This is a genomic window from Citrobacter sp. Cf118 (assembly GCF_030334095.1).
In the GTDB taxonomy this organism is placed as follows: domain Bacteria; phylum Pseudomonadota; class Gammaproteobacteria; order Enterobacterales; family Enterobacteriaceae; genus Citrobacter; species Citrobacter freundii.
Map to the genome: position 1 here is coordinate 1 of NZ_JAOWES010000058.1, position 57,437 is coordinate 57,437.

The window sequence follows — 57,437 nt, forward strand, 5'->3', positions numbered from 1 at the left end:
AGAAGTGAAACGCCGTAGCGCCGATGGTAGTGTGGGGTCTCCCCATGCGAGAGTAGGGAACTGCCAGGCATCAAATAAAAGCGAAAGGCCCGGTCGAAAGACCGGGCCTTTTGTTTTATCTGTGGTCTGTCGGTGAGCGCTCTCCTGAGGAGGACAAATCCGCCGGGAGCGGATTTGAACGTTGCGCAGCAACGGCCCGGAGGGTGGCGGGCAGGACGCCCGCCATAAACTGGCAGGCATCAAATAAAGTGAAGAAGCCCATCCTGACGGATGGGCTTTTTTGTGTGTGTGCGGGGTAAAACCGCCGGGCTGAACGTATTGTGCAGGCCTGATAAGTGCAGCGCATCAGGCAATAAGTACGGCTACCCGTGTACGAGGTTGAGTAACGGGTATGCTCGTCCGAGATCGTCCACCTCTGTACGTCCCGTCACAGTAAATCCCATCTTCTTATAGAATCCAACTGCCTGCTCATTCTGTTCATTAACGTTGGTTGTCAGCGTTGAACTCATTGATAAAGCATGTTCAATTAGCAGTTTACCAACGCCACTACCACGCACATCCGGATCGACAAACAACGCATCCATATGCTGATCGCTCAGAAGCATAAAGGCGACAGGCTCATCTTGTTCTGTCACTGCAACCCATAGCAGAGCTTCTGGTAAAAATGAACTTACCAGCTCTTCCAGCTCAATCCGATACTCCGCAGAGAGGAAACGGTGCGTCGCATCGACAGAACGACACCAAATAGATATGAGCTTATCACCTTCGTCCTTACGCGAACGACGAATGGTAAAGGGCATAGCATTCTCCTTTTATCTTTACTGCACTATTCTACAGCAAGGGCCGTGAAACTTTCTCAACTTGAGGATGCAGGCTCGACATTCGCATGATTCCTGGGTATCTTCAGCTATCTGGATGTCTAAACGTTTAAACGTATGTAGTGAGGTTATCAGGTTATGCCAATTCGCGTGCAGGACGAGCTACCCGCCGTCAATTTCTTGCGTGAGGAAAACGTCTTTGTGATGACGACATCCCGCGCTTCCGGTCAGGAAATTCGACCACTGAAGGTGCTCATCCTCAACCTGATGCCCAAGAAGATTGAAACGGAAAACCAGTTCCTGCGCTTACTGTCTAACTCACCGCTACAGGTAGATGTTCAGCTATTGCGCATCGATGCTCGCGAGTCACGTAACACCCCTACGGAGCATCTGAATAACTTTTACTGTAATTTCGAGGATATCTGCGAGCAGAACTTTGACGGACTGATCGTGACCGGCGCGCCGTTGGGTCTGGTTGAATTTAATGACGTGGCTTACTGGCCGCAGATTCAACAAGTGCTTGAATGGGCGAAAGATCACGTTACCTCAACGCTATTTGTTTGTTGGGCGGTGCAGGCCGCGCTGAATATCCTGTACGGAATTCCTAAGCAAACCCGTACGGACAAACTCTCAGGCGTCTATGAGCACCATATTCTGCATCCTCATGCGCTGCTGACGCGTGGATTCGATGATGCGTTCCTGGCTCCGCATTCGCGCTATGCCGATTTTCCTGCTGCGATTATTCGCGACTACACCGATCTCGAGATTTTTGCTGAAACCGAAGAGGGAGATGCCTACCTGTTTGCCAGCAAAGATAAACGAATTGCCTTTGTGACGGGCCATCCGGAATATGATGCCCATACGCTCGGCAGTGAGTATTTTCGTGACGTCGAAGCGGGCCTAACGCCGGAAGTGCCCTATAACTACTTCCCGAAAGATGACCCGCAAAACAAACCGCGGGCAACCTGGCGTAGCCACGGTAATCTGTTGTTTACCAACTGGCTCAACTATTACGTCTACCAGATCACGCCATATGATCTGCGTCACATGAATCCAACGCTGGATTAATCTTCTGTAGCAGACGATCCTTAAGCGTTTCAGCATATTGAATCAGGCACCTTCGGGTGCCTTTTTTATTTCCGAAACGCACCTCACGGTGTAATTAAATTTTATTTATATTGTTATCAATAGGTTAATTGATAATTAAATTAAAAATGGAAATTGTTTTTGATTTTGAAATTTAAATGAGTAGTCTTAGTTGTGCTGAACGAAAAGCGCACAACGATCCTTCGTTCGCATTGGGGATGTGTTTGGATCAATGACGAGGAACTACACAATGAATCAACAGGCAACGACAACCGATGAACTGGTCTTCACCAGGGCGCGTGGCGAACAGGAGCAACAAATTCTGACCGCTGAAGCAGTAGAGTTTCTGACTGAACTGGTGACAAGATTTACGCCAAAACGCAATAAACTTCTGGCTGCACGTATTCAGCAGCAGCAGGATATTGATGACGGTAAGTTGCCTGATTTTATTTCGGAAACAGCTTCCATTCGTGAGGGTGACTGGAAGATTCGCGGTATTCCTGATGATTTACTGGATCGTCGCGTAGAGATAACCGGACCCGTTGAGCGCAAGATGGTTATCAACGCGCTGAACGCGAACGTCAAAGTCTTTATGGCTGACTTCGAAGATTCGCTGGCTCCTGAGTGGAGCAAAGTTATCGACGGGCAGATAAACCTGCGCGATGCGGTCAATGGCACCATTAGCTATACCAACGAAGCGGGTAAAATTTACCAGCTCAAACCTAATCCGGCTCTGTTGGTATGCCGCGTTCGTGGTCTGCATCTGCCGGAAAAACACGTCACCTGGCGTGGCGAATCCATCCCGGGCAGCCTGTTCGATTTTGCCCTCTATTTCTTCCACAACTACAAAACGTTGCTGGCAAAAGGTAGCGGCCCTTACTTCTACCTGCCAAAAACGCAGGCCTGGCAAGAAGCAGCATGGTGGAGCGAAGTGTTCAGCTATGCAGAAGATCGCTTTAACCTGCCGCGCGGCACCATCAAAGCGACTCTGCTGATTGAAACGCTGCCGGCCGTCTTCCAGATGGACGAAATTCTGCACGCCCTGCGTGACCATATTGTGGGTCTGAACTGCGGTCGCTGGGACTACATTTTCAGCTATATCAAAACGCTGAAGAACCATCCGGATCGCGTGCTACCGGACCGTCAGGTGGTGACGATGGATAAGCCATTCCTCAGCGCCTATTCGCGTCTGCTGATTAAAACCTGTCATAAACGTGGCGCATTCGCGATGGGCGGCATGGCAGCGTTCATTCCCAGCAAAGATGCGGAACGTAACAATCAGGTTCTGACCAAGGTAAAAGCGGACAAAGCGCTGGAAGCCAATAACGGTCATGACGGCACATGGATTGCCCATCCGGGACTGGCAGATACCGCAATGGCGGTGTTCAACGACGTGCTCGGTGAAAACAAAAATCAGCTGTTCGTGACCCGTGAAGAAGATGCGCCGATTACCGCAGAACAACTGCTGGCGCCTTGTGAAGGTGAGCGTACTGAAGAAGGCATGCGCGCCAACATTCGTGTTGCGGTGCAGTACATCGAAGCGTGGATCTCCGGTAACGGCTGCGTACCGATTTACGGTCTGATGGAAGATGCGGCCACTGCCGAAATCTCCCGTACCTCCATCTGGCAGTGGATCCACCACCAGAAGACGCTCAGCAACGGCAAGCCGGTTACCAAACCGCTGTTCCGTCAGATGCTGGCCGAAGAGATGCTGGTGATTCAGGACGAGCTGGGCGAACACCGCTACAGCAGCGGGCGTTTTGACGATGCCGCGCGCCTGATGGAGCAAATCACTACCTCTGATGAATTGATCGATTTCTTGACCCTGCCAGGCTACCGCCTGCTGGCGTAATCCACCACATAACAATATGGAGCATCTGCACATGAAAACCCGTACTCAACAAATCGAAGAATTACAGAAAGAATGGACTCAACCGCGCTGGGAAGGCATCACCCGTCCATATAGCGCGGAGGAAGTGGTGAAATTACGTGGCTCGGTCAACCCGGAATGCACGCTGGCTCAGCTTGGCGCGGCGAAAATGTGGCGTCTGCTGCACGGCGAATCGAAGAAAGGTTATATCAACAGCCTCGGCGCGCTGACTGGCGGTCAGGCGCTGCAGCAGGCGAAAGCCGGTATTGAAGCGGTCTACCTTTCAGGCTGGCAGGTGGCGGCAGATGCCAACCTGGCATCTAGCATGTACCCGGACCAATCGCTGTATCCGGCGAACTCCGTCCCGGCAGTGGTGGATCGGATCAACAACACATTCCGTCGCGCCGATCAGATCCAATGGTCAACCGGTATTGAACCGAACGATCCGCGCTATGTGGATTACTTCCTGCCGATCGTTGCCGATGCGGAAGCGGGTTTTGGCGGCGTACTGAACGCGTTTGAACTGATGAAATCGATGATTGAGGCTGGTGCAGCGGCCGTTCACTTCGAAGATCAGCTCGCATCGGTAAAAAAATGTGGTCACATGGGCGGCAAAGTTCTGGTGCCGACTCAGGAAGCTATCCAGAAACTGGTGGCAGCCCGTCTGGCAGCCGACGTCATGGGTGTTCCGACGCTGGTTATTGCGCGTACTGATGCTGACGCAGCCGATCTGATAACGTCTGACTGCGACCCATACGACAGCGAGTTCATCACCGGCGAACGTACCAGCGAAGGGTTCTACCGTACGCATGCGGGTATTGAGCAGGCGATCAGCCGTGGTCTGGCCTATGCACCTTATGCGGATCTGGTGTGGTGTGAAACCTCCACGCCGGATCTCGAACTGGCGAAGCGCTTTGCCGATGCGATTCACGCGAAATTCCCCGGCAAACTGCTGGCCTACAACTGTTCGCCGTCATTTAACTGGCAGAAAAACCTGGACGACAAAACCATTGCCAGCTTCCAGCAGCAACTGTCGGATATGGGTTACAAATACCAGTTCATTACCCTGGCGGGCATCCACAGCATGTGGTTCAACATGTTCGACCTCGCACACTCCTATGCGCAGGGTGAAGGCATGCGCCACTATGTTGAGAAGGTTCAGCAGCCAGAATTTGCGGCGGCTAAAGACGGTTACACCTTCGTGTCCCATCAGCAGGAAGTGGGTACAGGCTACTTCGACAAAGTCACTACTATCATTCAGGGCGGCGCTTCCTCGGTGACCGCGCTGACCGGCTCGACCGAAGAATCGCAGTTTTGATTAATGCCCGGTGGCGCTGTGCTTACCGGGCCTACGAAGGGATGTAGGCCGGATAAGCGAACGCGCCATCCGGCATGACGTTGTGCCGGATGGGAGAAGTCGATGACGCGTGGCCTGGAATTACTGATTGCTCAGACGATTTTGCAAGGTTTCGACGCCCAGTACGGGCGTTTTCTGGAAGTCACCTCCGGCGCGCAGCAGCGTTTTGAACATGCCGACTGGCATGCGGTTCAGCAGGCGATGAAAAGCCGTATTCACCTTTACGATCATCACGTAGGTCTGGTGGTGGAGCAGTTGCGCTGCATTACAGACGGCAAAAGTACCGACGCGGATTTTTTACTTCGCGTGAAAGAGCATTACACCCGGCTACTGCCGGATTACCCGCGCTTCGAGATTGCGGAGAGCTTTTTTAACTCCGTTTACTGTCGGTTATTTGACCACCGCTCGCTGACTCCCGAGCGGCTGTTTATTTTCAGTTCTCAGCCAGAGCGTCGTTTCCGCACGATCCCACGCCCGTTGGCGAAAGACTTTTTTCCTGATACCGGCTGGGAGTGGCTGCTAACTCGCGTCCTTAGCGATCTTCCCCTGCGTCTTCCATGGCAGAATAAACATCGTGATATCCACTACATCATCGAACACCTGACCGAAACCCTGGGAACGGATGTGTTGCCAGGCTGCCATTTACAGGTGGCGAATGAACTGTTTTATCGTAACAAGGCCGCCTGGCTGGTCGGTAAGCTGATTACCCCTTCTGGAACGCTGCCGTTTTTACTGCCAATCCACCGGACAGACGAAGGTGAGTTGTTTGTCGATACCTGCCTGACCACGACGGCGGAGGCGAGCATTGTGTTTGGCTTCGCCCGCTCCTACTTTATGGTGTATGCCCCGCTGCCCGCGGCACTGGTGGAGTGGTTGCGCGAGATCCTGCCCGGTAAAACCACCGCTGAATTGTATATGGCGATTGGCTGTCAGAAGCATGCAAAAACGGAAAGTTATCGGGAGTATCTGCTCTACCTGGCCAACTGTGATGAGCAGTTTATTGAAGCGCCGGGGATTCGCGGTATGGTGATGCTGGTGTTTACCCTGCCGGGCTTTGACCGGGTGTTTAAAATCATTAAAGACAAATTTGCGCCGCAAAAAGAGATGTCTGCCGCCCACGTCCGCGCCTGTTATCAACTGGTCAAAGAGCACGATCGTGTGGGGCGGATGGCTGACACCCAGGAGTTCGAGAATTTTGTGCTGGATAAACGGCAAATCGATCCGGCGCTGATGGCGCTGTTATTGCAGGAAGCCCCGGAAAAAATTACCGATCTTGGCGATCAGATTGTCATTCGCCATCTGTATATCGAACGACGGATGGTGCCGCTGAATATCTGGCTGGAGCAGGTCGAAGGTCAACAACTGCGCGATGCCATTGAAGAGTACGGCAACGCGATTCGTCAGCTGGCCGCCGCCAATATTTTCCCCGGCGATATGCTGTTTAAGAACTTCGGCGTCACCCGTCACGGGCGCGTGGTGTTCTACGATTACGATGAAATCTGCTACATGACGGAGGTTAATTTCCGTCATATCCCGCCGCCACGCTACCCGGAAGATGAGATGAGCGCTGAGCCGTGGTACAGCGTATCGCCTGGAGATGTCTTCCCGGAAGAGTTTCGCCACTGGCTATGTGCCGACCCGCGTATCGGACCGCTATTTGAAGAGATGCACGCTGAGCTGTTCAGCGCCGACTACTGGCGTGGTCTGCAAACGCGGATTAAAAACGGGCATGTGGAAGATGTTTACGCTTACCGACGCAAACAGCGTTTCAGCGTGCGTTATGAAACAGACCGTAGGCCGGGTAAGGCGTAGCTGCCACCCGGCAACCCCATCTTAACGAAATCCGCCGTACGCCAGCGTCACTTCTTTCGCCGCTTTGATTGCCATGGCGCCGAACTCGGTCACGCGATCGTCGGTAATACGCGAAATGGGTCCGGAGATGGAAATCGCGGCGAACGGCTCGCGGTGCTCGTCATAAATGCACGACGCCACGCAGCGCAGACCCAGCGCATGTTCCTCATCATCAAAGGAATAGCCGCGCTTGCGCGTCTGGGCCAAATCCTCTTTCAGATGCACTGGCGACACCAGCGTGGCGTGGGTATAAGCGTGTAGTCCTTTGCGGTGCAGCAACCCTGTCACCTGTTCTTCGCTCAGTTGGGATAAAAACGCTTTGCCCGCCCCGGAGGCGTGCATCGGCAGTTTGCCGCCGATAGGCGCGGACATGCGCATCAGTTGGGTGCACTGCACCTGGTCGATAATAATGGCCTGATGATCGCTTTGATCCAGCACGGCGAGGTTGACCGTCTCACCGGAGTCTTCCATCAGCTTGCGCAGGATCGGATGCACAATCGCCAGCAGATTACGACTTTGCAAAAAGCTGCTGCCGACGATAAACGCATGTGCGCCCACGGCCCAATGCCCTAATTCACCGACCTGGCGAACAAATCCCTGCTGCTGCATGGTGGTCAATAATCGGTGAGTCGTGGAGTTTGGCAGGCCGGCCTGCTGCGCCAGCTCGGTCAGCGCCACGCTGCCGTTGGATTCCGCAATCCACTCCAGTAGCTTCAGGCCGCGCGTCAGGGACTGAACCTGCCCGGTTGCGGGCGCAGTAGTAGCGGCGGGTTTTCTACCGCGTTTCGCGGGAACGGGGGCAACCATGGCAGACTCCTTTTCTGTATCGTGGAAATCATTTTCGTTTTATTCAATTATAATGCAAGAATTCCTGTACTGATCGGATGAGTGAAGCTGAACATGTCTCATGTTAGCCGTTGTTCTCTTTTCCGCCTCTCAGGTTTGTGCCAGTATGACCTGTTGAGTTTTTTCGGTCTGGTTGAGCGTTGTCGGGAGCGAGTGTGAGCAGCAAAGTAGAACAATTACGTCAGCAGTTAAATGAACGTATTCTGGTGCTGGACGGCGGTATGGGCACCATGATCCAGGGATATCGTCTGAGCGAAGAGGATTTCCGCGGCGAACGCTTTGCCGAATGGCCGTGCGATCTGAAAGGCAACAACGACCTGTTGGTGCTCAGCAAACCGGAGGTGATCGCCGCGATTCACAACGCCTACTTCGAGGCGGGCGCGGACATCATCGAAACCAACACCTTTAACTCCACGACTATCGCCATGGCGGATTACCAGATGGAATCCCTGTCGGCGGAAATCAACTTTGCGGCAGCCAAACTGGCGCGCGCGGCGGCAGATGAATGGACGGCACGCACGCCGAACAAACCGCGCTACGTCGCGGGCGTGCTTGGCCCAACCAACCGTACGGCGTCTATCTCGCCCGACGTCAACGACCCGGCTTACCGCAATATTACCTTTGATCAGCTGGTGGCCGCCTACCGCGAATCCACCAAAGCGCTGGTGGAAGGCGGCAGTGACCTGATCCTGATTGAAACCGTTTTCGATACCCTCAACGCCAAAGCCGCTATTTTCGCGGTTAAAACTGAATTCGAAGCGCTGGGCGTTGAGCTGCCGATTATGCTCTCCGGCACCATCACCGACGCTTCCGGGCGTACGCTCTCCGGCCAGACCACCGAAGCATTCTACAACTCCCTGCGCCACGCCGATGCGCTGACTTTTGGTCTGAACTGTGCCTTAGGCCCGGACGAACTGCGCCAGTACGTGCAGGAACTGTCGCGTATTGCCGAATGCTACGTTACCGCGCACCCGAACGCCGGGCTGCCGAACGCCTTTGGTGAGTACGATCTCGATGCCGACACCATGGCGGCGCAAATCCGCGAATGGGCCGAGGCGGGCTTCCTGAATATTGTTGGCGGCTGCTGCGGCACCACGCCGGAACACATCGCCGCCATGAGTCGCGCAGTGGACGGACTGCCGCCACGCCGCTTGCCGGAAATCCCGGTTGCCTGCCGCCTTTCCGGCCTTGAGCCGCTGAACATCGGCGACGACAGCCTGTTTGTGAACGTCGGCGAGCGTACCAACGTTACCGGTTCGGCGAAGTTTAAACGCCTGATCAAAGAAGAGAAATACAGCGAAGCGCTGGATGTCGCCCGTCAGCAGGTGGAAAGCGGCGCGCAGATCATCGATATCAACATGGATGAGGGGATGCTCGACGCCGAAGCGGCGATGGTTCGTTTCCTCAACCTGATTGCCGGTGAACCGGATATCGCCCGCGTGCCGATTATGATCGACTCCTCGAAATGGGAAGTAATCGAAAAAGGGCTGAAGTGCATTCAGGGTAAAGGCATCGTTAACTCCATCTCGATGAAAGAGGGGGTTGAGACCTTTATCCATCACGCGAAGCTGCTGCGTCGCTACGGTGCTGCAGTGGTGGTGATGGCCTTTGACGAGCAGGGCCAGGCCGACACCCGCGCGCGTAAAATTGAGATCTGCCGTCGGGCGTACAAGATTCTTACCGAAGAGGTGGGCTTCCCGCCGGAAGATATTATCTTTGACCCGAACATCTTTGCCGTCGCGACCGGGATTGATGAACACAACAACTACGCGCAGGACTTTATCGGGGCCTGTGAAGACATCAAACGCGAACTGCCGCACGCGCTGATCTCCGGCGGAGTTTCTAACGTTTCATTCTCGTTCCGTGGCAACGACCCAGTACGTGAAGCCATTCACGCAGTATTCCTCTACTACGCCATTCGCAACGGTATGGACATGGGGATCGTCAACGCCGGACAACTGGCAATTTACGACGACCTGCCCGCCGAGCTGCGCGATGCAGTTGAGGACGTGATCCTCAACCGCCGTGACGATGGCACCGAACGACTGCTGGAGCTTGCTGAGAAGTATCGCGGCAGTAAAACCGACGACACGGCGAATGCCCAGACGGCGGAGTGGCGCAGTTGGGACGTGAAAAAGCGCCTCGAATACTCGCTGGTGAAAGGCATAACCGAGTTTATTGAGCTGGATACCGAAGAAGCTCGCCAGCAGGCTGCGCGCCCGATCGAGGTGATTGAAGGACCGCTGATGGACGGCATGAACGTGGTTGGCGACCTGTTCGGCGAGGGCAAAATGTTCCTGCCGCAGGTGGTGAAATCCGCCCGCGTGATGAAGCAGGCGGTGGCGTACCTCGAACCGTACATTGAGGCCAGCAAAGAGAAAGGCTCCAGCAACGGCAAAATGGTCATCGCAACCGTGAAGGGCGACGTGCACGATATCGGTAAAAATATCGTCGGCGTAGTGCTGCAATGTAACAACTACGAAATCGTCGATCTTGGCGTGATGGTGCCCGCGGAGAAAATCCTCAGAACGGCGCGTGAAGTGAATGCCGATCTGATTGGCCTTTCCGGGCTGATTACCCCATCGCTGGACGAAATGGTCAACGTGGCGAAAGAGATGGAGCGTCAGGGCTTCACTATTCCGCTGCTGATTGGCGGCGCGACCACCTCGAAAGCGCACACCGCAGTGAAAATTGAGCAGAACTACAGCGGCCCGACGGTGTACGTGCAGAACGCCTCGCGTACCGTTGGCGTCGTCGCTGCGCTGCTCTCTGACACCCAGCGTGATGACTTTGTCGCCCGTACGCGTAAAGAGTATGAAACCGTGCGTATCCAGCATGCGCGTAAGAAACCGCGTACTCCGCCCGTAACGTTACAGGCTGCCCGCGACAACGATCTGGCCTTTGACTGGGAAAACTACACCCCGCCGGTGGCGCACCGTCTGGGCGTACAGGAAGTGGAAGCCAGCATCGAAACCCTGCGCAACTACATCGACTGGACGCCGTTCTTTATGACCTGGTCGTTGGCCGGGAAATATCCGCGAATCCTCGAAGATGAAGTAGTGGGCGAAGAGGCGAAGCGCCTGTTCAAAGATGCCAACGACATGCTGGATAAACTCAGCGCTGAGAAGACGCTGAATCCGCGTGGCGTGGTGGGTTTATTCCCGGCCAACCGCGTGGGTGACGACATCGAGATTTACCGTGACGAGACGCGTACGCACGTCATCAACGTGAGTCATCACCTGCGCCAGCAGACGGAAAAAGTCGGTTTCGCCAACTACTGCTTGTCTGACTTTGTTGCGCCGAAACTGAGCGGTAAAGCGGATTACATCGGTGCTTTTGCGGTCACTGGTGGTCTGGAAGAAGACGCGCTGGCAGATGCTTTTGAAGCGCAACATGACGACTACAACAAGATCATGGTGAAAGCGATCGCTGACCGTCTGGCGGAAGCGTTTGCAGAATATCTGCATGAGCGCGTGCGTAAAGTCTACTGGGGCTATGCGGCGAATGAGAATCTCAGTAACGAGGAGCTGATCCGCGAAAACTACCAGGGGATTCGCCCGGCACCGGGCTATCCGGCGTGTCCGGAACACACCGAAAAAGCCACCATTTGGGAACTGCTGGACGTGGAGGCGCATACCGGGATGAAGCTCACCGAATCCTTCGCCATGTGGCCAGGTGCGTCGGTTTCCGGCTGGTATTTCAGTCATCCGGACAGCAAGTACTACGCTGTGGCGCAAATCCAGCGCGATCAGGTTGAAGATTATGCCTTCCGTAAAGGGATGAGCGTGGCAGAAGTGGAACGCTGGTTAGCGCCGAACCTCGGCTACGACGCCGACTGATTCACAAAACTGTCATCTTTCTTTACAACAAACAGGGCGCTCAATGAGTGCCCTGTCTCTTTATTACGTTTAAACCCTTATACTGAAAGAAGGTTCGCGAGCGCTATTTGCCGACTGGCGGCGTAAACGCCTTATCCGGCCTACAAGGGACATTCTGTAGGCCTGATAAGCGCAGCGCCATCAGACACGCTATCTGCGCCGAGCCCAGGAACATATAACGATAAGGAGTACCTGATTCCGTGTTAACTCTGTTACACCTGCTTTCTGCCGTCGCGATGCTGGTTTGGGGTACGCATATTGTGCGTACCGGCGTGATGCGCGTCTTCGGCGCCCGCTTGCGTACCGTGCTCAGCCGTAGCGTTGAAAAGAAGCCGCTCGCCTTTTGTGCGGGTATCGGCGTGACTGCGCTGGTGCAAAGCAGCAACGCCACCACCATGCTGGTGACCTCGTTTGTTGCACAAGATCTCGTGGCGCTGACTCCTGCGCTGGTGATTGTGCTCGGTGCCGATGTGGGGACCGCGCTGATGGCGCGTATCCTGACCTTCGATCTCTCCTGGCTGTCGCCACTGCTGATTTTTATCGGCGTGATCTTCTTTCTCGGCCGTAAGCAGTCCCGCGTGGGGCAACTGGGGCGGGTCGGTATTGGACTGGGGCTGATTTTACTGGCGCTGGAGCTGATTGTGCAGGCGGTAACGCCGATCACCCAGGCTAACGGCGTACAGGTTATTTTCGCCTCGCTCACCGGCGATATCATGCTGGATGCGCTGATTGGCGCCATGTTTGCGATTATCAGTTACTCCAGCCTGGCGGCGGTACTGTTGACGGCAACGCTGACCGCGGCAGGCATTATCTCGTTCCCGGTAGCGTTGTGTCTGGTGATTGGCGCCAACCTCGGCTCTGGTCTGTTGGCGATGCTCAACAACAGTGCTGCGAATGCTGCAGCCCGTCGTGTGGCGCTCGGCAGCCTGCTGTTTAAGCTGGTGGGGAGCCTGATTATCCTGCCGTTTGTTCATCCGCTGGCCAATCTGATGGATGAACTGCCGCTGCCGAAATCTGAACTGATTATCTACTTCCACGTCTTCTACAACCTGGTGCGCTGCGTGGCGATGGTGCCGTTCGCTGAACCGATGGCGCGTTTTTGTAAGCGCATCATCCGCGATGAACCGGAGCTGGACGCGCATCTGAAACCCAAGCATCTGGACGTCAGCGCGCTCGATACGCCAACGCTCGCGCTCGCCAATGCCGCCCGTGAAGCACTGCGTATTGGTGATGCGATGGAACAGATGATGGACGGGTTGAAGAAGGTGATGCACGGCGAGCCGCGCGAAGAGAAAGAGTTGCGCAGGATGGCGGATGACATCAACGTGCTGTACACGGCGATTAAACTCTATCTGGCACGGATGCCAAAGGATGAACTGGCGGAAGAGGAATCACGCCGCTGGGCGGAGATTATCGAAATGTCGCTCAACCTCGAACAGGCTTCCGATATCGTCGAGCGTATGGGGAGTGAGATTGCCGATAAGTCGCTGGCCGCCCGTCGGGCATTTTCGGTGGAAGGGCTGAAAGAGCTGGATGCGCTTTACGATCAGCTGCTCAGCAATCTACAGCTGGCGATGTCGGTATTCTTCTCTGGCGATGTGACCAGCGCCCGTCGTCTGCGCCGCAGCAAGCATCGCTTCCGTATTCTCAACCGTCGTTATTCGCACGCGCACGTTGATCGTCTGCATCAGCAGAACGTGCAAAGCATCGAGACCAGTTCCCTGCACCTTGCGCTGTTGGGCGATATGCAGCGTCTGAACTCGCTGTTTTGCTCCGTGGCCTACAGCGTGCTGGAACAGCCGGATGAAGACGATGAGCGGGATGATTATTGAGTGAGGTGAAGCGGTAGGCCGGATAAGGCATTTATGCCGCCATCCGGCATCAGACAACAAATCAACTAAAAGCAGTGGCCTGCTTCAACAGCAACCGCCTCTTCACCCGCTTTAAAGATATACGTGGTGTTCGGGCCGCCGAGCACGGACTTACCGTTACTCACCTTGATCCAGTTACCTTCCGGCAAGCCAATCACCGTCAGCTCCGGTGCCACAACCAGCAGTTCGCGGATACGCTGTTCACGCGTTTCGCCTTTGTGGCCTTCCGGCAGCGCGTTGGTGAAATGTGGGTTAATCTGCAGCGGGAACAGACCCAGCGCATCAAAGCCTTTGGGATCGACAATCGGCATGTCGTTGGTGGTGCGGATGGTCTGGCAGGCAAGGTTGGAACCCGCGCTCCAGCCGATGTACAGCGCACCGCGTTTGACGACATCCACGATCGGCGCCAGCAACCCGCGCTCACGACTCTCTTTCAGCAGCTGGAAGGTATTCCCGCCGCCGACAATCACCAGCTCGGCGTTTTCAATGGCTGCAATTGGATCGGTAACGGTATGAATACCGGTAACGTTAACGCCCATTGGCGCAAAGATGGCTGCCGTTTTCGCCGTGTACTCATCCCAGGTTTGCGTCACGCCGGCGAACGGAATAAACACTGCCGTACGGCGACCATTCAGTTGCTCTGCGATCAGCGGCAGCGCATGTTCCATCCAGCCTTTGCCCGGCAGCGTCGAGTTACTCAATAAAAGCAGTTCCATCATTTCTCCATGTAATCAGAAAATTACAAACCGCGCTAATGCTACCACTATCAGCCTGACGCCTTACTGATATGGCTCACGATGTTGGAAGTGAGAGATAGAAGCTGGGACTATTTTCTAAGTGTCAATCCAATACCGAGCGCCTTCATCACTGCCAGCGTGGTTTTCAGCGTCGGGTTTCCTTTCTCACTAAACGAGCGGTAGAGTTGTTCGCGGGATAATCCCGTTTCTGCCGCGATGTTCGCCATTCCTTTAGCGCGTGCCACCACGCCCAACGCTTTTGCAATGTACGTTGCATCGCCTGTTTCGAGGGCATCCGCCATAAATACAGCAATTTCTTCATCATCAACCAGCGCAGCAGCGGGATCGTACTGAGTAAGATTATTCATGGCGGAAGGTCTCCTGATAGTCCAGTGAACGGGCGAGCATTCTCCAATAGGTTTAACATCGCCAGCTAAACCATTCGGCAGTCGAAAAAGTCGTGCGGCAATGAGCGTTTTGGCCCTGCGCGATCCCGTAGATTCTGCTCCCAGTGTTGGAAAACCGTGGTCTGAAGAATTTCCATGATTACGTTCCATGTATTTTATAAACTACATCTTGAATTGACAAGTTGAAAGCAGAGAATAAAAAACTGGGAGGTAAGAGGAAATGCTGGTGGGCGTAAACAGGAAAGCGCCTCGCAATAATGCGTCATTTTTCAGATGTTATGCTTGATTTGGGAAACAATAATAGGGGATAGAGGGGCTTTTTGTCAGGAGCGGAGGCTCGCAGTGTCAGCGGTTTTCTAAAAGTGAATGGATTGTTTTGCAGGGAGTGATACAGCCTGGGCAATAACGGATTATATCGTTGGGTATTACAGTGTGCTCAGGATGCATGAATATAATGGTGAGTTACCACCAAACGAATCGGAAAACCAATACAGGAAAAAACGCTAACTCAGTGATCCGTCTTAGTTGACCACTACACCTTAAGCCCGCAGTTGGAATGCGGGCTTTTCACGTAAGCCTTGCAACGGGTGTTATGGTAAATCGACCAGATGTTGCTCGTTAATATCATTCAGTAAGTTATGGCCCTTTTCAGATACGCGATAATAATTCATCCCACCAGTTGTTCCCGGAACAATGTCCACTAACCCGGCCTCTGATAGATTGGAGACAAGCCTTGCAACGTTGCCAATGCCATCCATTTTTCTGATGCTCATTGCTCTATCAAGGTTGTACCAAGTCCAATTAACATCGTCTCTGGAAGCTAATAATTTCAGGATATTCAGTTCAGTATTATTTACCATAATGGGGCGTCCGGATGGTATAGGTCTTCTATGGCACCGCTTAACTTATAATCTTCAAGGGTGGCTGCTGCCGAAGCGGCAGTAATGAGTAATCCCTTGTTGTCCATGACCTGATCGTAACCCGCTAGAGCATCACCACCGAGTTGTTCTGCCGCCTGATGGAATCCCTCAATGTTGCCATTATAGATGCCGCCAGCCGCCAAAAGCCTCCCGGCTGCTTTACTATTAATAGTTTTACCCGCCTGAGCGCGCTGTATAGGGGCATCGGAATCGTGATGTTTAATTGTCGGAGGCGGCTTCCTTCCTTGATGCTCGTTGAGGCTATATTCGTAGATTTGACGCACTGCCTGCTGAAAACCCTCGCTGTAGATATCCATAAAGCAGTCATAAATCAGATTACTTTCATCATCGAAATAGAACGGATTGCGGAAGTGATCCCATTTTTCCTTAGTGTTAACGCCGACCATCCAGCCGAGCTCCAGATTCCATTTCACCTCATCATAGAGTCCGTCGTATTCAGTAAGACGCTTGCGTTTGTAGGGTTGTGTTGCGAATCGGTGGTAAACCCCTCTCCGTCGCTTCGGGACGCTGTGAGGCAGAATGCGGTTGCGCTGGTCATATTCCAGGTAATCCAGTTCGTAAAAGATGCTCGCCATATCCAGCGCATCTCGTGGCGATAGAATGAACTGAATATCACTTGGAGCCAGTTCTCGCTCAGCATCCCACCTCATGTAAAGAGTGAACATTCCGTTTGTTCCTTATCCCATGTATTTGATAAGGGTTATTTCGTTAAAGCGGCGAAAAATCAAACGGATTGGTTTTTGTGGTTGAGCTATTTTTGGTTTACTGGAAGGAAGAGTCACCATCGCTCTGGCAGCACTATTGCTGCTCAAAGCTGCTCAAAACGCCACGATGTAATTAAGACCTTACCAATGTCCGCAGCCCGCTCTAAGCACACCTCAAGAAAACGATACATAATGCTGATCGCTAGACTTCGATCCCTTTCTGCTTCAGCTCTTTTCTAATCACACGTTTAATCCAGGCTGCCAACGATTCATCGCCATCCTGCCGTTGTGCTTCTTCCATCGCTTTGCGCAGTTCCGGATCCAGACGGAATTGAAACGGGGGATTGCCTCTTCTTTCGTTCATGTGTGTTGACACCTTAATTACACAAGAGTAGTGTGAGTATGTGTGATGACACATTACTCTCACACACCAAAAATGACAACGCCCCGAAAGTGCGGGAACACGATCAGGGCGTCTAACCACAACATTATACGAGGTAATGCTATGGCTGATGCTAATAGTACTACTAACGCCTGTTTTGCGTCTTCTTCTCTCATACCGCAAGCCGATCTGTTTTATTCTCCACTCGCCGAGGCGTTTCGCCATCTTGATTGTCGCCATCTCACCACCGAAGAAAATCTGGCGCTATCGTTTGGCTGTGAAGAGGTGCTGGCAGGGTTGTACCAGACGCTGAATTTTATGGGCGAAAGCCTGCTGACTATGTCAGGTGAAAGTCAGGGACATTTTTCCCATGAGAGCGTATGCCAGTTAGGACACAGTCTGGTAAACATCAGCCAGTTGATTCCCGCGCTGGCGCGGTTGGAAGCGAAAGCCGATCAGACGCTGTTTGCTGTTGCGTAGAACTTAAAAAAGAGCGCCCATCCCCGGCGCTCTGTTCCTGCTCCTTTACCCCGCCCGCGCAAATTCTGCGGCTTCGGCAATCAGCGAGTCATCCGGGCGCACGTCGGTGTACATGGCGAATTGCTCTACGGCCTGTAAGGCAATGACCTCTGCGCCGCTGATGGTTTTTTTACCCAACTGCTGTGCCAGCTTAATCACCGGCGTTTCCGGCGGCAGAGCGACCACGTCAAACACTATGCTGGCGGTCGCAACCATCGCTTCGCTGTAGGCCAGTTCATCACACTCTTTCCCGCCCGCCATGCCGACGGGCGTCACGTTGACCAGAATATCGCAGGCAATTCCATCCGGCTGCGGCTGCCACTGGAAACCGTACTGTTTTGCCAGCGTAGTGCCGCTCTCTCGATTACGTGCGGCAATGATTACATCCGTAAACCCCGCATCGCGAAAGGCGGCAATCACCGCTTTGCCCATGCCGCCGCTGCCGCGAATCATGACGCGTGCGCTGCTATTGAGCTGGTGGCTGGCAATCAGACTTTTTACCGCAATATAGTCGGTGTTAAATCCTGTCAGCGTACCGTTGTCATTGACGATGGTATTGACGGAATCAATGACGCTTGCGGAAGGATCGATGGCATCCAGAAACGGCATGCAGCTCTCTTTAAACGGCATTGAGACCGCGCAACCGCGGATACCCAGCGCGCGAACGCCTTTCACTGCGGCCTCAATATCCTGCGTGGTAAAGGCTTTGTAGATAAAATTTAACCCTAATTTTTCATACAGATAGTTGTGAAAGCGAGTGCCAAAGTTGCCGGGGCGACCGGCAAGCGACATGCACAACTGGGTGTCGCGGTTAATCATGTTAAATTTCCTCGGCGTGAGACAATATGTACTGTTCGGCTTCCTGCGACCAGACCCCCTGATGACGCTCCAGGATATCGCGCAAGGCTGGATCATCAATCTGCGTGAGCGCGGTTAATGGTAAGGCTTTTCCGGTATAAACCAGTTTTTTCCCGCCGCCGATTTTTGGCAGTTCCAGCGTTGTTTCACCTGCCGCATTCAGCCCCAGAATGTGCGTCACCACTTTTGCCGCCTGAACTTTCTTCTCTTCGATCAGTTTTACCGCCGCGCGCATGTCGTCGGTATTGCCGCCAGACGTCCCAACATAATGGGTGAAGGCGTAGTGTACGTCGTAGAAGTTAATCGGCGCGCTAAACTGCTTATCCTGCGGACCAGCAAAGAAGTTCATGCAACCATCGGCAGCCAGCAGGGAAGAGGCCAGCGTAACCAGCTGTTCGTTGGGCACAAACACAAAGATGTCATCAAACCCGTGCCCGCCGCTCAGCGCCATCAAGGTGTCATAACTCGCATCCTGGGCGTGGAGATAATGGATCAACGTTTGTGGTTCTGATGGATAGTGCTTGCGGGCGTAGCTCAACTTGTCGTTATTGGTGTCGGTTACCACCAGCAGCGCCGGGTTAACCGGGCCATGCAGTGCATAGTCGATCGCCAGTAGTCCCATCGGACCGGTGCCGCCGAGTATCAGTGTATGTCCCTGCGGACGAATGCCCATCTTATGGTTATAAGAGCCTTCCTGCAGGTGATAGTTGGCGTTGAATGCGCCAATCACGCAGGATAGCGGCTCAACCAGCGAACCTTCAAAATAGGTTTCACCTTCGTAGGCCAACAGGCAGTCCTGCTCCATGACTTCATCAGGAATGATGACGTGCGTGGCTTCACCGCCCACCCACGGGAAGGAGTAGCCGGGACAGTCCGGGCGATCCGGCAGTTGCAGGTTAGCCTGAATGACATAGCGCTGGCCGGGCTGAAACTTATGCTGCCATTTTTTGCCTACGGCAATAATGTCGCCGCAAAACTCATGACCGATGATGATCGGGTTGGTGGCCACATCGTCCGGCACCTTTTTGTGGTTCTCGCCCTGGTTAGCCTCTTTCCAGGAAGAAAGGCACAGGCTGTCGGTTACGACTGAGGCCAGAATTTCGTCATCCCGCATTTCAGGAAGGTCGAAAGTTTCCAGGCGCAGATCGCGTTTACCATAAAGACGTAAAGCTGTTGTTGTTTGCATTGTTACCACCTCTTCCTCTTTCGAGGACTATTTGTTGAAGTTGCCCCGGCATTGCCGGAGCGAAAAATCAGGACAGGAAGCCCAGTGCGTTACCGATAATTCCCAGCGCAAACAGGGCGAATATTAGCCATACCGGATTAATTTTCTTGTTGAGCAGACGCACCATCAGCAGCGTCAGACCCAACGCCAGCAGGCCGGGGCAGAGTTGGTCGAGAATGTTCTGCACGGTCATGGTGACGGTGGTGCCGTCTGCGCCAGGCGTTTGCGATACCACCAGCGGCACGTTGATGCTGGTCCATTTGGTGACCAATACTCCCATCACAAACAGGCCGAGAATCGATGCGCCTTCGGTCAGTTTCTGCAGCAGGTTGCCGCCCATGTCGCTGACGATGTTGACCCCTTTACGAAAGCCAAGCTGTAAGCCGTACCACTTCATTGCCAGACGTACTGCATTGAAAATAAAGAAGAACAATAGTGGGCCGAGAATGTTGCCGGACAGCGCCAGCGATGCGCCGAGCGCGGCGGTAATCGGGCGCAGCGTTCCCCATACCAGCGGATCGCCGACGCCGGCCAGCGGACCCATCAGCCCAACTTTGATACCGTTGATGGCACCGTCGTCAATTTCCGCACCGTTGGCGCGAGCTTCTTCCATCGCGGCGGTCACGCCAATCACCGGGCCGCAAACGGCAGGTGTGGTATTGAAGAACACCAGGTGCCGTTTGAGTGCTGCAACCTGGTCTTCTTTCAGCGGATACAGGCGCTTGATGGCAGGGATCATGTCGTAGCAAAAGCCCAACCCATGAATGCGTTCAAAGTTGAATGACGCCTGTTGCAGGTTGGAGCGAACGAACATGCTAAACAGGTCGGATTTGGTCAGTTTTTTCTGTTCCATGGCTGGCTCCATTAGTCATCAAGCTGATCGATAGCTTGAGAAGAGGCGGGTTGCGCCTGCGGTTCGGCTTTACGCCACTGTGGGTTCAACTGGATGTAGACCAGCGCGATAATCACGCCAACCCCACCGAAAGCCAGCAGGCTCAAATCGAGATAACCCCCAGCGATAAACCCGAGGAAGAAGAAGGGCATCAGGTACTTCACCCCCATCATGCGCAGCACCATGGCGTAGCCGACCACCACGATAAAGCCACCGGCAATCTGCAATCCGCGGGTGACGAATTCCGGAATGGCATTGAGCATATTGCTGACCATATCGGCGCTGACAAACAGCGAGACGATTAATGCAGGAATGGCAACGCGCAGCGCCTGTACACCGAGAGCGGAAACGTGCAGCATGTCGATGGTACGAAAGCGGGCGTCTTCGGCGGCTTTATCCGCCGCGTGCTGGAACACCACGGTGATGGTACGGGCGAATACCGTCAGTACCTGGCCTGCCGCCGCCACCGGCAGGGCGATGGCGATACCGGTAGCAATGCTTTGCTGACCGACGATAACCAGAATGGCAGAGATAATACTGGCGAGCGCCGAATCGGGAGACTGCGCTGCGCCGACGTTCATCCAGCCAAGAGCGATTAACTCCAGCGTGCCGCCGAGCATAATCCCGGTTTTTAAATCACCGAGGATCAGGCCGATAACGGTACAAGCAATTAGCGGACGGTGGGTCTGGAACTCATCCAGCACGCTGCCCATTCCTGCAATACAGGAAAATAGAAATATGGCGATAATTTGTAGGGTACTTATTTCCATAATATGTCACCTTGTGAATGTGATCATCCCTGCCTGTTAAAGCATAAGTACACAGGCATTTTTATTTATTCAGCGAACGATTGTTCTTCTATTTTTTCGAGAATATTAATAGATGGATCGGATGCGACGACGCGTAAATCCAGCGTGACACCCAGTTTATCTAACTCACGAAACGCATGAATATCGTCGTTATCTAAAGAAACGGCTTTGGTTAATTGTTTTTTACCTGGTCGCCAGGCCATGCCGCCAATATTTAATGTGGTGATTTTTACCCCTTGTTTTACCATTGCTAATGCATCCTGCGGGCGGGTAAATAGATAAAAAACGGTTTCGTTCTGGTATTGCGGATTATGGTAAACTGCGACCGCCTTTTCGATATTAACAACGTTCACTTTCATTCCCGGCGGGGCGGCCTGACGTAATAATGTACGACGTACTTCATCGTTATAAACGTCGTCATTACAGATAATAATCCGTTGGGCATTTGCCACCTTCGACCAGACGGTGGTGACCTGACCGTGGATCAGGCGGTCATCAATACGAGCAAGGGTAATGTTCATCAGAAATCCTCTTCGGCCGTTTCCAGATGTTTCCAGACGACACAGGTTTGTTGAGCAATGGTCGTCAGGTGTTCGCACAGTTCATCCACATTCATGCTGCTTTGGTTGTCTACCAGCTCCAGCGCCAACGGCAGTGATAACCCGCTAATGACCCGTATCGCCGGATTGTGCACTGCCAGCGTCGCGGCAGCATTCCAGGGACTGCCACACTGCAAATCGACGGCAATCAGCCATTCATCGCCAGTGTGAATACTTACTAACTTTTTCAGCTTTTCCACGATGTCGCTGGCGTTCTCTCCGGGGACAAATGCCACGGCTTCAACGTTGGCATCACCGTAGACCATCTGTACCGATTCCAGCATGGCGCAGGCCAGTTTGCCGTGAGCACAGAAGATTGCATTGACCATAAAACCTCCTTAACCGCGCGTTTTTCCGCCAGCAATGTTAGTGGTTACTCCGGTTATGTAACTGGCGCGCTCAGACAAAAGATAACAAACAAAATCAGCGACTTCGCTTAAGCGCCCTGAGCGACCAATTGGAATCGCGTTCTTGGTGTAGCCCTCGCGCAGCTGTTCGACGGTGATGTTGCGAGTCCAGGCCAGCGCTTCTTCATATTCGGGGGTACGCAGTCCGGTTTTTTCCAGAATGCCAGGTGCAATGCCCACCACACGAATGCCGTGTTTGCCCAACTCTTTCGACCAGGAACGGGTAAAGCTATTCAATGCGGCTTTGGTGGCGGCATAGCAACTTTGGCCCTCTGAACCTTCCAGCCCGCTTTCTGAAGAGACATTCACAATCACGCCGTTACGCTGTTTTACCATTTGGCGTGCCGCTGCTTGCGACATTAAGAACACACCTTTCTGGTTGATATTCACCATTTTTTCAAAAGCGGCTTCGTTGAGTTCATATTGCCCGGCGGGGGCTTTTTCATCGACCAGCAGCCGCGGAAAATTAACGCCTGCGTTATTCACCAAACCATCGATACGCCCATAGCGGTGGATAATTTCGGTAACGGTATGATTAACTTCTTTGGCGCTGGAAATATCTGTCGGCCAGAAATGATATCCATTATGGCCTTCATATTTACCGTCACCACCGTGAATATCCGCCATTTGCACATTAGCGCCCTGCGCTAATAACTCTTCAACAATCGCCAGTCCAATACCGGATGCACCACCGGTAACAATAATGACTTTGCCCTGCAAGTTTAACCACGTTTGCATAATTAACTCCCGATTTCAGATAAGGGGATCCCACATAAAATTAATTATGGCAGGACCAATTAGAATTTATTTACTTCAACAATAATTCAGCGGTATGGCTGTTGGTGACTAAACAGTTAATATAATTCCCACGTAATGCGCCTAATATCCCACTGTATTTTTCTTCACCCATTGCAATGCCAATGGAGTAACGCGTCTGTTTTAATTTATTGGTTTCGATGGAGAGCGTCTTTTCACTCATATTGGTTTCTACGGTTACACCGTTGATATCGTAAAAGCGCGAGCAAATGTCTCCGGCGACCCGGCGAGCATGCAGGTCATCACTCTCTTCACTGCCGTAAAAAGCGTGCCAGTTGGCGCCATCACGTATTGCCGGAGATCCAATCCCGACCAGCGCGATGTCCAGATTATCCCAATAAGCGGAAATCGATTTAAAATGTCGTGACTGCATGATCCCGTTACGGATCAGCGGGTTTTCCAGCAGTGCCGGGAAATCTGCCAGGTGTGATTCCCCTTTGAGCTTTGCCGCAGCGCCGTAGGTTAGCGTATTGACGTGGTAGCGGCTTTCAAGCTTGCCGGACGGTCCGCCGATAATCGGCACACAGATCAGCTGGCGCGACTGGCTGGCAGGGGATAACCCTTCCACCAGTCCCCGCACCGCGCGGCCCCATGAGAACCCGATAATGTCCCCAGGTTCCAGTAAGCGTTCCAGCAACTGTGCGCCGTGCACACCCATCATTGCGAGTTGTTCGTCTTCCTGTTCACTGTCGCAGGAAACCACCACCGCTTCTTTCAGGCCAAATTTCTGTTTTAGCTGCTGTTCCAGCCACAGATTTTCGTTGTAGTCGTAATTAATGGCGATGGTGACGATACCCTGCTCGCGTCCACGTTTTAGCAAACGACTGATCGTGGTGCGGTAAATACCCAGCTCGCGGGCGATTTGCGCTTGTGTCATATCCTGTTCGTAATACAGCTGCGCTATCTTTACGATCAGGCGGATATCATCGCTGTTTTCCGTCGCCATTTTTGGACTCCTGCACATTTGTGCAAATCACGAAATTGTCTTCTTGATCTGATATAACCCCAACTGTTCTCCATCTCAAAGCTATTTTCACTTATTTCAGTGCCCTGTAATGACCGATTGTGTTGCACATTTGATGTGGTGATGGTGTGCTGTCGGCACAGATGTGCTTGTCTCTCTAATGTATTGATTCTGCTTGTTTTCACCCAACAAAATTGCAGGGATGGATCGCTGACACTTTTGTGTCAAAAGGTGTGACGGATCACAAATAGTGCGTGGGCAGTCGAACACGATTATTTTTTATCGTCCGCAAGGTAGGGTATATTTCGCTTTTAATACACAAAAGCATTCAAGTTGTATCAAGGCGGCAAGGGAACGAATTCCTGAGAGCATAGATAACTATGTGACCAGGGTGAGTGAGGGCAGCCAACGCAGAGACGGCTTGAAGGATGAAGTGTATACAGGAGAAATTATGCTGCCCGACTCATCCATCCGATTAAATAAATACATCAGTGAAAGCGGAATCTGCTCGCGTCGCGAGGCGGATCGCTTTATCGAACAAGGGAATGTCTTCCTGAATGGTAAACGCGCCACCATCGGCGATCAGGTGATGCCTGGCGACGTCGTAAAAGTGAATGGTCGGTTGATTGAGCCGCGTGAAGCGGAAGATCTGGTTTTTATCGCGCTGAACAAGCCGGTAGGAATTGTCAGTACCACCGAAGACAGCGAACGCGACAACATTGTTGATTTCGTGAATCACAGCAAGCGCGTGTTCCCCATTGGCCGTCTGGATAAAGATTCCCAGGGGCTAATCTTTCTGACCAACCACGGCGACCTGGTGAATAAAATCCTGCGTGCCGGTAACGATCACGAAAAAGAGTATCTGGTGACGGTAGATAAGCCGGTCACTGATGACTTTATCCGTGGGATGGGGGCTGGTGTGCCAATTCTCGGCACCGTCACCAAGAAATGTAAGGTGAAGAAAGAAGCGCCGTTTGTGTTTCGCATCACGCTGATTCAGGGGCTGAACCGTCAGATCCGTCGTATGTGCGAACACTTTGGCTATGAAGTTACCAAGCTTGAGCGCACACGCATCATGAACGTGAGTTTGTCCGGTTTGCCATTGGGTGAATGGCGTGACCTGACGGATGACGAACTGATCGATCTGTTCAAGCTGATTGAGAATTCATCATCAGAAGCTAAACCGAAGTCGAAAGCGAAGCCAAAAGCCGCCACCGCAGGCATCAAGCGCCCGGTAGTGAAAATCGAAAAATCGGCGGAGAAAGAGAAATCGCGCCCGGCGGCAAACGGCAAGCGTTTTACCTCGCCGGGGCGTAAGAAGAAAGGACGTTAACGTCTGCCGCGCGTTGGCGTATTCGCCGACCAGGAGAATGACGCCTCTGAATCCGGTTTATAAGCCTGCTTTTTCTTCAATTGGCGGGCTTTTTTAGCTTCTGCTTCGCGCAAGGCCATCAGTTTATCGATGTACTCTTTCTTGATGCTGTTTGTTTCAGCGTTGGTCAGCAGGCGACCATGTGCAATGCGCGCGCGGTCAAGCAGCGTTTTCAGTTCACGCTGTTCGCGCTCGGTCATCTCTTTTTGGGTAATGCGGGGGAGTGCCATACGGGTGCCCTCTGTTTGCCGATATCCTCAGTGTACGGTAATTCGTGCAGAATAAAACTAATCCTGAAAGAGCCTCGCAAAATATAGCTTGTTGAAGTGACGGAATTTCTATTCTGATTTAGCGTAATGACAGGAAAACGTGTGGGTTACAACATTTTATTGTTTGTATAAAATTTTATACAAGGACGTGTTATGCTTTCAATAAGGCGAGCCTTAAAGCCCATTGTCTGGATTGGCAGTTCATTTGATGATTTACGAAGCTTTCCTGAAGATATACGTAAAACCGCTGGTTTTCACATCGTTTACAGGCGGGATTAGAAGCTGCTGACTGGAAGCCGATGCCAGAGATAGGTCGCGGTGTTGAGGAGGTAAGGCTCAGGTATGAATCTGGCGCATACCGAATCATCTACATTGCTCGCTATGCTAACGCGGTCTATGTATTGCATTGCTTCAATAAAAAGACAAAACGTACTTCTGAGCACGATAACCACATTGCTAAAGTTAGATATCGAACGGCTTTGTAAGAAGACAGGAATCAGAAATGAACAATACCGTTGATAATAAGGTTCGCCATGTAACCTCTCCGGATGTCAATATTTTTGCCGAACTGGGGTTTGCAGAAGCGGAAGCGAAGAGCCTAAAGCATGATGCTGAATGTGAGGTAGAACAACTCATTCTCCTGAAGCAGCAGTTGATGCAAGAAATTTCCGGATGGATTCATGAAAACCATCTGAAACAAGCGGAAGCTGCTGTGAAACTGAATATTTCCCGGCCCCGTGTTTCAGATGTTGTTAATCAGAAAACCAACAAATTTACCCTTGATGCGCTGGTCATGATGCTGGTGAAGTTAGGAAAACCAGTAACAGTTCAGATTGGGTAATATTAGATCTAGATATTGTTTCATTGTATCTGATCGCTGCGAGCGCTTTCCCAGCTCAGCCCGAAACGAGCGAGATACTTGCGCAGGCGGTCTGCATCGTTAGGATTGGCTTTTTTCTGCCGCGAGACGGCAAAAAGCTCGCGTCCGGCTTCCGACAGCGACGCGCAGCGGCGGCACACTTCCAGTACCGTTTCTAACTGGCGGCGATCGAACAGGTCAATGTCCATATTCAGTTCAGGCTGCGGAGTGGCTATCTGCCAACTCTCCTTTAGCAGCGCAATCTCTTCTTCGACAAGGGATAAGGTGATGCGACCTTGTTCGGCAAGCGTCGCCATGCGCGCGATGGATGAACTTAGCTCGCGAAAGTTGCCGCGCCATTGCGCCTGTGGGGAGCAGGCAAATGCCAGATAGGAAGCGCGGGCTTCTTTATCGAAACGGATTTGCGTCTGTTTGCTGCTGGAGAAACGTTGCAGCTCATACTCGACGTTCGGCGCGATATCTTCCCGCCGCTGCGCCAGACCGGGCAGAGCGAAGCTCCACATATTGATACGCGCGTAGAGATCCTCGCGAAAGCGGCCTTCAGATACCCATTGCCGCATGTCGCGATGGGTGCCGGCAATCAGCTGAAAATCGCTGCGTACTTCTTTGTCTGACCCAAACGGGAAAAAGGTTTTTTCTTCAATCGCTTTTAGCAGCATGGCCTGCTCATCCAGCCCTAATTCGGCGATCTCATCGAGAAACAGCACGCCGCCATCGGCCTCTCGCAGTAATCCGCTACGCGCCGTGAGTGCACCGGTAAAGGCTCCCTTCACGTGACCGAACAGCGTGGACATCGCATTGTCGCCGCGCAGGGTCGCGCAGTTAACCGCCACCAGTTTTCCCGCTACCAGATGCCGCGACTGGCGTAGCTGGAAAATGCGTTTCGCGAGGAAGGATTTGCCCGCGCCGGTAGGGCCGGTGAGCAGGATCGGGTCGGTCGAACGCAGAGCGACCCGCTCAATGCGATCGATCAGTTTATTGAAGGTGGCGTTGTGCGTATCAATCCCGGCTTTCAGAAAAGAGACTGACTGCTGCTGTTCGCGCTGAAAACGGCTGGTGAGCGTGGCGTAGCGGCTTAAATCGAGATCGATAACCGAGCAGACGCCAGCGGCGACGACCTCATCTGATGAACCGCGTGGCGCCGGGCTGGTTTGCAGCAGGCTGGCGGGCAGGTAGCGGGCTTCCGTCAGCAAAAACCAGCAGATTTGTGCCACGTGAGTGCCGGTGGTGATGTGCACCAGATACTCTTCGTTTTCCGTATCAAATTCATAATGCGTGGCAAAGTCGAGAAACGCGGCGTAGACCTCTTCAAAGTCCCACGGATCGTTAATGGTGACGGCATGCGGGCGAACCTGGGTGTGCGGCGAAAGCAGCGCGACGTCTTCAATCAACCGTTGCGCCATGCTCTCATCGCGTGGCTGGTGGAGGAGTTCCAGCCTGTCGACAGGGAAATCGGGTTGTTGGCATAGCCCAACCGTGGGTCGCCACTTCTTAAACCGATTGGCCCGCTTGCCGCGCTTATCGAGCACCGTTCCCAGTACGCCAATCACTACCCGTCGCTTTTTCATAGTTTATCCAAAAAGATAAATAAGAGAATAAAAGATAAAAAAATTAACCCGTTGAGACAACCGCCATTATTGGCGTTAATAATTAAAATCATAAAAATCAATCAATTAAAAATTAAATATGCCTGTTTTTATTCCTGGCACGCTTCTGGCAATAACACTTGCGTCAATCACGCTGAAAGCGCAGGGGGTTAAACCCCGCCGGCACGTCAGGAACGGCACAGGCTGTTTTCCGGGAGTGTTCCGTCAGCCGATGACACACAGTGGGTTCGATTCCCAATTTCATCCCCGAATGAAAACTGGTTGTTAATCATAGAAATAAAGCGGAGTGATGTGCAGTTAGCACGCTCCAGAACAGGCTGCCGGTAATGATGCCGTGTGACAGGCAAAAAGGAATTCCCCTGTCGCTTCGCCCCTGCACCCGCGCCTGACTCACAATAAGGAATAAAAAATGATGAAAAAAATCACTATTCGTAAAGGCCAGCTTGGCCTGTTATCCCGACAGGGTGATTACTATCAGGTACTGGATGCAGGTGAACACCGTTTGCCATGGTTTAACACTCCGGACGTTCTGGTAATCAATACCGATGGCAGCGAAATTCCGGAAGCGCTCGCGGAGTATTTACGTCGCTTCCAGCCTACATGGGTGGAGCAGTACTGTGTGGTAGCTGATTTAACCGATACTGAAGCAGGTGCGCTGTATGTGAACGGCGTCTTGCAGGAAATTTTGCCACCGGCAACGCGCCGTCTGTACTGGCAGGCCGATGAAGCGCTGAAGCTGGTACGGATGGATACTCGTCAGGTTTTGGTTCCTGTTGACGTGATGAACGCGGTGTTACAGCCACGTCGCAGCGGTGCGGTGAAAGGTCGCGAAGCTATCTTAACGGTGCAGGTCCCGGCGTGGCACGTCGGTGTACTGAAAATTGATGGTGAAACTCAGGCGCTGTTGCTGCCGGGGTTAACAGCATACTGGAAGGTAAACCATCTGATTGAAGCGGAAGTGGTGGATACCCGTTTGCAGGTGCTGGAGGTTGGCGGTCAGGAGATCCTGACCAAAGATAAGGTCAACCTGCGTTTAAACCTGGCGGCGAACTGGCGTTATAGCGATGTGCTGCTGGCATTTGGTCAACTGACTAAACCGCTGGATCACCTTTACCGTGAGTTGCAGTTTGCGCTGCGTGAAGCGGTGGGAACGCGCACGCTGGACGAATTGCTGGAAGATAAGCAGGCGATCGATGAAGTGGTGAGCGCGCAGGTGAAAGCCCGTATGACGCCGTTTGGTATTGAAGTGGCTTCACTGGGGGTGAAGGATATTGTCCTGCCCGGCGATATGAAGGCTATTTTATCGCAACTGGTTGAAGCGGAAAAATCCGCCCAGGCCAACGTGATCCGACGTCGTGAAGAGACGGCCGCCACGCGATCGCTGTTAAATACGGCAAAAGTGATGGAAAACAACCCGGTAGCGCTGCGCTTAAAAGAACTGGAAACCCTCGAAAGAGTTGCTGAGCGTATCGATAAAATCTCGGTGTTCGGGGGCCTGGATCAGGTGCTGCACGGCCTTGTGAACATAAAAGGATAAGAATAATGAGCGACAACACAGTGGACGGCGCAATGCGTGAAAGGGTATTGCGCCAGCTAAAAGAGGTTGAGCAGCGCTATGGCGTCAGGGTGCTGTATGCCTGTGAATCCGGCAGCCGTGGCTGGGGATTTGCCTCGCCGGACAGCGACTACGACGTGCGATTTCTCTATGTTCATCCCCCTGAATGGTATCTGCGGGTCGAAGCGCCACGCGATGTTATCGAGCTGCCGATAGATGATGAGCTGGACGTGTGCGGCTGGGAATGGCGCAAGGCGCTGGGGTTACTCAAAGGCGCAAACCCGACGCTTATCGAGTGGCTGGATTCGCCGGTGGTCTACCAGCAGGATGAAGTGACCGTTTCGGCGCTGAAAGCGTTGGTGCCCAAATGGTTTTCTCCGCTACGTGCCCGCTGGCACTACTACTCGATGGCGCGGAAAAACTTCCGCGGTTATTTGCAGGGTGACGACGTGCGATTGAAGAAGTACTTCTACGTTCTGCGACCCCTGTTGGCGGTGCGTTGGGTGGAAGCGGGCAAGGGCGTACCGCCGATGCGTTTTGCCGACCTGCTGGCGGGAAGTGAACTGGATGCGCCATTGCGTCATGAAATTGATGAGCTGTTGGAGCGCAAGCAGTGTGCGGGTGAAGCGGAATACGGCCCGCGCCGTCCACTGTTGCATGCGTTTATCCGCGCCGAGCTGGAAAGAGGAGAGATTCCACCGGCGTTACCGGATTGCCGGGAAGGCGATGTCAGGGAGCTGGACAGATTGTTATATGAAACGGTGATGCGCTGAAAATGCCCGATGGCCTAAGAACCATCGGGCGTTGACGTCTACTTATTCGAACAAATTATGGTGCAGCTTCTGTACCACCTGCTCCGCTTCAGTACCGGGTACCAGGAAGCACAGGTTATGGCTGGACGCGCCGTAGCAAATCATTCGAATGTTGAACGGCTCCAGTACGCCGAACACCTCTTTACCCACGCCACAGGCTTTGGACAGGTCATTGCCAATCAACGCCACCAGCGCCAGGCCTTCTTCCACTTCAACCCGACACAGGGCAGACAGTTCCATCAGCAGAGACTGTGTTAACAGTGTATCGCCGGTGGACGTTGAACCAGTGGTATCCAGCGTCAGCGCCACGCTGACTTCGGATGTGGTAATTAAATCGACCGAGATATTGTGGCGTGCCAGGATGCCGAACACTTCCGCCAAAAAGCCGCGAGAGTGCAGCATATTCAGGCTATGCAGTGTCAGCAGCGTCTGCTTACGGCGTAATGCCAGCGCCCGGAACAGCGGTGGATTCGCGGTTTTATTACATACCAGCGTACCGCCTGCTTTTGGATCCTTACTGGAGCCCACAAATACCGGAATATCGCTACGTACGGCTGGCAACAGGGTTGCCGGGTGCAAAACTTTCGCGCCAAAGGTCGCCATTTCCGCGGCCTCTTCAAAGGCGATTTCATCAATACGCTGTGCAGCCGGAACTACGCGTGGATCGGTAGTGTAGATGCCGGGAACGTCGGTCCAGATATCAACGCGCGTTGCGTGTAGGGCTTCTGCCAGTAAGGCGGCGGTATAATCGCTGCCGCCACGTCCCAGCGTGGTGGTGCGGCCCTTGCCTTCACTGCCGATAAAGCCCTGAGTAATCACCAGACCTTCGCTCAGACGCGGGGCCAACTGGAGCGTTGCCAGTTCAGCCAGCGCCGTGACGTCGGGTTCTGCACGACCAAAACGATCGTTAGTGCGCATCACTTTACGCACGTCAAACCACTGCGCTTGCACGTTGCGTTCACGCAGGATCTCGACGAACAGCAGGGTAGACATCAGTTCACCGTGGCTGACCAGTTCGTCGGTCAGCGCGGTTGAGGTCGCCAGTGACGCCGCTTCTGCCAGTGTGGTGATGTTTTCCAGCAGACGTTCGATCTCTTCACGGATCACGTTTGGATAACGCAGGCGTTCCAGAATATTGAACTGAATTTGACGAATGGCATCGAGTTTTTCGAAGCGCGCGGTTGGCTCCAGCCCTTCAGCCAGTGCGACCAGCAGGTTGGTGATTCCCGCAGAAGCGGAAAGTACCACCACACGGACGTTAGCATCAGAAAGCACTACATCAGCGCTGCGATTCATGGCATCAAAATCCGCCACGCTGGTACCACCAAACTTGGAGACAACTACATCAGTCATAACTACCTCGTGTCAGGGAATGAATAGAGCGACCATGGCACATAAGGCAGAACGAAAACCGGTGCAGGCGCAAATGCAAATACCGTATTTATAAATAAAATGTGTAGCTTGCACTGTCAACGCTGGGATTATGCGGATTTTTCATGCTGCAACTGCGTTGAGTAACGGTACTAATAACAACGCTGATAACCGCTATACTTTTTAGCCACGTTTGGCGGATGCCCTGGCAATGGCATTAAAACAATCACACTTTTCTGTGACTGGCGTTACAATCGATCTCAGTCACAATTCTCAAAATCAGAAGAGTATTGCTAATGAAAAACATCAATCCAACGCAGACCTCAGCCTGGCAGGCACTACAAAAACACTTTGAAGAAATGAAAGACGTTACTATCGCGGATCTTTTCGCGAAAGATAGCGATCGTTTCACTAAGTTTTCCGCGACGTTTGACGATCTGATGCTGGTGGATTTCTCCAAAAACCGCATCACTGAAGAGACGCTGGCTAAACTGCAGGATCTGGCGAAAGAAACCGATTTGGCGGGTGCCATCAAGTCCATGTTCTCCGGTGAGAAAATCAACCGTACTGAAGACCGTGCCGTGCTGCACGTGGCGCTGCGTAACCGTAGCAATACGCCGATCATCGTTGACGGCAAAGATGTGATGCCGGAAGTGAATGCGGTACTGGAGAAGATGAAATCTTTCTCTGAAGCGATCATCTCCGGAAGCTGGAAAGGCTATACCGGCAAAGCCATCACTGATGTAGTAAACATCGGTATCGGCGGTTCTGACCTTGGCCCGTTCATGGTGACCGAAGCGCTGCGTCCGTATAAAAATCACCTGAACATGCACTTTGTGTCGAACGTCGATGGTACGCACATTGCCGAAGTGCTGAAGAAAGTGAATCCGGAAACCACGCTGTTCCTGGTCGCTTCCAAAACCTTCACCACCCAGGAAACCATGACCAACGCCCACAGCGCGCGCGACTGGTTCCTGGCGACCGCTGGCGACAACAAGCACGTAGCCAAACACTTCGCAGCGCTTTCCACTAACGGTAAAGCGGTTGGCGAGTTTGGTATTGATACAGCCAATATGTTCGAGTTCTGGGACTGGGTTGGCGGTCGTTACTCCCTGTGGTCTGCAATCGGTCTGTCCATCATCCTGTCCGTAGGCTTCGACAACTTTGTTGAGCTGCTCTCCGGCGCGCATGCGATGGACAAACACTTCTCCACCACCCCGGCTGAGAAAAACCTGCCGGTGCTGCTGGCGCTGATCGGTATCTGGTACAACAACTTCTTCGGTGCCGAAACCGAAGCGATTCTGCCGTATGACCAGTATATGCACCGTTTCGCGGCCTACTTCCAGCAGGGCAACATGGAATCCAACGGTAAATACGTTGACCGTAACGGCAATGCGGTGGATTACCAGACTGGCCCAATCATCTGGGGTGAGCCGGGTACTAACGGCCAGCATGCGTTCTACCAGCTGATCCACCAGGGTACCAAAATGGTGCCGTGCGATTTCATCGCGCCGGCAATCACCCACAACCCGCTGTCGGATCACCATCCGAAACTGCTGTCTAACTTCTTCGCGCAAACCGAAGCGCTGGCTTTTGGTAAATCTCGTGAAGTGGTTGAGCAGGAATATCGCGACCAGGGTAAAGATCCGGCTACGCTTGAGCACGTTGTGCCGTTCAAAGTGTTCGAAGGTAACCGTCCAACGAACTCCATTCTGCTGCGCGAAATCACGCCGTTCAGCCTGGGTGCGCTGATTGCGCTGTACGAACACAAAATCTTCACTCAGGGCGCGATCCTGAACATCTTCACCTTTGACCAGTGGGGCGTTGAGCTGGGCAAACAGCTGGCGAACCGCATTCTGCCAGAGCTGAACGATGATAAAACTGTTTCTTCCCATGATGTTTCTACTAATGGGTTGATTAACCGTTACAAAGCCTGGCGCGCCTGATGGCGCTGCGCTTATCCGGCCTACAGGCACATATCCTGTAGGCCGGATAAGGCGTTTCGCCGCCATCCGGCATTAATGAAATAAAAAAGCCGATATTAATATCGGCTTTTTATAAGATTACTCCAGGATATCTACGTTTTTACTTCACCCTTTAATTGAGCTTAATCCTAAAATAATTTATTCAACGTTATCCTGTTTCTGATATTTTCAGATTTACCGGATATTGTATTTTTATTATTATATTTTAACTCTTTGAATTAAGTTGTTTTTATTATTTGTTGTTAATCATATTTTCTCTCGTTATCTAATTGTCCTAAATTCCCTCTCGACCTAATTTGCATACTTCGCTTGTGTATACTCGATCTCGCCCGAAATTCTTTTGGGTAAATCTCCATTCATACAATGAAGGGAATTTGTGATGAAAAAAGTTCTGTATGGCCTTTGGGCTATATCTGCGCTTGCGGCGACCTCTGTCTATGCCGCCCCCGTTCAGGTGGGTGAGGCTGCAGGGTCGGCTGCTGCGTCGGTTTCGGCAGGAAGTTCCTCCGCAACCAGCGTGAGCACCGTAAGTTCTGCGGTGGGGGTTGCCCTGGCGGCGACCGGCGGCGGCGATGGTTCTAATACCGGAACCACAACTACCACAACCACCAGTACCCAGTAATAAAGGTACGTTTAATTCTAACCACACTTCGGTGTGGTTATTTTGGAATTGCCAAAAGTCTGTGGGATTTGTAGGCCGGGTAAGCGTCGCGCCACCCGGCAATAATGCGGAGAAACGTCGTGAAGCGACCAGCGATCATAATGGTTTGCCTGCTACTGCAGGCGTGCTCAGCCACTACCGAAGGGCTGGGTCATTCGCTGTGGGATAGCGTGTTTGGTACTCCCGGCGTACAGATGACGGACGATGAAATTCAAAACATGCCTTACGCCAGCCAGTACATGCAGCTCAACGGCGGTCCCCAACTGTTTGTGGTACTCGCGTTTGCAGAAAACGGACAGCAGAAGTGGGTGACTCAGGATCGGGCTATTCTCGTCACGCAGCATGGGCGCATTGTGAAAACACACCTTGGCGGGGACAACCTAATCGAGGTGAATAATCTGGCGACAGACCTGCTCATCAAGCCAAATCAGATAGTCGACGGCGCAACTTGGACCCGCACGATGGGCTGGACTGAACATCAGCAGGTAAGCTATGCCACCGCGCGCTCGGTTTTCACATGGGATGGCGCCGACACCATCAAAGTCGGCAGCGATAACACGCCGGTACGGATCCTTGATGAAGAGGTCACCACCGATCAAACGCGCTGGCATAACCGCTACTGGATCGACAGTGAAGGGCAGATTCGCCAGTCGGAACAGTATCTTGGCGCAGGTTTCTTCCCGGTGAAAACCACGCTGATTAAGGCGGCAAAACCATGATGAAACAAATGATTACTGCGCTGACATTCAGCCTGTGCGCGGCATCTGTTTTTGCTGCGGGCAGCGTAAAAGTGATTACGACAGGTAGCACAGAAGCAAAAACGCTGACCGGGGCTGAACATCTGCTCGACCTGGTTGGAGAGCCGCGGTTAAGCAATAGCTGGTGGCCAGGCGCGGTTATCAGCGAAGAGCGGGCAACAACTGAGGCACAACGTCAGCAGCAGGCATTACTGGCTCGTCTGGCGACGTTGAGCGCTGAAGCAAGCGGTGATGCTGCTGGCGCTATCAACGCATTACGCCAGCAAATTCAGGCGCTGAAGGTGACCGGTAGACAGACGATTAATCTCGACCCGGATGTAGTGCGTACCAGTGAGCTAGGTAACCCGCCGTTGCAGGGCAATTACACACTGTGGGTCGGACCGCAGCCCACGGATATCACGCTGTTTGGTTTGCTAAGCCACACAGGTAAACAGCCGTTTATACCCGGACGTAATGTTGCCAGCTATCTCGATGGGCAGCATCGGCTCAGCGGCGCGGATCGTAGCTACGCCTGGGTTGTCTATCCCAACGGACGCACACAAAAAGTACCGGTCGCCTACTGGAACAAACGTCACATTGAGCCGATGCCCGGCAGCATCATTTTTGTCGGGCTGTCGGACTCTGTCTGGAGCAGCACCCCGGATGAAATCAATGCCGACATTCTTCGCACCCTGACCCAGCGGATACCCGAATAATGAGAAAAACTTATCTGCTCAGCCTGTTGGCGCTGGGTATCAGTGCGGCCTGTCACGGTGAAGCGTATCCTGCGCCGATTGGTCCTTCCCAGTCCGATTTTGGCGGCGTGGGGCTGCTGCAAACCCCAACCGCACGCATGGCGCGTGAGGGCGAAATGAGTCTTAACTACCGCGATAACGATCAGTACCGCTATTACTCTGCGTCGGTGCAGCTCTTCCCGTGGCTGGAAACCACGCTGCGCTATACCGATGTGCGTACCAAACAATACAGTAGCGTGGAGTCGTTTTCTGGCGATCAGACTTACAAGGATAAGGCTTTTGATCTCAAACTACGTCTGTGGGAAGAGAGCTACTGGATGCCGCAGGTGGCAGTTGGCGCGCGAGATATTGGCGGAACGGGCCTGTTCGATGCGGAGTATATTGTGGCGAACAAAGCCTGGGGACCGTTTGATTTCTCACTCGGTCTTGGCTGGGGATACCTCGGGACCAGCGGCAACGTCAGCAATCCGTTTTGCTCATACAGCGATAAATTCTGTCATCGCGATAACAGTTACAAGCAGGCGGGTTCCATTGACGGCAGCCAGATGTTCCACGGCCCGGCGTCGCTGTTTGGTGGCGTGGAATATCAGACACCCTGGCAGCCGCTGCGTCTGAAACTGGAGTATGAGGGTAATAATTACCAGCAGGATTTTGCGGGCAAGCAGGATCAGAAGAGCAAGTTTAACGTCGGCGCTATTTATCGCGTCACCGATTGGGCCGACGTTAACCTCAGCTATGAGCGCGGCAACACCTTTATGTTTGGGGTCACGCTGCGGACTAACTTTAACGATCTGCGACCACACTATAACGACAACGCCCGCCCGAAATATCAGCCGCAGCCGCAGGATGCGATCCTGCAACATTCGGTAGTGGCGAATCAGCTAACGCTGCTGAAATACAATGCCGGGCTGGCGGATCCTAAAATCCAGGTGCAGGGCGATACGCTGTATGTAACAGGCGAACAGGTGAAATACCGTGATTCGCGCGAGGGGATCGAGCGTGCCAACCGGATCGTGATGAACGATCTTCCTGACGGGATCCGCACGATCCGTATTACGGAAAATCGCCTTAACTTGCCGCAGGTGACGACCGAAACAGAGGTTTCCAGCCTCAAGCGCCATCTGGAAGGCGAGCCCTTGGGCCATGAGACTCAACTGGCGCAAAAACGCGTGGAGCCCGTGGTGCCGAAAACGACCGAGCAGGGCTGGTATATCGATAAGTCGCGCTTCGATTTCCATATCGATCCGGTGCTAAACCAGTCGGTGGGTGGCCCGGAAAATTTCTATATGTATCAGTTGGGCGTGATGGGTACGGCGGATTGGTGGGTGACCGATCATCTGCTGACCACCGGGAGTTTGTTCGCCAACCTCGCCAATAACTATGACAAGTTTAACTACACCAACCCGCCGCAGGATTCGCATTTGCCGCGTGTGCGTACCCATGTACGTGACTACGTGCAAAACGATGTTTACGTGAATAACCTGCAGGCCAACTACTTCCAGTCACTCGGCAACGGCTTTTACGGACAGGTTTACGGCGGCTATCTGGAGACCATGTACGGCGGGGCGGGGGCAGAAGTGCTGTATCGCCCGCTGGACAGCAACTGGGCGTTTGGTGTTGATGCCAACTACGTGAAACAGCGTGACTGGCGTAGCGCGCAGGACATGATGAAATTCACCGACTACAGCGTGAAGACCGGGCATTTGACCGCGTACTGGAATCCTTCTTTCGCCCAGGATGTGCTGGTGAAAGCCAGCGTGGGTCAGTATCTGGCCGGGGATAAGGGCGGAACGTTGGAGATCGCCAAACGCTTCGACAGCGGTGTCGTGGTGGGTGGTTATGCGACTATCACTAACGCCTCGCCGGATGAGTATGGCGAGGGTGATTTTACTAAAGGGGTGTACGTTTCCGTGCCGCTGGATCTGTTCTCGTCTGGTCCGACCCGCAGCCGTGCGGCGATTGGCTGGACGCCGTTAACACGTGATGGCGGTCAGCAGCTTGGGCGTAAGTTTGGTCTGTACGATATGACCAGCGATCGCAGCGTGAATTTTCGGTAATCGAGCCGTTTGCCAGCCGGATGGCGCTACGCTTATCCGGCCTACAAAGTGCCTGTATTGCAGGCCGGATAAGGTGTTTACGCCGTCATCAGGGAAGTTACAGGCGACGCAATAATTTTGCCGGGTTTCCCGCGTACACGCCTTTCTCGGTGATTGATTTGGTCACTACGCTTCCTGCGCCGATGACCGCGCCATCGCAGACAGTGACCGCCAGAATGGTCGCTCCACTGCCGATCGAAACATCGTCGCCAATCGTAATGCGTCCCCAGCTGTTGCGGTCGGCGTTGGGTTTTCCTTCGCGGAACATATCGTTGGCGAACATCACGCCATGCCCGATAAAACAGCGGGAACCGATGGTGACATATTCGCAGATGAAGGTGTGCGACTGAATTTTGCTGTCTGCGCCAATCTGCGTGCTGCCCTGGATTTCAACAAATGGTCCGACAAAAACGTTGTCTCCCAATGTGCAATCGTAGAGATTGGCGGGTTCATAAATCACCACGTTCTCACCGCAGGTAACGTTGCGGACAGCGGATTGTCTTAGCTGCATAATTCATCCTGTGAAATGTATCGTGGCATTCATCATTCTCCGTTGACCTTTCTTGCACAAAATATAAACAAAAAATGTAGATCTCTGTCACATTTTTGCGTTATACAGGAACCTCGCCACTGAGTAAGAGGTGCTGCTATGACGTCGCTATCTCGTCCGCGCGTGGAGTTTATCTCCACTATTTTACAGACCGTGTTGAATCTGGGACTGCTGAGTCTGGGCCTGATCCTGGTTGTATTCCTCGGGAAAGAAACGCTGCATCTGGCGGACGTGCTGTTCGCCCCGGAACAAACCAGCAAGTATGAACTGGTGGAAGGGCTGGTGGTTTACTTCCTCTACTTTGAATTTATCGCGTTGATTGTGAAGTACTTTCAGTCAGGGTTTCACTTTCCGTTGCGCTACTTTGTCTATATCGGGATCACCGCGATTGTGCGGTTGATCATTGTCGATCATAAAGCGCCGATGGATGTGCTGATCTATTCTGCAGCGATCCTGCTGCTGGTGATCACCCTGTGGCTGTGTAATTCCAAACGGCTGAAGCGAGAGTAAAAGACAACACGCCGCAATCGGGCTGCGGCGTGTAGACGTAGTTAATTATTGGCAAATATCTTAATCAGGCTGGTACTACTTGCTTTCATTTGCTGCTTCCATCATGAGCTGTTGCTGCTTTTCTTTGGATAAGCGAGCAATGCCAAAACCAGTGAACCCCCATAACGTCGCAAAGAAAATGCCACTCCAGCAGAGAATAGCCCACGGAAGATAGCTTAATGTTGCAACACCAAGCGTACCTGCCATGTAGGCTCCCGCCGCAGTCCAGGGCAGAATCGGCTCGAATATGGTGGCAGAGTCTTCTACTGTCCTTGCCAGATTTTTTGGGTGTAACCCGCGCTCAATATAAGCGCTTCGTAGCATTTCAATCGGAATCAGGATTGAGATCTGACCATTACAGGTCACGCTAATCATTGTTAAACCACAGGCAATAGTCGCAAGAATCATGGTACCTGTGGAATGAACTAATTTAAGTAGGTTGTGGACAATGACTTCTAAAGCACCGCTCAGAGCCAATGTTCCCGCAAATGAAAGGGCGCAGAAACAAATCAGCAGCGTACTCATCATCGAGTTCATGCCACCACGGTTAAGCAAATTACCCAATAGGGGATTAACATCTTTATCGGCAAGCATTGAAACGTTAAATCCGTCTACGGCGCTTTTTACAATATCGTGCAGAGTGAAACCCTGAATGACGCTGGCGTTGATCATGGCAACCAGTGCCGAAACTAACATAATTGGAATGGTTGGTTTCTTGGTAATCGAGCCGTACAGGACAATAGCAATGGGTAACAGTAACAACAAATTAAAATGGTAAATACCCTTTAATCCCTCTGTAATTAACTGAACTTTATCGGGAACGGTCGAGCCGCCGAGATCGCCATTCATACCATAGAGAGTCATGACAACAGCAGAAAGGATCAAGGAAGGAAGGGTTGTGTAAAGTAAATGAGCGATATGTTCATAGAGATCTATCTGGGCGGCCATCGCTGCCAGGTTAGTGTCACCAGAAAGGGGAGACAGTTTGTCCCCGAAGTAAGCTCCCGCCACAATAGCGCCAGCAGTTGCTGCCAGATTAGCCTCCATTCCGATGGCCACGCCCATAAACGCTACACCGACTGTGCCCGCTGAGCCCCAGGATGTTCCTGTGCACACAGAGACGACTGCAGTGACAAGCAGGGCTGTCACATAGATCATTGAAGGGTTTATCAGATTAAGGCCGTAATAAATCATCAGCGGAATAGTACCGCCTATCATCCATGTCCCAATCAGTAGGCCCACGCTGATCAAAATTAAGAGAGCGGGCATCGTTTTGGCGATTTTCTGCGAAATTGATTCAAGGATTGCGTTGTAGCCGTACCCCAAACGCTTAACCAATAGTGCCGCAATGACGGTCGAAAGGACCATTAATGGCTCAGGTGGTAGATCGAAAGCCGCATAACCGACCCCCAGCAATAAGACCATCGCCAGTATCGGTAACATTGATTCCACCAGAGTTGGTGTTCTTGGAGTATTGTTATTATTCATGGAGGGAAACTCCTTTAGTGTAGGGTATGCTCTGATAAATCCGTTCAAATGCTTCTTTAAGAATGGTTCTCGGCGTGGCAATGTTCACACGGAAAAAACCAAGTCCTTCATCGCCAAAATCTGATCCCCAACTCATCTCAACACCTGCGAGCGAAACAAACCAATGGCGTAGCTGCTCTTCGCTGATGTTCATCGCTCGGTAGTCAATCCACAACATGTAAGTTCCGCCACCAGAGGCTAAAACCCAGTCTGGAAAATGAGTCTGGCAAAAGGATTGAACCCAACTCCTGTTTTCGGCTAAATAATCTTTTAATGCTGCTAACCAAGAATCACCATGGCGGTAAGCACAGAGAAATGCAGGAACAGAGAAATAACCAGGATTATGGATACCTGCTGCAATAAGAGCTGATTTAAACTTTTCTCGATACTTATCATTAGCAATAACAATATTGGCGATTTCAAGTCCGGCCATATTGAATGTTTTTGCCGGAGATGTACAAATAAACGAGTTTTGTGCAACGTATGAACTTATCGAAGAAATTGTTTGATGTTGTTTTTTGATGAAATTGAAGTCTGCATGAACATCATCAGAAATAATAAAAACGTTGTATTTCTCTGCTAATGAAGCTATTTTTCTTAGATTATCTTCTGACCAGATTGTTCCTGTTGGATTATGCGGCGATATTAGAATGAAACAACAAGCCGTTTTAAACTTATCTTCGAGATCCGCAAAGTCTATTTCATAGGAGCGGTCACGATAAAGCAACGCACTTTCCAGCAATACTCTATGGTTGACTTCAACTGCATGGCTAATAGGATGATAGGCTGGTGCCAGGCTGACAATAGCATCTCCCGGTTGGGTAAAATTCTGGATATATAATGAAACGGCTTGTACCACTCGTGGGCAAAAAACAATGTGTTCAGGGTTGACCTTCCACGAGTAATGGCGTTGATACCACTGTGCTGTCACTTGCTGCCAGTCATCACTTAATAATGTATAACCGTAGATACCTTTCTGATTTGCGACTGATAATTCAGAAACCATAAAATCAGCTACCGGGATATCCATATCAGCTACAGATAGAGGGATGATTTCACGCCCCTTGTTATTATATTTAGCGCTATAGGTTCCGTCGCGTGAAATAACTTTATCAAAATTATAAACTTTCATATTTGTTACTCGCCCGATTTCATCTTTAGAGTAATGTAATATTTCGAGGGTGGAAGTGTTATTCTGTATTTTGTTTTCGTCATTATGAAAATTTGCATATGTGATGCTTATCACAAAGATGTTAACTATCTGTCAATAAAAATAATCCGGCGAATGTAAACGTTTTACATCGCTTAACAGCCTGTAATTTACATAAAAAAAGGGCGCTCCGTAGAGCGCCGAATAACAGTCACAGGTTGGGATAACATAAGTTGAGGGTTGCAGTGGCATTGCCCGTTGCCGGGCAGTTACTTCGGTAAAACTTAACCTTTCACACCACCTGCCGTCAGTCCGTTGACCAGCCAGCGCTGCGCCAGCAAGAACACCAGAGTGATCGGAATGGCTGAAAGTACAGCTGCGGCGGCAAAGTCGCCCCACAAATAGTTCTGTGGATTGAGGTACTGCTGCATACCTACCGCGAGGGTATAGCTGTTCACATCACGCAGCAGCAGTGACGCGACCGGTACTTCGGTAATAGCGGCAATGAAAGACAGAATAAACACGACCGCCAGAATCGGAACGGAAAGTGGTAGCAGCACCAGGCGGAATGCCTGCCACGGCGTTGCGCCATCCAGCGCGGCCGCTTCTTCCAGCGAACCGTCGATGGTTTCGAAATAACCCTTAATCGTCCATACATGCAGCGCAATACCGCCAAGATAGGCGAAGATCACGCCGCCGTGCGTGTTCAGGCCGATAAACGGAATATACTGGCCCAGGCGGTCAAACAAAGCATACAACGCGACCAGAGACAGCACCGCCGGGAACATCTGGAAAATCAGCATCCCTTTCAGCAGGGTTGCTTTGCCCGGGAAACGCATACGGGCAAAGGCGTAAGCACAGGTGGTGGAAAGCGTCACGATACCGATCGCGGTAATGCTGGCCACTTTCACAGAGTTCCACAGCCACAGCAGTACCGGGAACGGCGGCGGCGTCACACGGCCATCCGCGTGTTCAACGCTAAAGCCCAGTGCCAGTTTCCAGTGTTCCCAGGAGATGTTTTCCGGGATCAAACTGCCGGTGGCAAAGTTGCCTTCGCGCAGCGAGATAGCGATAACCATCAGCAACGGGAACATGATCGCCGCGATGAAAATCAGCAGCAGCAGGTGCGTTGTTAAGAGACGCAGTTTCTGAGATTTGGGTTGTACCATAGCCATGTTCGTTGTCTCCCTTAATCAAACTTCATACGTGTGGCTTTCAGGTTCACAATCGCCAGCGCTCCGACCAGCAGGAAGATCAGCGTGGCAATCGCCGCCGCCAGACCGAAGTCCTGACCACCGCCGCCTTCAAAGGCAATACGGTAGGTGTAGCTCACGAGCAGGTCGGTATAACCGGCTGGCGTGGTGGTGCCGAGTCGGTCCGGGCCACCGTTGGTCAACAGCTGAATCAGCACGAAGTTGTTAAAGTTAAAGGCGAAGCTGGCGATCATCAGCGGTGTCAGCGGCTTAATCAGCAGCGGTAGCGTTATCTTAAAGAAGTTCTGGAACGGACCTGCACCATCCATCGCCGAGGCTTCATACAGATCGTCAGGAATCGCTTTCAGCAGACCCATGCACAGGATCATCATGTATGGATAACCGAGCCAGGTGTTGACGATAATAATCATCGAGCGTGCGGTGGTTGGGTCGCTGAACCAGGCCGGTTTGATACCAAACAGTGCGCTCAGCATCATGTTGATTTCACCAAAGCTCTGGTTGAATAAGCCCTTGAAAATCAGAATCGAGATAAACGACGGTACGGCATACGGAAGAATCAGCAGGACACGGTAAATCGCTTTGCCTTTGAGAGACTCCCACTGTACGAGACAGGCCAGCACCATCCCCACAGCAACGGTGAGGATCACAGTCAGAACGGAGAAGACCACCGTCCAGACAAAGATGGCGAAGAACGGTTTCTGGATGCCTTCGTCGGTAAACACGCGAGTGAAGTTATCCCAGCCGATGGCAACGGTATAGCCTGGACTGAGTCTTTCGCTACCCCAGCTACCGTCAGCGTTAATCGCTTGATAATAACCAATATCGTTATTGGCGCGGTATTTTACGCCGCTCTGGCTGTTGGTGAGCGTACCGTCATCAGCGAGCGTATAAAGTGGCTGCGTGCCGGAAAACTGGCGCAGTGAACTCATAATCACTTTGCTTTCATCCGGCAGGATGGCGGTCAATTGGGTTAATGCCTGGCGATTTTGCGTGATGATGCGCAGCGTTGCACGCTCGCCCGCTGGCAGCGCTTCGGCTTCTTTCAACTGCAGTTTCTGTTCGCCGCCAAATTTAAAGGCGTCGGAGAGATAATTCTTGCCGGTTTCACCGTCGGTGAGAGCCAGTTGCCACTCATCACCCGCCGGATACAGGCCAAAGTTGTAGGTTTTCCCAGCCTGATACGAACGATCCATCAGGACTTCCTGAGCACGTTCAAAGGTCAGCTGGTTGGTACTGCTGTAGTTGGTAAAGGCAATGGCGATCGTACAAATCAGCGGAAACAGGACAAACAGCCCCATACCGGCAACGCCCGGGTAAACATAGCGCCAGGCATAGGCTTTACGGTTAGCGAAAATATACAGGCCAGCAGAGCTTAAAATCAGCGTCATGATGGCAAACAGGTACTCCCCCTGAGCGTACATCAAAACAACAAGGTAACCGACCAGCAGCCCAAGCAGACCCATCACTGACCATTTCAGCGTGTCGCTTTGCCACCAGTGTTTCTTTTTAATGACATCCATGGGGATCTTCCTCTTTACGCTTTATCCTTCGCACTACCTCTTTGTTGGCTGCGGAAGCTCACCCCAGTCACTTACTTATGTAAGCTCCTGGGGATTTGCCTCCTTGCCGCCTCGATGTAGCGCGAATGATTTCGCGTAACAACGTATTCAATAAACCTGATTCCCTAAGAGATAAGGGAAACCGTATTACTTGGTGATACGACCTTGTGCATCTTTCAGCGCGGCATCGACGGTCTGACGGCCGCTGGCTGCGTTGATCACTGCGGTACGAACGGCATACCAGAATGCGGACATCTGTGGGATGTTCGGCATGATTTCGCCTTTCTGGGCGTTATCCATGGTGGCGGCGATGCGCGGGTCTTTTGCTAACTGATCCTGGAAGGATTTCAGCGCAACGGCGCCCAGCGGCTTGTCCTTGTTCACTTCATCCAGACCCTGATCGGTCAGCAGGTAGTTTTCGAGGAACTCTTTCGCCAGTTCTTTGTTCGGGCTGGCGGCATTGATACCGGCGCTCAGAACGCCAACAAATGGTTTAGACGCTTTACCTTTGAAGGTTGGCAGCAGCGTGACGCCGTAGTTGATTTTGCTCTTGTCGATATTGGACCACGCCCACGGACCGTTGATGGTCATCGCGGTATCGCCCTTGTTAAAGGCCGCTTCGGCGATGGAGTAATCCGTATCCGCGTTCATATGTTTGTTCTTGATCAGGTCAACCAGGAAGGTCAGGCCCGCTTTCGCGCCGGCGTTATCCACGCCCACGTCTTTCACATCGTACTTGCCGTTTTCAAACTTGAATGCGTAACCGCCGTCGGCGGCAATCAGCGGCCAGGTGAAGTACGGCTCTTGCAGGTTGAACATCAGCGCGGATTTACCTTTCGCCTTCAGCTCTTTATCCAGTGCAGGAATTTCTTCCCAGGTTTTCGGTGGGTTTGGCACGAGGTCTTTGTTGTAAATCAGCGACAGCGCTTCAACCGCGATCGGGTAGGCAATCAGTTTGCCGTTATAGCGTACGGCATCCCAGGTGAACGGATAGAGTTTGTCCTGGAACGCTTTGTCAGGCGTGATTTCAGCCAGCAGGCCAGACTGAGCGTAACCGCCAAAACGGTCATGAGCCCAGAAGATGATGTCCGGGCCGTCGCCGGTCGCGGCAACCTGCGGGAATTTCTCTTCCAGTTTGTCCGGGTGCTCAATAGTGACTTTGATCCCGGTGTCTTTCTCGAATTTTTTGCCCACTTCAGCGAGGCCGTTATAGCCTTTGTCGCCGTTAATCCAGATAACCAGCTTACCTTCTTCAATCTTGGCGAGAGCCGAGGCGGAAAACATCATCGTCGTCAATGCAGACAATGCGAGGATGCGTGCGCCAGTTTTGATTTTCATAGTTCCCATCCTGTTTGGTGATTTTGCAGAGGTGGCTTAACGGTTACTAGTTTCTTTATACGACAACCTCTTTCCATCCTCCTTACCCCTACGCCCCACCCGCTCTTTATGTGATCTGTGTTACATAAATGTGAGTATTGCGTACTGGCGCACATAAAAACCCACCGATTTTTGCAGGCTGCATCACGAAATTCCTCTGAGGCGGGTAGCCCGGGTCTCAGACGCTGCTCTCTCATCCTCCCGCCTCCTCCCCCATAAAAAAGCCGGGGGGTGGAGGATTCACGCAGTCAAGTGATCGCGCATAGTCAGCCCATCATGAATGTTGCTGTCGATGACAGGTTGTAACGAAGGGAGAAGGGCATGGCGAGCGTACAGCTGCGAAATGTAACGAAAGCCTGGGGTGACGTGGTGGTATCGAAAGATATCAATCTCGACATTCACGAAGGGGAATTCGTGGTGTTTGTCGGACCGTCAGGCTGCGGTAAGTCGACCTTGCTGCGTATGATCGCCGGGCTTGAAACCATCACCAGTGGTGACTTGTTTATCGGGGAGACCCGGATGAACGACATTCCGCCCGCCGAACGCGGTGTGGGTATGGTCTTTCAGTCCTACGCGTTATACCCCCATTTATCTGTCGCGGAAAACATGTCATTCGGCCTCAAACTGGCCGGGGCGAAAAAAGAAGTGATGAACCAGCGTGTGAACCAGGTTGCGGAAGTTCTGCAACTGGCACACCTGCTGGAGCGTAAACCAAAAGCGCTTTCCGGCGGACAACGTCAGCGTGTGGCGATTGGCCGTACGCTGGTCGCCGAACCGCGTGTATTTCTGCTGGACGAACCGCTGTCAAACCTCGACGCCGCGCTGCGCGTGCAGATGCGTATTGAAATCTCCCGCCTGCATAAACGTCTTGGTCGCACGATGATTTACGTCACCCACGATCAGGTCGAAGCGATGACCCTGGCTGACAAAATTGTGGTGCTGGATGCCGGTCGCGTAGCGCAGGTCGGTAAACCGCTGGAGCTATACCACTACCCGGCTGACCGCTTTGTTGCCGGGTTTATTGGCTCGCCGAAGATGAACTTCCTGCCGGTGAAAGTCACCGGGACGGCCATCGATCAGGTGCAGGTTGAACTGCCTAACCGCCAGCAAATATGGCTCCCGGTAGACAGCCATGCGGTGCAGGTTGGCGCCAACATGTCTTTAGGTATCCGCCCGGAACATCTGCTGCCCAGCGATATCGCCGATGTCACCCTCGAAGGTGAAGTGCAGGTGGTCGAGCAGCTTGGTCACGAAACACAAATTCATATCCAGATCCCCGCCATCCGTCAAAACCTGGTTTACCGCCAGAACGACGTGGTGTTGGTAGAAGAGGGTGCCACATTCGCTATCGGCCTGCCGCCAGAGCGTTGCCATCTGTTCCGTGAGGATGGCAGTGCATGTCGTCGGTTGCATCAAGAGCCGGGTGTTTAAGGTATCCCATTAAAAAAAAGCGCAAAACCGTCAAGGTGAAGCGTTTAAAGAAAAGCAATGATCTCAGGAGATAGAACGATGATTACTCTGCGCAAACTCCCTCTGGCGGTTGCTGTGGCGGCAGGCATTATGTCTGTTCAGGCAATGGCTGTGGATTTCCATGGCTATGCACGTTCCGGTATTGGCTGGACGGGTAGCGGCGGTGAACAACAGTGTTTCCAGGCAACCGGCGCCCAAAGTAAATACCGTCTTGGTAACGAATGTGAAACCTATGCGGAAATTAAACTAGGTCAGGAAGTGTGGAAAGAGGGCGATAAGAGCTTCTACTTCGACACTAACGTTGCCTATTCCGTCGCACAGCAGAATGACTGGGAAGGGACTGACCCGGCCTTCCGTGAAGCCAACGTGCAGGGTAAAAACCTGATTGAATGGCTGCCAGGCTCCACTATCTGGGCAGGTAAGCGCTTCTATCAGCGTCATGACGTTCACATGATCGACTTCTACTACTGGGATATTTCAGGTCCTGGTGCTGGTATTGAAAACATCGATCTGGGCTTCGGTAAACTGTCTCTGGCCGCGAGCCGTTCACAGGAAGCGGGTGGTTCATATGCTTTCAGCAGCCAGAATATCTATGATCGTACCAAAGACACCGCCAACGACGTATTTGACGTTCGTTTAGCACAGTTGGCAACTAACCCGGATGGGATGTTGGAACTGGGCGTTGACTATGGCCGTGCGAATACCACCGATGATTACCACCTGGCAGACGGCGCATCTAAAGATGGTTGGATGTTCACCGCTGAACATACCCAGAGCATGCTGAAGGGCTACAACAAGTTTGTTGTTCAGTACGCGACAGATTCTATGACCACTCAGGGTAAAGGTCTGAACCAAGGGTCTTACGGTTCATCCTCCTTCACCGTTACTAACCCAGACGGTAGTAAAACGAATTACGCCAATAACGTTATTAATAACAACGGTAGCCTGTTCCGCGTACTTGACCACGGTGCAATCTCCCTGGGCGACAAATGGGATCTGATGTACGTCGGTATGTACCAGAACCTCGATATGGATAACGACCTGGGGACCGAATGGTACACCGTCGGTATCCGTCCGATGTACAAATGGACACCGATCATGAGCACCCTGCTGGAAGTCGGTTACGACAACGTCAAATCTCAGCAGACTGGCGATCGCAACAGCCAGTACAAAATCACCCTGGCGCAACAGTGGCAGGCTGGCGACAGCATCTGGTCCCGCCCGGCAATTCGTGTCTTTGCAACCTATGCCAAATGGGATGAAGAGTGGGGCTACGTTAAAAATGGTAACGACGTAACCAAATACGCCGCTGCAACGAACTCTGGTATCAGCACAACCAGCCGTGGCGACAGCGATGAGTGGTCCTTCGGTGCCCAGATGGAAATCTGGTGGTAATTCAGCACTAACCTGACGTAAAGACCGAAAGAGGGGCGCCAGCCCCTCTTGATTACGGTTTAGCGCGCTATTGCCTGGCCACCGCTGAACCCATGCTATCTGAGGTGATAACAATGAAAATGAAGAAAAGTCTCGTTGCCCTTTGTTTATCTGCAGGGTTATTTGCCAGCGCGCCTGGCATCAGCCTGGCCGATGTAAATATTGTTCCGCAGAACACCACCGCGGCTCCAACTATTCCCACTGCTGCGCTACAACAGCTAACCTGGACGCCGGTTGATCAATCTAAAACCCAGTCAACACAACTCGCGGCAGCGGGTCAGCGTCTGGATGTTGCTGGTATTACTGGCCCAGTCGCTGCGTACAGCGTACCCGCGAATATTGGTGAGTTAACCCTGACGCTGACCAGTGAAGTCAACAAACAAACCAGTGTATTTGCACCAAACGTTTTAATTCTTGATCAGAACATGACGCCATCTGCGTTCTTCCCCAGCAGCTATTTCACCTACCAGGAACCCGGCGTGATGAGTGCCGATCGTCTGGAAGGCGTAATGCGTTTGACGCCAGCGCTGGGCCAGCAAAAGCTCTATGTTCTGGTCTTTACCACAGACAAAGATCTCCAGCAGACCACGACCCTGCTTGACCCGGCAAAAGCCTATGCCAAGGGTGTAGGTAACGCTGTTCCGGATATCCCTGACCCGATCGCCCGTCATACCACCGACGGTCTGCTGAAGCTGAAAGTCAAAACCAGTTCCTCCTCCAGCGTGCTGGTAGGGCCGCTGTTTGGCTCATCCGGCCCAGGCCCTGTCACGGTGGGTAATACCGCAGCGCCTGCAGTTACTTATGCGGCTCCGGCGGCAGCCGTTGCTGCTCCAGCGCCACAACCGGTGAAGAAAAGTGAGCCGATGTTAAATGACACGGAAAGTTATTTTAACCAGGGCATTAAGGATGCCGTGGCGAAAGGCGATGTCGATAAAGCGCTGAAGCTGCTTGATGAAGCTGAACGTCTGGGATCCAAATCTGCCCGATCCACCTTTATCAGCAGTGTAAAAGGCAAGGGGTAAACGTCTCCCCGCAGTGCTGATTTTGCAACAACTGGTGCGTCTCCTGGCGCACCTTTTTTTATCCTTCGGTGCTAATTGTTACACTTATGTTGCTCTGACGATCACTTAATTGTGTTTGCTCACCCCGTAATGCATTTTCTGCGATACAATGCCTTCAGGTTATAAATCGGAGAGTAAGGCATGCCACACCCTGCGTTAACGCAACTGCGTGCGCTGCGTTATTTTGATGCGATCCCGGCGCTGGCCCCCCAACTGCTCGACTGGTTGTTACTGGAAGATTCCATGACCAAACGTTTTGAGCAGCAGGGGAAAAAGGTCACCGTAACGTTGATTCGCGAAGAATTCGTTGGGCAAAATGAGGTGGCTGAAGAACTGACGCTGCTGCCTAAAGAGTCTCGCTATTGGTTACGTGAAATCCTGTTATGTGCGGATGGTGAACCCTGGCTTGCCGGACGGACCGTGGTGCCTGAATCAACCTTGTGCGGCCCTGAACTGGCCTTACAGAACCTGGGGAAAACCCCGCTCGGACGCTACCTGTTTACGTCATCGACATTGACCCGAGATTTTATTGAGATTGGCCGCGATGCAGCGCTATGGGGGCGTCGTTCCCGCCTACGGCTGAGCGGTAAGCCGCTGATGCTTACCGAACTTTTTCTGCCTGCATCGCCGTTGTACTGAGAGGAAGATAAAGATGGAGTGGAGTCTGACGCAGAATAAGCTGCTGGCGTTTCACCGCTTGATGCGTACGGATAAGCCGATCGGCGCCTTACTGCTGCTCTGGCCAACGCTATGGGCATTGTGGGTGGCGACCCCAGGCATGCCGCAACTGTGGATCCTGGCGGTATTTGTCGCCGGCGTTTGGTTAATGCGCGCCGCTGGATGCGTGGTAAATGATTATGCCGACAGGAAGTTTGACGGACACGTTAAACGCACCGCGAATCGACCGCTGCCGAGCGGCGCTGTCACCGAAAAAGAAGCCCGAACGCTGTTCGTCGTATTGGTGTTGTTGGCCTTCCTGCTGGTTTTGACGCTCAACACGATGACCATTTTGTTGTCCGTTGCGGCGCTAGCGCTGGCGTGGGTCTATCCCTTCATGAAACGCTACACGCATCTGCCGCAGGTGGTGCTGGGCGCGGCGTTTGGCTGGTCTATACCGATGGCGTTTGCCGCCGTGAGCGAGTCTGTACCACTGAGCTGCTGGCTGATGTTCCTCGCCAACATTCTCTGGGCGGTGGCCTATGATACACAGTATGCGATGGTTGATCGGGATGATGACCTGAAGATTGGCATTAAATCGACCGCGATCCTGTTCGGCCAGAACGACAAACTCATTATTGGTATTCTGCAGGTCGGTGTACTGGTGCTGATGGCGCTGGTTGGGTGGCTGAACGAACTGGCGTTAGGCTATTACTGGTCTTTGCTGGTGGCGGGTGCGCTGTTTGTGTATCAGCAGAAGCTGATCGTTAATCGTGAACGTGATGCCTGTTTTAAAGCGTTTATGAACAATAATTATGTAGGCCTGGTGCTGTTCCTGGGACTGGCGATGAGCTATTGGCATCTTTGATTTTGGCTTAGCCTGCGAAATAAAAAACCGGTCATTTCGACCGGTTTTTTTATGCTTACTCGCTCTGTGTGGCGCTCTCGATGGTCAGACGCACATCCGATGTGACCAGTTCGGCCAGCATCTGATAGATCTTCATCGTCTCTTCCGGCTCGGCATCACCGGTGTCGCTGATGAATCCCTCGTCACGCAGCGTCAGCACCAGAGAGCTGAACACCGCTTTATCGAAGAATTCCGGCGCGTTAATGCCGTGCAGCACTGAGAGGCGTTGTGCCACGGTGCGGCTCTCTTTCTCCAGCGTACCGCGGTTGATGGACGGGTTGGCGCTAAGTAGCCAGAAGGTGATAGCGTAGCGTTGCAACGTCTCGCGAGCACCCGCAGCCAACAGCTGCAGCGTACGGGAGCGGGCAGGATTAATATGCAGCTCGCCATCCTGTAGAGTAATCAGTCCCTGGCGCTGCATTTCGCTGGCCAGTTCGTCAATCACCCCGGCAAGCTCATCGCGCTCCCAGCGCAGGAACAACTCGGCTTTCAGCATCGGGTACAACGCATCAATATGCTGCTGTAGCGCGACGCGTGAAATACGACGATGCTGAGTCACAATGGCTGCCATCAACGAAGGCAGAACCAGCATATGCGCAATGTTGTTGCGGTAGTACGTCATCAAGACCGCCTGCTCGCGCGGCAGAATAATGATGTCACCGATGGTGTCTTTCTCGACCTCAAACTTGTTCATCTGCAAGGCGTGGTCGATCAATTCACTGGCGCTCTGCGCAGGAACGGTTGAGTCCGCCGCGTACGGCACGTTGCGCAGCAGGCTCAGGTAGCAGTCGAGCTGCTCGGTTAACTGTTCACGGGTCAGAGAGCGCTGGCGGGAAGCCAACAGCGCAGTACAACACAGGTTCATGGCGTTGGCCGCGCCAGCGTTGTTAATGCGTACCATCAGATCGGCAGCAATGTTATTCACCGTCGGCGTCAGCCAGGCCGGACGGATAGACTCGATAGGGTCAATAGATTCACGCCATTCTGGCACATGCTGGTTGAGGTAAGTCATCAATGGCATTGGTTCACCAAAGTTGACGTAGCCCTGACCCAGGTTACGCAGCTTGCTTAAGCCACGCAGCATTTGTGGCAGACTTTCTTTCTCTTTCGTCGCGCCACGCAGCTCTTTGGCGTAGGTGCCCACTTCCATTACGTGCTCGTAGCCGATGTAGATCGGTACGAGAGTAATAGGACGCGTACCGCCGCGCAGCATCGCCTGAATAGTCATCGACAGGGTGCCGGTTTTCGGGTCGAGCAAACGACCAGTACGTGAACGTCCACCCTCGACAAAGTACTCAACCGAGTAGCCGCGGCTGAACAATTCGCCCAGGTATTCGCGGAATACGGTGGAGTAGAGCTTGTTGCCCTTGAAGGTACGACGAATAAAGAATGCGCCCAGACGACGGAAAATCGGCCCCGCTGGCCAGAAATTCAGGTTGATACCGGCTGCGATGTGCGGCGGAACCAGACCCTGGTGGTACAGAACGTACGACAGCAGCATATAGTCCATATGGCTGCGGTGGCACGGAACGTACACGATTTCATGCCCATCGTGCGCCAACTGGCGTACACGTTCAGCATTGTGAACGTTAATCCCCTGATACAAACGGTTCCAGGTAAAGCCCAGAATACGGTCCGTCAAACGGATCATTTCGTAGGAGAAGTTGGCGGCAATCTCTTCCATCAGCGCAATGGCATTTTGCTGCGCTTTTTCGTGGGAGATTTTTTTACTGCGCGCTTCATCTTCTACCGCGCGAGCGATCGCTTTTGAAGCTAACAGCTTATTAAACAGATCCTGGCGGGCAGGGAGGCGCGGGCCGACAGCGGCCAGGCGCTGGCGAGCAAAGTGCATACGCGCCACGCGTGCCAGCTTCTGGGCAATGATCTTATCCGTACCGTGTTCATCCGCCATACGACGCAGAGAGACTGACGGGGAGAAGCGGACAAAACTGTCGCGACCCAGCCAGGACACCGCAAAGAATTTCTGTACGCCGTTTAGCATACGTAACGGCGGATTAACTTCACCTTTTTCACGCCCTGGCGCACGGCCAAACATCACCGAAACCGGCACCATCTGCACATCCAGGTCTGGATTGCTGCGATGTAAGTCGAGATAGTTATGGAACAGCTTGATGGACTCTTCTTTTGGCGTGTAATAGGTGAACACACGTGGGCCGCCGTGAATAAACACGTAGCGCGGCAGTAAAGTCCCGTCTATCTCCAGCGGTTCCAGGGGATCGGGGAGATCGTGCACCAGACATTGGGCACGCAGCGTCAGCAAGTCTGCTTTTGAATTGTACGGTAGGACGTACATAATGGGACGAGACGTATCGAGTCCCAACTCCGGGGCAGGTTCTGCCGGAATAGACTTGCTTTTTACCAGGACGCTTAATGGTAAATTCAGTAATTTGTAGTAAATTCGTGGCCAGCCGGACATAAACGATGTAAAGCCTCTGGTTAATAATGCAAATGCGCTGCAAGGATATCAGAAAGTTTAGTGAATTTCTGTGGTATCCGGTCATACTTCGCGCTGCTTTGCCACACCCTGAAACAAACGGGGTAACGTTACAATGACATTGACGCTAATAATGTAAAAAGGTTCTTTTTGATGGCCAATAATACCACTGGATTTACCCGAATTATCAAAGCTGCAGGCTATTCCTGGAAAGGTTTTCGCGCCGCATGGATCAATGAGGCGGCATTCCGCCAGGAAAGCGTTGCCGTACTACTGGGCGTAGCCATCGCCTGCTGGCTGGACGTCGATGCGATTACCCGCGTGCTGTTGATTGGTTCCGTGATGCTGGTGATGATCGTTGAAATCCTCAACAGTGCGATTGAGGCGGTGGTTGACCGTGTTGGCTCTGAGTATCACGAACTTTCCGGTCGGGCGAAAGATATGGGGTCGGCGGCAGTGTTGCTGTCTATTTTCGTTGCTCTGATCACCTGGGGCATCCTGTTGTGGTCGCATTTGCGATAAGGATTCCACATCTTTATAAATCTCCTGTTTTTTGTGCAGTTTGCGGTTCCAAAATCGCCTTTAGCTGTATATACTCACAGCATAACTGTATATACACCCAGGGGGCGGAATGAAAGCGTTAACGGCCAGGCAGCAAGAGGTGTTTGATCTCATTAGAGATCACATCAGCCAGACAGGTATGCCACCGACGCGTGCGGAGATCGCGCAGCGTTTGGGGTTCCGTTCCCCAAACGCAGCTGAAGAACATCTGAAAGCGCTGGCGCGTAAAGGTGTGCTGGAAATTGTATCTGGCGCATCGCGCGGTATTCGACTGCTGCAGGAAGAAGAAGAAGGATTACCGCTTGTCGGCCGCGTGGCGGCAGGCGAGCCACTTCTGGCGCAGCAGCACATCGAAGGCCACTACCAGGTCGATCCCTCATTGTTCAAACCGAACGCCGATTTTCTGCTGCGCGTTAGCGGTATGTCGATGAAAGATATTGGTATTATGGACGGTGATTTACTCGCGGTGCATAAAACTCAGGACGTGCGTAACGGTCAGGTTGTTGTTGCCCGTATTGATGACGAAGTTACGGTTAAGCGCCTGAAAAAGCAGGGCAACAAGGTTGAACTTCTGCCAGAAAATAGCGAATTTAAACCTATCGTTGTCGACCTGCGTGAGCAAAGCTTCACCATTGAAGGGCTGGCGGTAGGTGTCATTCGTAACGGTGAATGGCTCTGATTTTCTGCTGAATCTCTGTAGGCCGGATAAGACGATTACGTTGCCATCCGGCAATGTGCCCGGTAGCGCTGCGCTTGCCGGGCCTGCATCACATTGTCCAGTACGTCTAACTTCTTCTCAGGCCCTCCTGTATGCCTTTCTTTACCTCTTCTGATAAAGCACTCTGGCACCTCGCCTTACCGATGATCTTCTCCAATATCACTGTTCCCCTGCTGGGACTGGTGGATACCGCGGTGATTGGTCATCTGGATAGCCCGGTCTATCTTGGCGGTGTTGCGGTTGGTGCTACGGCAACCAGTTTTCTCTTTATGCTGCTGCTTTTCCTGCGCATGAGCACCACGGGTCTTACTGCGCAGGCATTTGGTGCGAAAAATCCTCAGGCGCTGGCGCGCGCACTGGTGCAGCCGCTAATGCTGGCGCTGGGCGCGGGGTTGCTTATCGCACTGTTTCGTACGCCGATTATCGATGTAGCGCTGCATATTGTCGGGGGAAGTGAAGCGGTACTGGAACAAGCCCGGCGTTTCCTTGAAATCCGCTGGCTCAGCGCACCCGCCTCGCTGGCTAATCTGGTGCTGCTCGGCTGGCTGCTTGGCGTTCAGTATGCGCGTGCGCCGGTTATCCTGTTGATTGTTGGCAATATTCTTAACATTGTGCTCGATTTATGGCTGGTGATGGGCCTGCATATGAACGTGCAAGGTGCGGCACTGGCGACGGTGATTGCTGAATATGCCACCTTACTGATCGGCCTGATGATGGTGCGCAAAGTCCTGCATATGCGCGGAATTTCGCTGGCAATGCTGAAGCAGGCGTGGCGTGGCAACTTCCGCCGTTTGTTGGCGCTTAACCGTGACATCATGTTGCGCTCGCTGCTGCTGCAGCTCTGTTTTGGCGCTATCACGGTGCTGGGTGCACGTCTGGGAGGCGATATTATTGCGGTTAATGCCGTTCTGATGACTCTGCTAACCTTTACCGCCTACGCGCTGGATGGATTTGCCTATGCCGTGGAAGCGCATTCGGGCCAGGCCTATGGGGCGCGAGATGGTGGCCAGTTACTGGACGTCTGGCGGGCGGCCTGTCGGCAGTCCGGTATTGTGGCTATTCTGTTTTCTCTGGTTTATGCCCTGTTTGGCGAGCAGATTGTTGCGCTACTGACCTCGCTGCCGCAAATCCGACTACTGGCCGATCGCTATCTCTTCTGGCAGGTGGTGTTACCGCTGGTGGGTGTCTGGTGTTATCTGCTCGACGGCATGTTTATTGGCGCGACGCGCGCGGCAGAAATGCGCAACAGTATGGCCGTTGCCGCAGTGGGATTCGCCTTAACGCTGCTGACTTTACCGTGGCTGGGAAATCATGGCTTGTGGCTGGCGTTAACCGTTTTCCTCGCGCTGCGTGGGCTTTCACTGGCCTTTATCTGGCGACGCCACTGGCGTAATGGAACCTGGTTCGCCTGAGCAGGATGGTTAAAAATTCCGAATAGTAAATAAAACCCAGAATCCCTGACTACACTTATTCTCACGTCCAGAGAAAACAGCATGTGTCTGGACATGGCACTCTCGCTATTCACAACCTAACGATGAGGACTTGATGATGAATAAAGACGAAGTCGGCGGCAACTGGAAGCAGTTTAAAGGTAAAGTGAAAGAGCAATGGGGCAAACTGACCGATGATGATATGACGGTCATTGAAGGTAAACGTGACCAACTGGTCGGTAAAGTCCAGGAGCGTTACGGTTACGCGAAAGATCAGGCGGAGAAAGAAGTTAACGATTGGGAAAAACGTAATGATTACCGCTGGTAATTAACCCCTCCCTCCTGAGAGTACAAGGATGTACGCTCTCCCGCTTACCTAGCGCCCAACTTTCTTCTTCACCTGAATCGTATGGTCATGCTGGCACTCGCCAGGATGGCGGCATGACTCAACTTCTACACAGGCCGGACACAGCCCGTGTGCTTCAATAACATTATGTCGCAGAGCAAAACCCATTTTGGCCGCCAGCGTATGCATGATGTCTTCCACACCTTCTGCGCACTCTTCTTTTACCACGCCACAGCGGTCGCAAATGAACATTGCGGAACTGTGGGTTGGCTGATCGAACAGATGGCAAAGGACATAGCTGTTGGTGGATTCCACCTTATGCACAAACCCTTGTTCCAGCAGAAAATCGAGCGCGCGATACACGGTTGGCGGCTTGGCCTGCGGCTCGGTTTCCCGCAACAGGTCGAGCAGGTCATAGGCGCTGATAGCCCCTTCCTGCAGGCTCATCAGGCGCAGCACTTCGAGACGCTGTGGCGTAAGCCGCACGTTGCGTTGCGCACAGAGTTTTTCAGCTTGAGCCAATAACTCTTGCGTA

Annotated in this window: 52 protein-coding genes and 2 pseudogenes (1 of these 54 running past the window's edge); 28 read left to right on the forward strand and 26 right to left on the reverse strand. The window is 52.6% G+C overall.

Annotation, left to right across the window (positions count from 1 at the left end):
• Positions 1–362: 362 nt before the first annotated feature.
• Positions 363–800 (reverse strand): acetyltransferase, encoded by a 438-nt coding sequence (locus OGX67_RS04245; RefSeq protein WP_086504752.1) that lies wholly within the window; start codon positions 798–800, stop codon positions 363–365.
• Between the two features lie 156 nt (positions 801–956).
• On the opposite strand from OGX67_RS04245, the gene metA reads away from it, so the two are divergent.
• The 4 genes from metA to aceK all read left to right on the forward strand — a co-directional run bounded on the left by metA (position 957) and on the right by aceK (position 6,943).
• Positions 957–1,886 carry a homoserine O-acetyltransferase MetA gene (gene metA, locus OGX67_RS04250; protein WP_086504753.1) on the forward strand — a complete coding sequence of 310 codons (930 nt, stop codon included), beginning with the start codon at positions 957–959 and terminating at the stop codon, positions 1,884–1,886.
• Between the two features lie 268 nt (positions 1,887–2,154).
• Positions 2,155–3,756, forward strand: coding sequence for a malate synthase A (gene aceB / locus OGX67_RS04255; protein WP_086504754.1), 1,602 nt, complete (start codon positions 2,155–2,157; stop codon positions 3,754–3,756).
• 31 nt (positions 3,757–3,787) lie between these two features.
• Positions 3,788–5,092 carry an isocitrate lyase gene (gene aceA / locus OGX67_RS04260; RefSeq protein WP_003031609.1) on the forward strand — a complete coding sequence of 435 codons (1,305 nt, stop codon included), beginning with the start codon at positions 3,788–3,790 and terminating at the stop codon, positions 5,090–5,092.
• A gap of 102 nt (positions 5,093–5,194) precedes the next feature.
• Positions 5,195–6,943 (forward strand): bifunctional isocitrate dehydrogenase kinase/phosphatase, encoded by a 1,749-nt coding sequence (gene aceK, locus OGX67_RS04265; RefSeq protein ID WP_003031611.1) that lies wholly within the window; start codon positions 5,195–5,197, stop codon positions 6,941–6,943.
• A gap of 21 nt (positions 6,944–6,964) precedes the next feature.
• Here aceK and iclR read toward each other — a convergent pair whose 3' ends face one another.
• A complete protein-coding gene (gene iclR, locus OGX67_RS04270) occupies positions 6,965–7,789 on the reverse strand; it encodes a glyoxylate bypass operon transcriptional repressor IclR (RefSeq protein WP_003844677.1) in 825 nt (274 codons plus the stop codon).
• 194 nt (positions 7,790–7,983) lie between these two features.
• Here iclR and metH point away from each other — a divergent pair, with 194 nt between their 5' ends.
• Both metH and OGX67_RS04280 read left to right on the forward strand, forming a co-directional pair.
• Positions 7,984–11,667, forward strand: coding sequence for a methionine synthase (gene metH, locus OGX67_RS04275; RefSeq protein WP_204584282.1), 3,684 nt, complete (start codon positions 7,984–7,986; stop codon positions 11,665–11,667).
• Between the two features lie 239 nt (positions 11,668–11,906).
• Positions 11,907–13,538 (forward strand): Na/Pi cotransporter family protein, encoded by a 1,632-nt coding sequence (locus OGX67_RS04280; protein WP_257651912.1) that lies wholly within the window; start codon positions 11,907–11,909, stop codon positions 13,536–13,538.
• A gap of 65 nt (positions 13,539–13,603) precedes the next feature.
• Here the strand turns inward: OGX67_RS04280 and pepE are convergent, their stop codons facing one another.
• Both pepE and OGX67_RS04290 read right to left on the reverse strand, forming a co-directional pair.
• A complete protein-coding gene (gene pepE / locus OGX67_RS04285; RefSeq protein ID WP_106108074.1) occupies positions 13,604–14,293 on the reverse strand; it encodes a dipeptidase PepE in 690 nt (229 codons plus the stop codon).
• Positions 14,294–14,403: 110 nt separating this feature from the next.
• Positions 14,404–14,682 carry an addiction module antidote protein gene (locus OGX67_RS04290; protein ID WP_257651911.1) on the reverse strand — a complete coding sequence of 93 codons (279 nt, stop codon included), beginning with the start codon at positions 14,680–14,682 and terminating at the stop codon, positions 14,404–14,406.
• Positions 14,683–15,105: 423 nt separating this feature from the next.
• On the opposite strand from OGX67_RS04290, the pseudogene OGX67_RS04295 reads away from it, so the two are divergent.
• Positions 15,106–15,228, forward strand: a pseudogene (locus tag OGX67_RS04295) (IS3 family transposase); the annotation flags it as partial.
• Between the two features lie 83 nt (positions 15,229–15,311).
• Here the strand turns inward: OGX67_RS04295 and OGX67_RS04300 are convergent.
• From OGX67_RS04300 to OGX67_RS04310, 3 genes are all read right to left on the reverse strand, one after another.
• Complete coding sequence (locus OGX67_RS04300; RefSeq protein WP_040229864.1) at positions 15,312–15,581, reverse strand: hypothetical protein; 270 nt, start codon at positions 15,579–15,581, stop codon at positions 15,312–15,314.
• On the reverse strand, positions 15,575–16,327 hold the full coding sequence (locus tag OGX67_RS04305) for a DUF8093 domain-containing protein (protein ID WP_307876206.1): 753 nt from the start codon (positions 16,325–16,327) through the stop codon (positions 15,575–15,577). Before OGX67_RS04305 ends, OGX67_RS04300 begins: the two co-directional genes overlap by 7 nt.
• 241 nt (positions 16,328–16,568) lie before the next feature.
• Entirely contained in the window at positions 16,569–16,730 is a 162-nt protein-coding gene (locus OGX67_RS04310; RefSeq protein WP_003841416.1) for a phage protein, read from the reverse strand.
• 141 nt (positions 16,731–16,871) lie between these two features.
• Between OGX67_RS04310 and OGX67_RS04315 the strand changes: the two genes are divergently transcribed.
• Entirely contained in the window at positions 16,872–17,228 is a 357-nt protein-coding gene (locus tag OGX67_RS04315) for a hypothetical protein (protein ID WP_046671411.1), read from the forward strand.
• A 45-nt stretch (positions 17,229–17,273) separates the two neighbouring features.
• Here OGX67_RS04315 and OGX67_RS04320 read toward each other — a convergent pair whose 3' ends face one another.
• The 8 genes from OGX67_RS04320 to OGX67_RS04355 form a co-directional block, all read right to left on the reverse strand.
• Positions 17,274–18,086, reverse strand: coding sequence for a shikimate 5-dehydrogenase (locus OGX67_RS04320; protein ID WP_257651910.1), 813 nt, complete (start codon positions 18,084–18,086; stop codon positions 17,274–17,276).
• Position 18,087: 1 nt separating this feature from the next.
• Positions 18,088–19,311, reverse strand: coding sequence for an L-sorbose 1-phosphate reductase (sorE, locus tag OGX67_RS04325; RefSeq protein ID WP_003031639.1), 1,224 nt, complete (start codon positions 19,309–19,311; stop codon positions 18,088–18,090).
• A gap of 67 nt (positions 19,312–19,378) precedes the next feature.
• Entirely contained in the window at positions 19,379–20,203 is an 825-nt protein-coding gene (locus tag OGX67_RS04330; protein WP_003031641.1) for a PTS system mannose/fructose/sorbose family transporter subunit IID, read from the reverse strand.
• A gap of 11 nt (positions 20,204–20,214) precedes the next feature.
• Positions 20,215–21,012: a PTS mannose/fructose/sorbose transporter subunit IIC gene (locus OGX67_RS04335; protein ID WP_003841402.1), complete on the reverse strand. Its 798-nt coding sequence runs from the start codon at positions 21,010–21,012 to the stop codon at positions 20,215–20,217.
• 65 nt (positions 21,013–21,077) lie between these two features.
• Complete coding sequence (locus OGX67_RS04340) at positions 21,078–21,572, reverse strand: PTS sugar transporter subunit IIB (RefSeq protein ID WP_003031646.1); 495 nt, start codon at positions 21,570–21,572, stop codon at positions 21,078–21,080.
• Positions 21,572–21,979 (reverse strand): mannose/fructose/sorbose PTS transporter subunit IIA, encoded by a 408-nt coding sequence (locus tag OGX67_RS04345; RefSeq protein ID WP_257651908.1) that lies wholly within the window; start codon positions 21,977–21,979, stop codon positions 21,572–21,574. Before OGX67_RS04345 ends, OGX67_RS04340 begins: the two co-directional genes overlap by 1 nt.
• Positions 21,980–21,988: 9 nt before the next feature.
• Positions 21,989–22,795, reverse strand: coding sequence for an SDR family oxidoreductase (locus OGX67_RS04350; protein ID WP_003031649.1), 807 nt, complete (start codon positions 22,793–22,795; stop codon positions 21,989–21,991).
• A 70-nt stretch (positions 22,796–22,865) separates the two neighbouring features.
• On the reverse strand, positions 22,866–23,819 hold the full coding sequence (locus OGX67_RS04355) for a sugar-binding transcriptional regulator (protein WP_071696333.1): 954 nt from the start codon (positions 23,817–23,819) through the stop codon (positions 22,866–22,868).
• Positions 23,820–24,288: 469 nt separating this feature from the next.
• On the opposite strand from OGX67_RS04355, the gene rluF reads away from it, so the two are divergent.
• Positions 24,289–25,170, forward strand: coding sequence for a 23S rRNA pseudouridine(2604) synthase RluF (rluF, locus tag OGX67_RS04360; RefSeq protein WP_257651907.1), 882 nt, complete (start codon positions 24,289–24,291; stop codon positions 25,168–25,170).
• On the opposite strand, the gene OGX67_RS04365 is transcribed toward rluF, so the two are convergent.
• Positions 25,167–25,439 (reverse strand): YjbD family protein, encoded by a 273-nt coding sequence (locus OGX67_RS04365; RefSeq protein WP_003031655.1) that lies wholly within the window; start codon positions 25,437–25,439, stop codon positions 25,167–25,169. The genes rluF and OGX67_RS04365 overlap by 4 nt on opposite strands.
• A 192-nt stretch (positions 25,440–25,631) precedes the next feature.
• Between OGX67_RS04365 and OGX67_RS04370 the strand changes: the two are divergent.
• Both OGX67_RS04370 and OGX67_RS04375 read left to right on the forward strand, forming a co-directional pair.
• Positions 25,632–25,963, forward strand: a pseudogene (locus tag OGX67_RS04370) (type II toxin-antitoxin system RelE/ParE family toxin).
• Positions 25,964–25,980: 17 nt separating this feature from the next.
• On the forward strand, positions 25,981–26,319 hold the full coding sequence (locus OGX67_RS04375) for a helix-turn-helix domain-containing protein (RefSeq protein ID WP_003841397.1): 339 nt from the start codon (positions 25,981–25,983) through the stop codon (positions 26,317–26,319).
• Positions 26,320–26,339: 20 nt separating this feature from the next.
• On the opposite strand, the gene rtcR is transcribed toward OGX67_RS04375, so the two are convergent.
• Positions 26,340–27,926, reverse strand: a complete 1,587-nt coding sequence (gene rtcR / locus OGX67_RS04380) for an RNA repair transcriptional activator RtcR (protein ID WP_257651906.1) — start codon at positions 27,924–27,926, stop codon at positions 26,340–26,342.
• A 448-nt stretch (positions 27,927–28,374) separates the two neighbouring features.
• Between rtcR and OGX67_RS04385 the strand changes: the two genes are divergently transcribed.
• Both OGX67_RS04385 and OGX67_RS04390 read left to right on the forward strand, forming a co-directional pair.
• Positions 28,375–29,502, forward strand: a complete 1,128-nt coding sequence (locus tag OGX67_RS04385) for a slipin family protein (protein WP_257651905.1) — start codon at positions 28,375–28,377, stop codon at positions 29,500–29,502.
• A 5-nt stretch (positions 29,503–29,507) separates the two neighbouring features.
• The gene (locus tag OGX67_RS04390) at positions 29,508–30,293 is read left to right on the forward strand and encodes a nucleotidyltransferase domain-containing protein (protein ID WP_257651904.1); all 786 of its coding nucleotides are present in this window, start codon (positions 29,508–29,510) and stop codon (positions 30,291–30,293) included.
• Positions 30,294–30,335: 42 nt separating this feature from the next.
• Here OGX67_RS04390 and lysC read toward each other — a convergent pair whose 3' ends face one another.
• Positions 30,336–31,685, reverse strand: coding sequence for a lysine-sensitive aspartokinase 3 (gene lysC, locus OGX67_RS04395; protein WP_003031667.1), 1,350 nt, complete (start codon positions 31,683–31,685; stop codon positions 30,336–30,338).
• Positions 31,686–31,999: 314 nt separating this feature from the next.
• On the opposite strand from lysC, the gene pgi reads away from it, so the two are divergent.
• The 5 genes from pgi to OGX67_RS04420 all read left to right on the forward strand — a co-directional run bounded on the left by pgi (position 32,000) and on the right by OGX67_RS04420 (position 37,898).
• Positions 32,000–33,649, forward strand: a complete 1,650-nt coding sequence (gene pgi, locus OGX67_RS04400; protein WP_003031668.1) for a glucose-6-phosphate isomerase — start codon at positions 32,000–32,002, stop codon at positions 33,647–33,649.
• A gap of 418 nt (positions 33,650–34,067) precedes the next feature.
• Entirely contained in the window at positions 34,068–34,310 is a 243-nt protein-coding gene (yjbE, locus tag OGX67_RS04405) for an exopolysaccharide production protein YjbE (protein ID WP_003826562.1), read from the forward strand.
• A 119-nt stretch (positions 34,311–34,429) separates the two neighbouring features.
• Entirely contained in the window at positions 34,430–35,068 is a 639-nt protein-coding gene (locus OGX67_RS04410) for a YjbF family lipoprotein (RefSeq protein WP_257651903.1), read from the forward strand.
• Complete coding sequence (locus tag OGX67_RS04415; RefSeq protein WP_257651902.1) at positions 35,065–35,802, forward strand: capsule biosynthesis GfcC family protein; 738 nt, start codon at positions 35,065–35,067, stop codon at positions 35,800–35,802. Before OGX67_RS04410 ends, OGX67_RS04415 begins: the two co-directional genes overlap by 4 nt.
• On the forward strand, positions 35,802–37,898 hold the full coding sequence (locus OGX67_RS04420; RefSeq protein ID WP_286526009.1) for a YjbH domain-containing protein: 2,097 nt from the start codon (positions 35,802–35,804) through the stop codon (positions 37,896–37,898). The genes OGX67_RS04415 and OGX67_RS04420 overlap by 1 nt, the downstream gene beginning before the upstream one ends.
• 97 nt (positions 37,899–37,995) lie before the next feature.
• Here OGX67_RS04420 and OGX67_RS04425 read toward each other — a convergent pair whose 3' ends face one another.
• Complete coding sequence (locus tag OGX67_RS04425) at positions 37,996–38,448, reverse strand: acyltransferase (protein WP_032938205.1); 453 nt, start codon at positions 38,446–38,448, stop codon at positions 37,996–37,998.
• A 138-nt stretch (positions 38,449–38,586) separates the two neighbouring features.
• On the opposite strand from OGX67_RS04425, the gene psiE reads away from it, so the two are divergent.
• The gene (gene psiE / locus OGX67_RS04430; RefSeq protein WP_003031674.1) at positions 38,587–38,997 is read left to right on the forward strand and encodes a phosphate-starvation-inducible protein PsiE; all 411 of its coding nucleotides are present in this window, start codon (positions 38,587–38,589) and stop codon (positions 38,995–38,997) included.
• Positions 38,998–39,072: 75 nt separating this feature from the next.
• Here psiE and nhaC read toward each other — a convergent pair whose 3' ends face one another.
• From nhaC to malE, 5 genes are all read right to left on the reverse strand, one after another.
• Complete coding sequence (gene nhaC / locus OGX67_RS04435) at positions 39,073–40,524, reverse strand: Na+/H+ antiporter NhaC (protein ID WP_032938203.1); 1,452 nt, start codon at positions 40,522–40,524, stop codon at positions 39,073–39,075.
• Complete coding sequence (locus tag OGX67_RS04440) at positions 40,517–41,695, reverse strand: MalY/PatB family protein (RefSeq protein WP_128298873.1); 1,179 nt, start codon at positions 41,693–41,695, stop codon at positions 40,517–40,519. Before OGX67_RS04440 ends, nhaC begins: the two co-directional genes overlap by 8 nt.
• 302 nt (positions 41,696–41,997) lie before the next feature.
• Positions 41,998–42,888 carry a maltose ABC transporter permease MalG gene (malG, locus tag OGX67_RS04445; protein ID WP_003031677.1) on the reverse strand — a complete coding sequence of 297 codons (891 nt, stop codon included), beginning with the start codon at positions 42,886–42,888 and terminating at the stop codon, positions 41,998–42,000.
• Positions 42,889–42,902: 14 nt separating this feature from the next.
• Entirely contained in the window at positions 42,903–44,447 is a 1,545-nt protein-coding gene (gene malF, locus OGX67_RS04450; protein ID WP_200012565.1) for a maltose ABC transporter permease MalF, read from the reverse strand.
• 186 nt (positions 44,448–44,633) lie between these two features.
• Positions 44,634–45,824, reverse strand: coding sequence for a maltose/maltodextrin ABC transporter substrate-binding protein MalE (malE, locus tag OGX67_RS04455; RefSeq protein ID WP_003031680.1), 1,191 nt, complete (start codon positions 45,822–45,824; stop codon positions 44,634–44,636).
• 360 nt (positions 45,825–46,184) lie between these two features.
• Here malE and malK point away from each other — a divergent pair, with 360 nt between their 5' ends.
• The 5 genes from malK to ubiA all read left to right on the forward strand — a co-directional run bounded on the left by malK (position 46,185) and on the right by ubiA (position 51,353).
• Positions 46,185–47,294 (forward strand): maltose/maltodextrin ABC transporter ATP-binding protein MalK, encoded by a 1,110-nt coding sequence (malK, locus tag OGX67_RS04460; protein ID WP_003031682.1) that lies wholly within the window; start codon positions 46,185–46,187, stop codon positions 47,292–47,294.
• 78 nt (positions 47,295–47,372) lie between these two features.
• Positions 47,373–48,728 (forward strand): maltoporin, encoded by a 1,356-nt coding sequence (locus OGX67_RS04465; RefSeq protein WP_003031683.1) that lies wholly within the window; start codon positions 47,373–47,375, stop codon positions 48,726–48,728.
• A 113-nt stretch (positions 48,729–48,841) separates the two neighbouring features.
• Positions 48,842–49,789 (forward strand): maltose operon protein MalM, encoded by a 948-nt coding sequence (malM, locus tag OGX67_RS04470; protein WP_048220023.1) that lies wholly within the window; start codon positions 48,842–48,844, stop codon positions 49,787–49,789.
• Between the two features lie 180 nt (positions 49,790–49,969).
• Entirely contained in the window at positions 49,970–50,467 is a 498-nt protein-coding gene (gene ubiC / locus OGX67_RS04475) for a chorismate lyase (RefSeq protein WP_204584256.1), read from the forward strand.
• Positions 50,468–50,480: 13 nt separating this feature from the next.
• Complete coding sequence (ubiA, locus tag OGX67_RS04480) at positions 50,481–51,353, forward strand: 4-hydroxybenzoate octaprenyltransferase (RefSeq protein ID WP_257651900.1); 873 nt, start codon at positions 50,481–50,483, stop codon at positions 51,351–51,353.
• A gap of 55 nt (positions 51,354–51,408) precedes the next feature.
• On the opposite strand, the gene plsB is transcribed toward ubiA, so the two are convergent.
• A complete protein-coding gene (gene plsB / locus OGX67_RS04485; protein WP_257651899.1) occupies positions 51,409–53,829 on the reverse strand; it encodes a glycerol-3-phosphate 1-O-acyltransferase PlsB in 2,421 nt (806 codons plus the stop codon).
• A 171-nt stretch (positions 53,830–54,000) separates the two neighbouring features.
• Here plsB and OGX67_RS04490 point away from each other — a divergent pair, with 171 nt between their 5' ends.
• The 4 genes from OGX67_RS04490 to OGX67_RS04505 all read left to right on the forward strand — a co-directional run bounded on the left by OGX67_RS04490 (position 54,001) and on the right by OGX67_RS04505 (position 56,884).
• Positions 54,001–54,369 (forward strand): diacylglycerol kinase, encoded by a 369-nt coding sequence (locus tag OGX67_RS04490; protein ID WP_003031701.1) that lies wholly within the window; start codon positions 54,001–54,003, stop codon positions 54,367–54,369.
• A 109-nt stretch (positions 54,370–54,478) separates the two neighbouring features.
• Complete coding sequence (gene lexA, locus OGX67_RS04495) at positions 54,479–55,087, forward strand: transcriptional repressor LexA (protein WP_003031703.1); 609 nt, start codon at positions 54,479–54,481, stop codon at positions 55,085–55,087.
• Between the two features lie 131 nt (positions 55,088–55,218).
• Positions 55,219–56,538, forward strand: coding sequence for an MATE family efflux transporter DinF (dinF, locus tag OGX67_RS04500; protein WP_106672462.1), 1,320 nt, complete (start codon positions 55,219–55,221; stop codon positions 56,536–56,538).
• Between the two features lie 136 nt (positions 56,539–56,674).
• A complete protein-coding gene (locus tag OGX67_RS04505; RefSeq protein WP_003031706.1) occupies positions 56,675–56,884 on the forward strand; it encodes a CsbD family protein in 210 nt (69 codons plus the stop codon).
• A gap of 48 nt (positions 56,885–56,932) precedes the next feature.
• On the opposite strand, the gene zur is transcribed toward OGX67_RS04505, so the two are convergent.
• Positions 56,933–57,437, reverse strand: the 3' portion of a protein-coding gene (gene zur / locus OGX67_RS04510) for a zinc uptake transcriptional repressor Zur (RefSeq protein WP_003031709.1). The gene runs 14 nt beyond the window's last position; the window shows 505 of its 519 coding nt (coding positions 15–519); its start codon lies beyond the right edge, outside the window; the stop codon is at positions 56,933–56,935.

What these genes read in the sequence shown, in the direction of transcription:
- plsB (WP_257651899.1), bottom strand. Translation starts at nt 53,829, where the DNA reads ATGTCCGGCTGGCCACGAATTTACTACAAATTACTGAATTTACCATTA.
- malG (WP_003031677.1), bottom strand. Translation starts at nt 42,888, where the DNA reads ATGGCTATGGTACAACCCAAATCTCAGAAACTGCGTCTCTTAACAACG.
- OGX67_RS04505 (WP_003031706.1), top strand. Translation starts at nt 56,675, where the DNA reads ATGAATAAAGACGAAGTCGGCGGCAACTGGAAGCAGTTTAAAGGTAAA.
- OGX67_RS04305 (WP_307876206.1), bottom strand. Translation starts at nt 16,327, where the DNA reads ATGTTCACTCTTTACATGAGGTGGGATGCTGAGCGAGAACTGGCTCCA.
- metA (WP_086504753.1), top strand. Translation starts at nt 957, where the DNA reads ATGCCAATTCGCGTGCAGGACGAGCTACCCGCCGTCAATTTCTTGCGT.
- malE (WP_003031680.1), bottom strand. Translation starts at nt 45,824, where the DNA reads ATGAAAATCAAAACTGGCGCACGCATCCTCGCATTGTCTGCATTGACG.
- ubiC (WP_204584256.1), top strand. Translation starts at nt 49,970, where the DNA reads ATGCCACACCCTGCGTTAACGCAACTGCGTGCGCTGCGTTATTTTGAT.
- OGX67_RS04375 (WP_003841397.1), top strand. Translation starts at nt 25,981, where the DNA reads ATGAACAATACCGTTGATAATAAGGTTCGCCATGTAACCTCTCCGGAT.
- nhaC (WP_032938203.1), bottom strand. Translation starts at nt 40,524, where the DNA reads ATGAATAATAACAATACTCCAAGAACACCAACTCTGGTGGAATCAATG.
- OGX67_RS04345 (WP_257651908.1), bottom strand. Translation starts at nt 21,979, where the DNA reads ATGGTCAATGCAATCTTCTGTGCTCACGGCAAACTGGCCTGCGCCATG.
- pgi (WP_003031668.1), top strand. Translation starts at nt 32,000, where the DNA reads ATGAAAAACATCAATCCAACGCAGACCTCAGCCTGGCAGGCACTACAA.
- malK (WP_003031682.1), top strand. Translation starts at nt 46,185, where the DNA reads ATGGCGAGCGTACAGCTGCGAAATGTAACGAAAGCCTGGGGTGACGTG.
- OGX67_RS04465 (WP_003031683.1), top strand. Translation starts at nt 47,373, where the DNA reads ATGATTACTCTGCGCAAACTCCCTCTGGCGGTTGCTGTGGCGGCAGGC.
- aceA (WP_003031609.1), top strand. Translation starts at nt 3,788, where the DNA reads ATGAAAACCCGTACTCAACAAATCGAAGAATTACAGAAAGAATGGACT.
- dinF (WP_106672462.1), top strand. Translation starts at nt 55,219, where the DNA reads ATGCCTTTCTTTACCTCTTCTGATAAAGCACTCTGGCACCTCGCCTTA.
- OGX67_RS04390 (WP_257651904.1), top strand. Translation starts at nt 29,508, where the DNA reads ATGAGCGACAACACAGTGGACGGCGCAATGCGTGAAAGGGTATTGCGC.
- OGX67_RS04320 (WP_257651910.1), bottom strand. Translation starts at nt 18,086, where the DNA reads ATGATTAACCGCGACACCCAGTTGTGCATGTCGCTTGCCGGTCGCCCC.
- psiE (WP_003031674.1), top strand. Translation starts at nt 38,587, where the DNA reads ATGACGTCGCTATCTCGTCCGCGCGTGGAGTTTATCTCCACTATTTTA.
- lexA (WP_003031703.1), top strand. Translation starts at nt 54,479, where the DNA reads ATGAAAGCGTTAACGGCCAGGCAGCAAGAGGTGTTTGATCTCATTAGA.
- OGX67_RS04300 (WP_040229864.1), bottom strand. Translation starts at nt 15,581, where the DNA reads ATGGTAAATAATACTGAACTGAATATCCTGAAATTATTAGCTTCCAGA.
- OGX67_RS04425 (WP_032938205.1), bottom strand. Translation starts at nt 38,448, where the DNA reads ATGCAGCTAAGACAATCCGCTGTCCGCAACGTTACCTGCGGTGAGAAC.
- OGX67_RS04290 (WP_257651911.1), bottom strand. Translation starts at nt 14,682, where the DNA reads ATGAATAATCTTACTCAGTACGATCCCGCTGCTGCGCTGGTTGATGAT.
- malF (WP_200012565.1), bottom strand. Translation starts at nt 44,447, where the DNA reads ATGGATGTCATTAAAAAGAAACACTGGTGGCAAAGCGACACGCTGAAA.
- aceB (WP_086504754.1), top strand. Translation starts at nt 2,155, where the DNA reads ATGAATCAACAGGCAACGACAACCGATGAACTGGTCTTCACCAGGGCG.
- pepE (WP_106108074.1), bottom strand. Translation starts at nt 14,293, where the DNA reads ATGGAACTGCTTTTATTGAGTAACTCGACGCTGCCGGGCAAAGGCTGG.
- OGX67_RS04310 (WP_003841416.1), bottom strand. Translation starts at nt 16,730, where the DNA reads ATGAACGAAAGAAGAGGCAATCCCCCGTTTCAATTCCGTCTGGATCCG.
- OGX67_RS04315 (WP_046671411.1), top strand. Translation starts at nt 16,872, where the DNA reads ATGGCTGATGCTAATAGTACTACTAACGCCTGTTTTGCGTCTTCTTCT.
- OGX67_RS04340 (WP_003031646.1), bottom strand. Translation starts at nt 21,572, where the DNA reads ATGAACATTACCCTTGCTCGTATTGATGACCGCCTGATCCACGGTCAG.
- OGX67_RS04330 (WP_003031641.1), bottom strand. Translation starts at nt 20,203, where the DNA reads ATGGAACAGAAAAAACTGACCAAATCCGACCTGTTTAGCATGTTCGTT.
- OGX67_RS04245 (WP_086504752.1), bottom strand. Translation starts at nt 800, where the DNA reads ATGCCCTTTACCATTCGTCGTTCGCGTAAGGACGAAGGTGATAAGCTC.
- ubiA (WP_257651900.1), top strand. Translation starts at nt 50,481, where the DNA reads ATGGAGTGGAGTCTGACGCAGAATAAGCTGCTGGCGTTTCACCGCTTG.
- OGX67_RS04420 (WP_286526009.1), top strand. Translation starts at nt 35,802, where the DNA reads ATGAGAAAAACTTATCTGCTCAGCCTGTTGGCGCTGGGTATCAGTGCG.
- OGX67_RS04355 (WP_071696333.1), bottom strand. Translation starts at nt 23,819, where the DNA reads ATGGCGACGGAAAACAGCGATGATATCCGCCTGATCGTAAAGATAGCG.
- malM (WP_048220023.1), top strand. Translation starts at nt 48,842, where the DNA reads ATGAAAATGAAGAAAAGTCTCGTTGCCCTTTGTTTATCTGCAGGGTTA.
- aceK (WP_003031611.1), top strand. Translation starts at nt 5,195, where the DNA reads ATGACGCGTGGCCTGGAATTACTGATTGCTCAGACGATTTTGCAAGGT.
- iclR (WP_003844677.1), bottom strand. Translation starts at nt 7,789, where the DNA reads ATGGTTGCCCCCGTTCCCGCGAAACGCGGTAGAAAACCCGCCGCTACT.
- OGX67_RS04335 (WP_003841402.1), bottom strand. Translation starts at nt 21,012, where the DNA reads ATGGAAATAAGTACCCTACAAATTATCGCCATATTTCTATTTTCCTGT.
- OGX67_RS04415 (WP_257651902.1), top strand. Translation starts at nt 35,065, where the DNA reads ATGATGAAACAAATGATTACTGCGCTGACATTCAGCCTGTGCGCGGCA.
- sorE (WP_003031639.1), bottom strand. Translation starts at nt 19,311, where the DNA reads ATGCAAACAACAACAGCTTTACGTCTTTATGGTAAACGCGATCTGCGC.
- OGX67_RS04350 (WP_003031649.1), bottom strand. Translation starts at nt 22,795, where the DNA reads ATGCAAACGTGGTTAAACTTGCAGGGCAAAGTCATTATTGTTACCGGT.
- rluF (WP_257651907.1), top strand. Translation starts at nt 24,289, where the DNA reads ATGCTGCCCGACTCATCCATCCGATTAAATAAATACATCAGTGAAAGC.
- OGX67_RS04440 (WP_128298873.1), bottom strand. Translation starts at nt 41,695, where the DNA reads ATGAAAGTTTATAATTTTGATAAAGTTATTTCACGCGACGGAACCTAT.
- rtcR (WP_257651906.1), bottom strand. Translation starts at nt 27,926, where the DNA reads ATGAAAAAGCGACGGGTAGTGATTGGCGTACTGGGAACGGTGCTCGAT.
- yjbE (WP_003826562.1), top strand. Translation starts at nt 34,068, where the DNA reads ATGAAAAAAGTTCTGTATGGCCTTTGGGCTATATCTGCGCTTGCGGCG.
- OGX67_RS04490 (WP_003031701.1), top strand. Translation starts at nt 54,001, where the DNA reads ATGGCCAATAATACCACTGGATTTACCCGAATTATCAAAGCTGCAGGC.
- OGX67_RS04365 (WP_003031655.1), bottom strand. Translation starts at nt 25,439, where the DNA reads ATGGCACTCCCCCGCATTACCCAAAAAGAGATGACCGAGCGCGAACAG.
- lysC (WP_003031667.1), bottom strand. Translation starts at nt 31,685, where the DNA reads ATGACTGATGTAGTTGTCTCCAAGTTTGGTGGTACCAGCGTGGCGGAT.
- OGX67_RS04385 (WP_257651905.1), top strand. Translation starts at nt 28,375, where the DNA reads ATGATGAAAAAAATCACTATTCGTAAAGGCCAGCTTGGCCTGTTATCC.